Origin of the sequence: Actinoplanes sp. NPDC049681, from assembly GCF_044465265.1 — a bacterium.
Classification (GTDB): Bacteria; Actinomycetota; Actinomycetes; order Mycobacteriales; family Micromonosporaceae; genus Actinoplanes.
The window spans coordinates 1-57519 of the sequence record NZ_JBITLP010000012.1 but is presented as its reverse complement, the minus strand read 5'-3'; the positions used below and the strand labels follow the sequence as shown (position 1 = coordinate 57519).

Annotated in this window: 53 protein-coding genes and 1 pseudogene (1 of these 54 only partly in view); 29 read left to right on the top strand and 25 right to left on the bottom strand. The window is 68.0% G+C overall.

Annotated elements, in window-relative coordinates; all coding sequences use genetic code 11:
• From ACIBO8_RS35870 to ACIBO8_RS35855, 4 genes are all read right to left on the bottom strand, one after another.
• Positions 1-547 carry the start of an ATP-binding protein gene (locus ACIBO8_RS35870; protein ID WP_396119975.1) on the bottom strand. It extends 1460 nt beyond the left edge of the window, so 547 of the gene's 2007 nt are visible here — the first part of the coding sequence; the start codon lies at positions 545-547; its stop codon lies beyond the left edge, outside the window.
• The gene (locus tag ACIBO8_RS35865) at positions 544-969 is read right to left on the bottom strand and encodes a response regulator (protein WP_396119974.1); all 426 of its coding nucleotides are present in this window, start codon (positions 967-969) and stop codon (positions 544-546) included. The genes ACIBO8_RS35870 and ACIBO8_RS35865 overlap by 4 nt, the downstream gene beginning before the upstream one ends.
• Before the next feature lie 222 nt (positions 970-1191).
• Complete coding sequence (locus ACIBO8_RS35860) at positions 1192-1611, bottom strand: MerR family transcriptional regulator (RefSeq protein ID WP_396119973.1); 420 nt, start codon at positions 1609-1611, stop codon at positions 1192-1194.
• Positions 1608-1940, bottom strand: coding sequence for a hypothetical protein (locus ACIBO8_RS35855; protein WP_396119972.1), 333 nt, complete (start codon positions 1938-1940; stop codon positions 1608-1610). The genes ACIBO8_RS35860 and ACIBO8_RS35855 overlap by 4 nt, the downstream gene beginning before the upstream one ends.
• Positions 1941-2020: 80 nt before the next feature.
• On the opposite strand from ACIBO8_RS35855, the gene ACIBO8_RS35850 reads away from it, so the two are divergent.
• Positions 2021-2455 (top strand): hypothetical protein, encoded by a 435-nt coding sequence (locus ACIBO8_RS35850; RefSeq protein ID WP_396119971.1) that lies wholly within the window; start codon positions 2021-2023, stop codon positions 2453-2455.
• 18 nt (positions 2456-2473) lie between these two features.
• Here the strand turns inward: ACIBO8_RS35850 and ACIBO8_RS35845 are convergent, their stop codons facing one another.
• On the bottom strand, positions 2474-3127 hold the full coding sequence (locus tag ACIBO8_RS35845; RefSeq protein ID WP_396119970.1) for a hypothetical protein: 654 nt from the start codon (positions 3125-3127) through the stop codon (positions 2474-2476).
• A 149-nt stretch (positions 3128-3276) separates the two neighbouring features.
• Between ACIBO8_RS35845 and ACIBO8_RS35840 the strand changes: the two genes are divergently transcribed.
• Positions 3277-3606: a hypothetical protein gene (locus tag ACIBO8_RS35840; protein WP_396119969.1), complete on the top strand. Its 330-nt coding sequence runs from the start codon at positions 3277-3279 to the stop codon at positions 3604-3606.
• A 33-nt stretch (positions 3607-3639) separates the two neighbouring features.
• On the top strand, positions 3640-4188 hold the full coding sequence (locus tag ACIBO8_RS35835) for a VanZ family protein (protein WP_396119968.1): 549 nt from the start codon (positions 3640-3642) through the stop codon (positions 4186-4188).
• A gap of 18 nt (positions 4189-4206) precedes the next feature.
• On the opposite strand, the gene ACIBO8_RS35830 is transcribed toward ACIBO8_RS35835, so the two are convergent.
• The 3 genes from ACIBO8_RS35830 to ACIBO8_RS35820 form a co-directional block, all read right to left on the bottom strand.
• On the bottom strand, positions 4207-5496 hold the full coding sequence (locus ACIBO8_RS35830) for a nucleotide sugar dehydrogenase (protein ID WP_396119967.1): 1290 nt from the start codon (positions 5494-5496) through the stop codon (positions 4207-4209).
• An 87-nt stretch (positions 5497-5583) separates the two neighbouring features.
• Entirely contained in the window at positions 5584-7422 is a 1839-nt protein-coding gene (locus ACIBO8_RS35825) for a polysaccharide biosynthesis protein (protein WP_396119966.1), read from the bottom strand.
• Positions 7423-7806: 384 nt separating this feature from the next.
• Positions 7807-9717, bottom strand: a complete 1911-nt coding sequence (locus ACIBO8_RS35820) for a DUF4012 domain-containing protein (RefSeq protein ID WP_396119965.1) — start codon at positions 9715-9717, stop codon at positions 7807-7809.
• Between the two features lie 474 nt (positions 9718-10191).
• On the opposite strand from ACIBO8_RS35820, the gene ACIBO8_RS35815 reads away from it, so the two are divergent.
• The 7 genes and pseudogenes from ACIBO8_RS35815 to ACIBO8_RS35785 all read left to right on the top strand — a co-directional run.
• Entirely contained in the window at positions 10192-11172 is a 981-nt protein-coding gene (locus ACIBO8_RS35815) for an NAD-dependent epimerase/dehydratase family protein (RefSeq protein WP_396119964.1), read from the top strand.
• Entirely contained in the window at positions 11165-12460 is a 1296-nt protein-coding gene (locus ACIBO8_RS35810) for a glycosyltransferase (protein WP_396119963.1), read from the top strand. Before ACIBO8_RS35815 ends, ACIBO8_RS35810 begins: the two co-directional genes overlap by 8 nt.
• A 1-nt stretch (position 12461) precedes the next feature.
• Positions 12462-13793: a lipopolysaccharide biosynthesis protein gene (locus ACIBO8_RS35805; RefSeq protein WP_396119962.1), complete on the top strand. Its 1332-nt coding sequence runs from the start codon at positions 12462-12464 to the stop codon at positions 13791-13793.
• Positions 13794-14104: 311 nt separating this feature from the next.
• Positions 14105-15094, top strand: coding sequence for a glycosyltransferase family 4 protein (locus ACIBO8_RS35800; RefSeq protein WP_396119960.1), 990 nt, complete (start codon positions 14105-14107; stop codon positions 15092-15094).
• A gap of 170 nt (positions 15095-15264) precedes the next feature.
• Positions 15265-16533, top strand: coding sequence for an O-antigen polysaccharide polymerase Wzy (wzy, locus tag ACIBO8_RS35795; protein WP_396119959.1), 1269 nt, complete (start codon positions 15265-15267; stop codon positions 16531-16533).
• Between the two features lie 571 nt (positions 16534-17104).
• Complete coding sequence (locus tag ACIBO8_RS35790) at positions 17105-18262, top strand: acyltransferase family protein (RefSeq protein WP_396119958.1); 1158 nt, start codon at positions 17105-17107, stop codon at positions 18260-18262.
• Between the two features lie 175 nt (positions 18263-18437).
• Positions 18438-18641: pseudogene (locus ACIBO8_RS35785) on the top strand (Scr1 family TA system antitoxin-like transcriptional regulator); the annotation flags it as partial.
• A gap of 94 nt (positions 18642-18735) precedes the next feature.
• Here the strand turns inward: ACIBO8_RS35785 and ACIBO8_RS35780 are convergent.
• Together ACIBO8_RS35780 and ACIBO8_RS35775 are read right to left on the bottom strand one after the other, a co-directional pair.
• On the bottom strand, positions 18736-19035 hold the full coding sequence (locus ACIBO8_RS35780; RefSeq protein WP_396119957.1) for a hypothetical protein: 300 nt from the start codon (positions 19033-19035) through the stop codon (positions 18736-18738).
• 5 nt (positions 19036-19040) lie between these two features.
• Positions 19041-20087 (bottom strand): hypothetical protein, encoded by a 1047-nt coding sequence (locus ACIBO8_RS35775; RefSeq protein ID WP_396119956.1) that lies wholly within the window; start codon positions 20085-20087, stop codon positions 19041-19043.
• Between the two features lie 169 nt (positions 20088-20256).
• Here ACIBO8_RS35775 and ACIBO8_RS35770 point away from each other — a divergent pair, with 169 nt between their 5' ends.
• From ACIBO8_RS35770 to ACIBO8_RS35755, 4 genes are all read left to right on the top strand, one after another.
• The gene (locus ACIBO8_RS35770) at positions 20257-20760 is read left to right on the top strand and encodes a PH domain-containing protein (RefSeq protein ID WP_396119955.1); all 504 of its coding nucleotides are present in this window, start codon (positions 20257-20259) and stop codon (positions 20758-20760) included.
• A gap of 853 nt (positions 20761-21613) precedes the next feature.
• Positions 21614-22000 carry a multiprotein-bridging factor 1 family protein gene (locus tag ACIBO8_RS35765; protein ID WP_396119954.1) on the top strand — a complete coding sequence of 129 codons (387 nt, stop codon included), beginning with the start codon at positions 21614-21616 and terminating at the stop codon, positions 21998-22000.
• Positions 21982-22413 (top strand): DUF5753 domain-containing protein, encoded by a 432-nt coding sequence (locus ACIBO8_RS35760; protein ID WP_396120046.1) that lies wholly within the window; start codon positions 21982-21984, stop codon positions 22411-22413. Before ACIBO8_RS35765 ends, ACIBO8_RS35760 begins: the two co-directional genes overlap by 19 nt.
• Positions 22404-22604 carry a DUF397 domain-containing protein gene (locus ACIBO8_RS35755; RefSeq protein ID WP_396119953.1) on the top strand — a complete coding sequence of 67 codons (201 nt, stop codon included), beginning with the start codon at positions 22404-22406 and terminating at the stop codon, positions 22602-22604. Before ACIBO8_RS35760 ends, ACIBO8_RS35755 begins: the two co-directional genes overlap by 10 nt.
• A 292-nt stretch (positions 22605-22896) precedes the next feature.
• Here the strand turns inward: ACIBO8_RS35755 and ACIBO8_RS35750 are convergent, their stop codons facing one another.
• The 7 genes from ACIBO8_RS35750 to ACIBO8_RS35720 all read right to left on the bottom strand — a co-directional run bounded on the left by ACIBO8_RS35750 (position 22897) and on the right by ACIBO8_RS35720 (position 38389).
• Positions 22897-23331 (bottom strand): hypothetical protein, encoded by a 435-nt coding sequence (locus ACIBO8_RS35750; protein ID WP_396119952.1) that lies wholly within the window; start codon positions 23329-23331, stop codon positions 22897-22899.
• Positions 23328-28433 (bottom strand): RHS repeat-associated core domain-containing protein, encoded by a 5106-nt coding sequence (locus ACIBO8_RS35745; protein ID WP_396119951.1) that lies wholly within the window; start codon positions 28431-28433, stop codon positions 23328-23330. Before ACIBO8_RS35745 ends, ACIBO8_RS35750 begins: the two co-directional genes overlap by 4 nt.
• 47 nt (positions 28434-28480) lie before the next feature.
• Positions 28481-29707 carry an iron uptake transporter deferrochelatase/peroxidase subunit gene (gene efeB / locus ACIBO8_RS35740; RefSeq protein ID WP_396119949.1) on the bottom strand — a complete coding sequence of 409 codons (1227 nt, stop codon included), beginning with the start codon at positions 29705-29707 and terminating at the stop codon, positions 28481-28483.
• Positions 29704-35574: a LamG-like jellyroll fold domain-containing protein gene (locus tag ACIBO8_RS35735; protein ID WP_396119948.1), complete on the bottom strand. Its 5871-nt coding sequence runs from the start codon at positions 35572-35574 to the stop codon at positions 29704-29706. The genes efeB and ACIBO8_RS35735 overlap by 4 nt, the downstream gene beginning before the upstream one ends.
• Positions 35575-35989: 415 nt before the next feature.
• Entirely contained in the window at positions 35990-36631 is a 642-nt protein-coding gene (locus tag ACIBO8_RS35730) for a NeuD/PglB/VioB family sugar acetyltransferase (RefSeq protein WP_396119947.1), read from the bottom strand.
• Complete coding sequence (locus ACIBO8_RS35725; protein ID WP_396119946.1) at positions 36624-37262, bottom strand: sugar transferase; 639 nt, start codon at positions 37260-37262, stop codon at positions 36624-36626. The genes ACIBO8_RS35730 and ACIBO8_RS35725 overlap by 8 nt, the downstream gene beginning before the upstream one ends.
• Positions 37259-38389, bottom strand: a complete 1131-nt coding sequence (locus tag ACIBO8_RS35720) for an aminotransferase class I/II-fold pyridoxal phosphate-dependent enzyme (protein ID WP_396119945.1) — start codon at positions 38387-38389, stop codon at positions 37259-37261. The genes ACIBO8_RS35725 and ACIBO8_RS35720 overlap by 4 nt, the downstream gene beginning before the upstream one ends.
• A gap of 60 nt (positions 38390-38449) precedes the next feature.
• Between ACIBO8_RS35720 and ACIBO8_RS35715 the strand changes: the two genes are divergently transcribed.
• Positions 38450-39010, top strand: a complete 561-nt coding sequence (locus ACIBO8_RS35715) for a low molecular weight phosphatase family protein (RefSeq protein ID WP_396120045.1) — start codon at positions 38450-38452, stop codon at positions 39008-39010.
• Here the strand turns inward: ACIBO8_RS35715 and ACIBO8_RS35710 are convergent.
• The gene (locus tag ACIBO8_RS35710) at positions 38994-40601 is read right to left on the bottom strand and encodes a polysaccharide biosynthesis tyrosine autokinase (RefSeq protein ID WP_396119944.1); all 1608 of its coding nucleotides are present in this window, start codon (positions 40599-40601) and stop codon (positions 38994-38996) included. The two genes, ACIBO8_RS35715 and ACIBO8_RS35710, sit on opposite strands and share 17 nt — an antisense overlap.
• A gap of 733 nt (positions 40602-41334) precedes the next feature.
• On the opposite strand from ACIBO8_RS35710, the gene ACIBO8_RS35705 reads away from it, so the two are divergent.
• Positions 41335-41946, top strand: a complete 612-nt coding sequence (locus tag ACIBO8_RS35705; protein WP_396119943.1) for a hypothetical protein — start codon at positions 41335-41337, stop codon at positions 41944-41946.
• A 78-nt stretch (positions 41947-42024) separates the two neighbouring features.
• On the opposite strand, the gene ACIBO8_RS35700 is transcribed toward ACIBO8_RS35705, so the two are convergent.
• From ACIBO8_RS35700 to ACIBO8_RS35690, 3 genes are read right to left on the bottom strand one after another with little or no spacing between them, the layout of a single operon-like run.
• The gene (locus ACIBO8_RS35700; protein WP_396119942.1) at positions 42025-42477 is read right to left on the bottom strand and encodes a MaoC family dehydratase; all 453 of its coding nucleotides are present in this window, start codon (positions 42475-42477) and stop codon (positions 42025-42027) included.
• A 28-nt stretch (positions 42478-42505) separates the two neighbouring features.
• Positions 42506-43267, bottom strand: coding sequence for a 3-oxoacyl-ACP reductase FabG (gene fabG, locus ACIBO8_RS35695; protein ID WP_396119941.1), 762 nt, complete (start codon positions 43265-43267; stop codon positions 42506-42508).
• Between the two features lie 30 nt (positions 43268-43297).
• Entirely contained in the window at positions 43298-44281 is a 984-nt protein-coding gene (locus tag ACIBO8_RS35690; RefSeq protein ID WP_396119940.1) for an NADPH:quinone oxidoreductase family protein, read from the bottom strand.
• Between the two features lie 173 nt (positions 44282-44454).
• Here ACIBO8_RS35690 and ACIBO8_RS35685 point away from each other — a divergent pair, with 173 nt between their 5' ends.
• The 9 genes from ACIBO8_RS35685 (at position 44455) to ACIBO8_RS35645 (ending at position 51084) form a co-directional block, all read left to right on the top strand.
• On the top strand, positions 44455-45111 hold the full coding sequence (locus ACIBO8_RS35685; protein ID WP_396119939.1) for a TetR/AcrR family transcriptional regulator: 657 nt from the start codon (positions 44455-44457) through the stop codon (positions 45109-45111).
• A gap of 26 nt (positions 45112-45137) precedes the next feature.
• Positions 45138-46004, top strand: coding sequence for a hypothetical protein (locus tag ACIBO8_RS35680; RefSeq protein WP_396119938.1), 867 nt, complete (start codon positions 45138-45140; stop codon positions 46002-46004).
• Positions 46005-46845: 841 nt separating this feature from the next.
• Entirely contained in the window at positions 46846-47334 is a 489-nt protein-coding gene (locus tag ACIBO8_RS35675; protein WP_396119937.1) for a hypothetical protein, read from the top strand.
• A 92-nt stretch (positions 47335-47426) separates the two neighbouring features.
• Entirely contained in the window at positions 47427-47921 is a 495-nt protein-coding gene (locus ACIBO8_RS35670) for a hypothetical protein (protein WP_396119936.1), read from the top strand.
• 80 nt (positions 47922-48001) lie between these two features.
• On the top strand, positions 48002-48469 hold the full coding sequence (locus tag ACIBO8_RS35665; RefSeq protein ID WP_396119935.1) for a hypothetical protein: 468 nt from the start codon (positions 48002-48004) through the stop codon (positions 48467-48469).
• A gap of 35 nt (positions 48470-48504) precedes the next feature.
• Positions 48505-49311 carry a hypothetical protein gene (locus ACIBO8_RS35660; protein WP_396119934.1) on the top strand — a complete coding sequence of 269 codons (807 nt, stop codon included), beginning with the start codon at positions 48505-48507 and terminating at the stop codon, positions 49309-49311.
• A gap of 147 nt (positions 49312-49458) precedes the next feature.
• Positions 49459-49791 carry a hypothetical protein gene (locus ACIBO8_RS35655; RefSeq protein WP_396119933.1) on the top strand — a complete coding sequence of 111 codons (333 nt, stop codon included), beginning with the start codon at positions 49459-49461 and terminating at the stop codon, positions 49789-49791.
• A 29-nt stretch (positions 49792-49820) separates the two neighbouring features.
• Entirely contained in the window at positions 49821-50144 is a 324-nt protein-coding gene (locus ACIBO8_RS35650) for a hypothetical protein (protein WP_396119932.1), read from the top strand.
• Positions 50145-50391: 247 nt separating this feature from the next.
• Entirely contained in the window at positions 50392-51084 is a 693-nt protein-coding gene (locus tag ACIBO8_RS35645; RefSeq protein ID WP_396119931.1) for a hypothetical protein, read from the top strand.
• A 1-nt stretch (position 51085) separates the two neighbouring features.
• Here ACIBO8_RS35645 and ACIBO8_RS35640 read toward each other — a convergent pair whose 3' ends face one another.
• A complete protein-coding gene (locus ACIBO8_RS35640) occupies positions 51086-51445 on the bottom strand; it encodes a hypothetical protein (RefSeq protein ID WP_396119930.1) in 360 nt (119 codons plus the stop codon).
• An 89-nt stretch (positions 51446-51534) separates the two neighbouring features.
• Here ACIBO8_RS35640 and ACIBO8_RS35635 point away from each other — a divergent pair, with 89 nt between their 5' ends.
• Both ACIBO8_RS35635 and ACIBO8_RS35630 read left to right on the top strand, forming a co-directional pair.
• Positions 51535-52077 carry an RNA polymerase sigma factor gene (locus ACIBO8_RS35635; RefSeq protein ID WP_396119929.1) on the top strand — a complete coding sequence of 181 codons (543 nt, stop codon included), beginning with the start codon at positions 51535-51537 and terminating at the stop codon, positions 52075-52077.
• The gene (locus tag ACIBO8_RS35630) at positions 52071-53090 is read left to right on the top strand and encodes a hypothetical protein (protein WP_396119928.1); all 1020 of its coding nucleotides are present in this window, start codon (positions 52071-52073) and stop codon (positions 53088-53090) included. Before ACIBO8_RS35635 ends, ACIBO8_RS35630 begins: the two co-directional genes overlap by 7 nt.
• Here ACIBO8_RS35630 and ACIBO8_RS35625 read toward each other — a convergent pair whose 3' ends face one another.
• The gene (locus ACIBO8_RS35625; protein WP_396119927.1) at positions 53091-53945 is read right to left on the bottom strand and encodes an alpha/beta hydrolase; all 855 of its coding nucleotides are present in this window, start codon (positions 53943-53945) and stop codon (positions 53091-53093) included.
• Between the two features lie 37 nt (positions 53946-53982).
• Here ACIBO8_RS35625 and ACIBO8_RS35620 point away from each other — a divergent pair, with 37 nt between their 5' ends.
• Positions 53983-54723 (top strand): TetR/AcrR family transcriptional regulator, encoded by a 741-nt coding sequence (locus ACIBO8_RS35620; protein ID WP_396119926.1) that lies wholly within the window; start codon positions 53983-53985, stop codon positions 54721-54723.
• A 4-nt stretch (positions 54724-54727) separates the two neighbouring features.
• On the opposite strand, the gene ACIBO8_RS35615 is transcribed toward ACIBO8_RS35620, so the two are convergent.
• A complete protein-coding gene (locus ACIBO8_RS35615) occupies positions 54728-55393 on the bottom strand; it encodes a DUF4386 domain-containing protein (RefSeq protein WP_396119925.1) in 666 nt (221 codons plus the stop codon).
• Between the two features lie 81 nt (positions 55394-55474).
• Between ACIBO8_RS35615 and ACIBO8_RS35610 the strand changes: the two genes are divergently transcribed.
• A complete protein-coding gene (locus tag ACIBO8_RS35610) occupies positions 55475-56155 on the top strand; it encodes a TetR/AcrR family transcriptional regulator (protein ID WP_396119924.1) in 681 nt (226 codons plus the stop codon).
• A gap of 6 nt (positions 56156-56161) precedes the next feature.
• Here the strand turns inward: ACIBO8_RS35610 and ACIBO8_RS35605 are convergent.
• On the bottom strand, positions 56162-57519 hold a 1358-nt coding region (locus tag ACIBO8_RS35605), incomplete at its 5' end, for a hypothetical protein (RefSeq protein ID WP_396119923.1).

Genomic DNA, 57519 nt, shown 5'->3' with positions numbered 1-57519 from the left:
CGGTGCGGCTGAGCACGGCGGGGACCTCGCCGTCCTCCGGCAGCCCGTGGAATCCCCGCATGGCGCGGTTCATGACGACGAGCTCGCCGTCCGCATCGCAGGCGAGCACACCCACGGACAAGCTGTCCAGCAACGCGGCGAGGAAGCCGGCACTGTCGTCCGCGCGTTCCTCGGCAGCCTCGTGATGCGTCAGGTCGGTGATAAAGACGCAGGCCAGCGGTCCGGCCACCCCGGGTACGACGCTGAGCGCCAGCTCGGTGCTCAGCCGCCGGCCGTCCCGGTGCCGCAGGCTCATCTGCCGGCGCACCGGACGAACGGGGGCCGCGGCGAACAACCGGCCGAGCGCGTCACCGACCGGCCCGTTGTCGTAGTACGGCTCGAGGCAGTGGTCGAGCAGCCGGCCGCACACCTCGCCGCGGGTGAAGCCCAGCAGCTCCTCGGCGGCGCTGTTGAATCCGACGACAGTGCCCTGCGGGTCGACGACGACGACGGCTTGCGGAATGCTTTCGATCAGCGAAACGCTGTCCAGACCGGCAATCGCGGTCACGTTCTCACGGCTTGATGCGTCGCCACACACCCGGCTGCCGTAAACGTATGACCGTGCGGCCCGCCGTCCGCAAGCGCGCGCACCACGGAGATCAGCTCGTCGTTAGGACACGGCTTGAGCAGGAGCGCACACGCTCCCGACTCCCCCACTCGCCCGTCACCGGGCTGGAGCTGACCGGTCAGGATGGCGATCGGCGTGTCGACCAGGGCGGCATCGCCGCGAACCGCCCGGATCAACTCCCACCCGTCCATCCGGGGCATCCCCAGGTCGGTCAGGATCACGTCCGGACGATGCTCGACCGCCATCTCGAGCGCCACCGCCCCGTCCGGCGCCCGCATGACCTCCATCCCGGCACGGGTGAACACCCGCTGCAGGATCATGGCGATGTCATCGACGTCTTCGGCGATGAGCAAGGTTGTCATCAGGTGCTCCGGCAGGCTACGAGCGCTGGTCAGTTATGACCATCGTCGTCTTCACCACGGGTCGGCGGGCGGCATTCTTCGCGATTTCACACCCCGGGCATGTGAAGTCCGATGAATCGCCCGCGCTGTGCCCTGCTGCCCTTTTCCGAAACTCATCCTTTCGGGCAGTGCAAAGATCTCCCCGACCCCGTCGTTCCCCGACCTGCGATGCCGCCGGTCCGCTCAACGTCCGGCCGCGCCGATCGTCAGGAACGGCACGGGACAATCGGCACACGTGCAATTCGTCAGACTGTCGCACCGGGCATCGACGACCTCGACCAGCGCGGCCCGCATGGCGGCGAGATCCGCCATCCGCCGATCGATCTCGGCGATCTTGTCCACCGCCCGCTCCCGCAAGCCCGGAGCCGGATGCCGCCGCCGCCCGGCATCCAGCAACTCGGCCACCTCGTCCAACGTGAACCCGAGCCGCTGCGCCGCCTTGATCACCCGGAGCAGGGCCACGGTGTCGGGCGGATACATCCGATGCCCGCCGATCGAGCGCACCGGCTCGGCCAGCAGCCCGCGCCGCTCGTAATAGCGCAAGGTCTGCACATTGACCCCGGCCTGCTCGGCGACCTCACCGGTCCGCAGCCCGTCCGTCACGCCGCACCCCCGGCGGCGTCGCGAGCCATCTGTGTCAGGGCGGCGAGCACGTCACCGTGCTGCGGCGGCACCTCGATGTCCAGGGTGATCGCCTCACGGCCGTCCTCGGTCACCGTGAAGGTGAAGAAGCTGCAGCATTCGGTTTCGCGGGCGGTCAGGTCCCGCGCTGTCTCGGCCAGGTCGGGCTCACCGGTCAGCCGCAGTCGGGTGCGGGTCGGGCCGAGCTTCTCGATCTCCCGTACGGAGGTGAAGAGCGTTTCGAACTCACGCACCCTGAAGGGCTGCTCGGCGGTGGGCAAAGTACAGGCATCCGGAACCGCGTAGGACATGGTCGGCCTCCCTCGTCGTCCGTACGACCCTAAGCCTGTACCTGGGTACCGGATGCAAGTCACGCTAGGGTGTGGCGGCCATGATCTTTCGGACCCCGCCCAGAGCCGCGATCCTCGCCATCGCCTTCTTGCTCGGCGCCGGGTTCTTCGCCACCGGCGCCGCCCCTCCCTCGGCGTCCGCCGGCGCGCGGCTGGCTCTCGGGGGCGTGGCGCTCGCCTTCTCGGTCGTGGCCCTCCGCTGCGCGCGGATGCGCATCGTTGCGAGCGACGCCTGCCTCAAGCTCTACGGCCCCCTGTTCAACCAGGCGATCCGCTGGGCCGACATCCGGACCAACGTCGCCGCCGAGAGCGGGGTCGACGCCCGGACCTTCGGGGTCCGCACCCCGGTCATCGTGCTGACCTCGGACCGGAAGGTGAAAGCACAGCCGGTGTCGTCGTACAGCTTCTCCGGCGGTACCGACACGCCCGCGGACCGCATCGCCGGCCAGCTGGAGGCCCTCCGGCAATCGAGCTGATGACCAACCGGTTCGGGGTCAGTCGGCCCAGTACCAGCCGTCGCCCAACGCCGTCCGACCCGAGCACACCTCGTAGGTGGCTACGGAGGAGGGCATGCCCACTTCCGGGTTCAGAAAGCCGATGGCACAGCCGTGAACCTTCCCGGCGCCGTTTCGGTGAATGTCGCCCCTGGCCGCGTTAGCGGGGACGAAGAGCACGGACTTCTCCGGGGTGCCCGTCGCACCCACCAGCCCATTGCTCGACAGATGCGCCAGCTCGTCGGAGAGCTGTGACCCACCGGCCGCATCGGTGTTGTGCCGGCCCTGGCGTGCCTGCTCGACCAGCGTCGCGAAGTCCTGCCGGTTCTCGCGATAGAAGCTGCGCGCGTGCAGCGAGCTCCAGTCGACGACGGTGATCGCTCCCGCGCTCAGCAGGCCGAGCGCGGCGGCCGCCGCCGCCAGGGAACGCCTGGATCGTCGCCAGGAGGTCACCACGCAGAACACCGTGACGACGGTCGCCGTCACCCAGCCCAGCGCGTGCAGCACCAGCACCGCAGGGCCGAACCCGGCGACCCGGTAGGCGAGCAACCGCTCGGCGGCGAAGAGCAGCCACAACACGGCGACGCCCACGATCCATAAGACGGCGGATCGCCGTCTTATGGCCGGCGACGAGCCCCCGACATCAACGATCATGACCTGACCGTACGTGGGTAGCGGAAGGGATCGGGTCGCCGGTCGGTGGGAGCGGTCCGGCAGACGGGCGAGAAAATCAGCCGACGTGACTACCCCGTAGCGGTTAGATCGCCGGTGTCGCTCGCGTTTGGGTTTATTAGCGTCGAAGTGTGAACCTCTCCTTGACGACGATCATCATCGCTTCGTGGTCGGCCTTCGCAACGATGGGTGTCATCGCGGCGGCGGTCTACCTGCGCGGACGGGCCCGTGGCACCGCTTTCCGCAGGCCCGTACGCCTCTCCCCCCGCACGCCCCGGCCGGACGCGGCCGCGCTCGAGCAGGCTCATCGGCTGTGGCTCGACGGCCTCGCCGGCAAGACGGGCTGGAACGATCTCTCCGACACCGGCCGCCACCACCTGCCGCCGGAGCTGCTCAAGCTGGCGACGTACCGGCTGGGACCCGACCGGGTGGCACGGGCCAAGGTGCCCGGTCAGGACTGACCGCACACAGTACGTGACCTATCGTGCATAGCGATGACGGCTCACAGTCTCGCTACCTTCGTCGGTAATCCCGTTCCCCAGATCGTCTTCGCGGTGTTCCTCGTGCTGGCCTGGCCCCTCAGCCGCCTGGCCGGCCGGGACACCGGGCGCCGGGCGGTCGCCGCGCTGTTCCTCGTGTCGGCCGGGATGATCATCGCGCTGACGGCGACGCCGAGCTACACCGATCCGGCCTCGTACTCGGCCATCCCGCCGCACTTCCTCACCGAGCTGGACCAGCCGCGCGTGATCTGGGCGAAGCTGACCGCCGCACCCTCCGACGCCGAGCAGATCGCGAACATCGCCCTCTACGTGCCGCTCGGCATCTTCGGCCGGCTGCTCTGGCGCAGCACGGCCCGCGCCACCGTCTGCGGCTTCGTCATGGTGCTGGTCATCGAGACGGTGCAGTACGTCATTCCCGGCCGGGCGGGCTCGATCACCGACATCCGCAACAACACCCTCGGGGCGTTCCTGGGCGCGGCGGCCGTGTCGCTCGTGCTGCTCGCGCAGACGGAGCGGCGGCCATCGGTACGCCGTACCCGATGACCGCCGCTCGTCGAACGCTCAGAGCACCGTGCGATGCCCGAGGTCGGTGAGCCGGTAGGTCGCGTCCAGCAGTACGGGCGTGCCCGCGAGCCAGCTGTGGTCGACGCCCGGGTGCAGCGTGTGCACCAGCACGGCGTCCCACTCGGACGCGTCGGTCGCCCGTACCGAATGCATTCGACCACCCCGGACCAGGATGGATCCGACGAGGTCGTCGGTGAAGGAGACCGACGCGCCGGCCTCACGCATCCGGTCGATGATCTCCAGAGCGGGAGATTCCCGTACGTCGGCCACGCCCGGCTTGTAGGCCACGCCGACCACCAGGATCTTCGCGTTCCCGAGCGCCTTGCCCGTGCCGGCCAGCACCTCGACCAGGCGCTGCACGACCCGCCCCGGCCGGGCCGCCACCTGGGTCATGGCGGTCTCGATAAGCGGGGAGCTGATGCGGTCGCCGCGCAGCTGCCAGAGCAGGTAATGCGGGTCGCAGGGAATGCAGTGCCCGCCGACGCCGGGGCCCGGGTAGAACGGCATGAATCCGTACGGCTTGGTCGCCGCCGCGTCGATGACCTCGGTGATGTCGAGTCCCATGCCGCGGCTGATGTCGGCGAACTCGTTGGCCATCGAGATGTTGACGGCCCGGAAGGTGTTCTCGTACAGCTTGGTCATCTCGGCGGCCTCGACGCTGCTGACCGGGTGCACGTAGCTGGCGCAACCCTCGAGCAGCTCGGTCGTACGCCGCACGCACTCCGCCGTCACCCCGCCCACGACCCGCGGCACCTGCTTCTGCACGTGCCGCTCGTTGCCCGGGTCGATGCGCTCCGGCGCGAACGCCACGAAGACGTCCTTGCCCGCCTCGAGGCCCCGCTCGCGCAGCGGCTCCACAAGGAAGTCGCGGGTGCAGCCGACGTACGTGGTGGAGGTGAGCACCAGAGTCTGGCCGGGAACGGCCTGCTCGACGACGCTGCGGCAGGCGGCGCGCAGCGCGTCGAGGTCCGGCGCCAGGTGGTGGTCGATCGGCGTCGGCACGCAGATGAGCACCACCCGCGCCGTCGCGCTCTCCGCCGGGTCCGTCGTCAGGCGGAAGGCGTCCCCGGCCTCGAGGGCCTCGAAGAGCCGCGAACGGTCCGACGACAGCAGGTCGACCGACCCCTCGCGGATCGCGTCGACCCGCTCGGCGCTGATCTCCATACCGACCACCCGCTGCCCGGCAGCCTGCAAGGCCAGCGCCGTGGGAAGCCCGACGTATCCGAGGCCGACGACCGCGACGTCGTACCGGAACGGGCTGTCCCGGGCGGGCCGCTGGATCGGCATTCCCAGACGCGACAATCTCGCCGGCGCCACGTGGTCGACGGTCTGCGAGGAAAACAAGATGTCCTTCTCCGATGTCAGTAGGAGTGGTCAGATGCCGTGCGGGAGGCGCAGCACGGCCGTCTCGCGCAGATCAACAGGACCGCCCTGCCGCGCGATATGCGCGGCACCGACGGACACCTGTTCCCGCGCCTCGCACAGGACCGAAAGCTGCTTGGTGATCCGCTCCGGCTCGTCATAAGGGGCGAGCGCCTGCACCTCGTACGGATCGAGCGCCGGAACCTCGACGTGCGAGATCAGCGGGTGAAGCGGACGCACGTCCTGCTCCCCCGCACCGAACAGCTCCTCGTGCAGCTTCTCGCCGGGCCGAAGCCCGGTGAACACGATCTCGACCGGGGTGTCGGCCTGCTCGGCCATCTGCCGCGCCACCTGGGCGATCTGCACGGGCCGGCCCATCTCGAGCACCAGCGCCTCACCGTCCCGCCCGATCGCGGCGGCCTGGATGACCAGCTGCACAGCCTCCTGAACGGTCATGAAATACCGCGTCACCTCCGGATCGGTGACGGTGACCGGCCCCCCGGCGGCGATCTGCGCCGCGAACGCGGTCAGCACCGACCCGCGACTGCCCAGCACATTCCCGAACCGAACGCTGAGGTACGTCCCGTCCCCGGTGGTGGCGGCGTGAGCGGTGAGCCGTTCGGTGATCCGCTTCGAGAACCCGAGCACGCTGCTCGGATTCGCGGCCTTGTCGGTGGAGATGTTCACGAACCGCTCGACCCCGACCGCGGCGGCCGCGTCGAGAACGGTCTGCGTACCCCAGACGTTGCTCTTGACCGCCTCACCCGGGTGGTTCTCCAGCAGCGAAAGATGCTTCAGCGCGGCCGCATGGAAAACAACCTGCGGCCGCCGCTCGGCGAAAATCGCCGAGATCCCGTCGGCATCCCGAAGATCGGCCAGGATCAGCTCCGGGCTGTCGAGCAGCGCCCGGCCGTGAATAGACAGCTGTACGGCGTGCAGCGCGGACTCGTCCCGGTCGAGCATCATCAGCTCGGCGGGCTGGAACCGGTGCAGCTGCCGGCACAGCTCGGACCCGATCGAGCCCCCCGCACCGGTGACCAGCACCCGCTTGCCCTTGAGGTATCCGGCGATCGCGTCGAGGTCGGTGTCGACCTGGTGCCGCCCGAGCAGGTCGGCGATGTTGACATCCCGCACGTCAGCGGCGCTGACCTTGCCGTCGAGCAGCTCGGTGAAGGACGGCACGACCTTGAAGGTCGCCCCGGCATCGAGCGTGCGGCGGCGGATGTCACGGATGATCGCGGCGTCCACGTTGGCCACCGCGAAGATGACGGTCTTGGCGCCGGTGGCGGTCAGGGCGGCGGGGATGTCGTTGCGGTTGCCCTTGACGGCGATGCCGTTCACCCGCAGGTGGCGCTTGCCCGGGTCGTCGTCGATCAGGCCTACGGGTACGTACTGGCTGTGGGGGTCCTGCATGAGGGAGCGGAGCAGGCGCTGGCCCGCGGTGCCGGCGCCGAAGAGTAGGACCGGAGTGGCCTGCTGGGCGTCGGGGCGCAGGCGGCGCTCGTGCTGCAGGCGGCGTACGTACCGCACGGCCGACATGACGACCAGCGCCATCGGGCCGCCGACCAGGGAGGCGCTCAGGGGCAGCGGGCGCTGCGGCACGGCCAGGTCGATCGCGAACAGGATCAGGACGACCGCGAGGGCGGTCGTGAAGACGGCCCGGGCCTCCTCGAAGGTGCCGAAGCCGTAGCGGCCGCGGTAGAGGAACTGCTGGTGCCCGATCACCGTGTGCAGGACCACGGCGACGGCCACCGCGGCAGCGGTGGCGGTCAGCGGCGCCGCCGCGACGTCGCCGTCGTAACGAGCGGCAACCGCCCCCACAAGGCCGAGCGCCCAGGCACCAGCGTCCACCAGCCAGGGGCCGACGACGCGAGTACGAGGAGCTGGGGTTTCGGACTGTCGAATCCGCGCTGCGAATGACATACGGCCTCTTCAGAGAAGTTTTCGACTTTTCGACGGAGCTCCGCACCGCGGACGAACATGAATGCGGTATAGCGGCGTTTCGATGGACGGCGCAAGGCGACCAGTCTGATAGGGACAACGCGTTTCGGCGACTCACATACATGCGCAGATCGGCCGGGACACGCTAGCCGTACGGCGGATACCCCAGACGTTCCGGAGGAATCCGATGACGAGAGATCCTTCTGCGTGGACGTACGTATTAGTCCTTTGGCGTGAATGTGAAAATGCCCCGTCGCACAAACGCGGCGAGGCATTTCCTGGCGCTCTTTCATGCTAGGCGCAGGGTGCTCCCGGCTGGACGGACGACTGCCATGGCCGGACACCTGGCGTGGTCCAGAGCTGGGGATACACCGTGTCGCCGTCCTCCGGCGACGCCCCTGGCTGAATGGTGACGTCGTACGTCTTGCTCGCTCCCGGTGGAAGATCGACCGTCAGCACAGCAACCGCCCGGTCCCGCTCCAGGCCGGTGCCGAACTGTACTTCCTTGCCGTCCAATGTCGCATCCACGACACCACCGCCGGTGGGGCTGAAGATCATGACATTCGTCCGGGAGGTGTACTTGTCCCCCGTAAGAGCAAGCCCAGTTACGTAATCGGGAAGATTCGCCGTCGGCGCAGTCGACCCGAGCGTCAACTTGAGGTGGAACTCCCGGCCGCCCTCGTCGTCGCAGTCGCCTACCGTCAGCTCAGCCGCGTGTGAAAGGTAGTAGTCCAGCTTCGCGCCGGTGCCGTCGTTCAGGAACACTCCAACCGTCGGCCGGCTCGCCTCGTCGCTAGGCAGGCGACCCTCGAGCACGGTGCCAGCCAGAGCGGCCTCCTCGGCTTCGTCAGCCGTCCACATAAGCAGGCGGCGCTCGCCGGCAGCGCGGGCTAGCTGCGTCACCATGTTCTTGGCATCGCCTTGACCCTTGATCAGGGCCTCAAAGGTTGCCCGCGCAGCCTTGGCGAAGTACGCATCCTGATCTTCCGGATTGGGATACTTCGCGTACGCCTCGGAGAGCAGGACCCTCACGGCGTTGTCCGCAGTGAGCGGCTCGCCCTCGGGCATCTTCAGTGCACCAGTTGCCTTCAGCACGTACGACAGGGCTATCGGGTCAGTAGCCATGACGCCGTCGACCGTGACGCCAGACCGCTTGCGATACATCGCCCGCATGAGACCGGCTGCAGTCGGAAAGTCGGGCGTCAGATTCACGTCCGCTGGGAAGACCGCTGGCCGGTCGGTGTAGAGCGCCACCTGATCGGGCTCAAGTTCCTGCACCGGCGGGTCGAACGTGGCAATGTCGCTGGCAGCCGTTCCCTGGTCAGTGATCGTGACGGCACCGGCGTCAGCGTGGACCACGATGTAGGCGCCCGGCATACCCCCGGTAGCACGGATCTCGGCGTTGTTCTGGAACAGGACGAGATAGTTGCGCGGCCCCTGCGCACCCAGCATGCGCGGAAGCAGGCGAGCGGCACGATCCGCCGTGGAGACGAGCTGGTCCGCCTTGCCAAGGCCGTCAGCCAGCTGCGATACGGCCGCACTGACTTGATCCATCAGTCCGTCCGGGTCGATGGTTCCAACCTCGACGCGAGCTCGCCTGATGACCGCTAGCCCTGCCGCAATACGAGGAGCTGCGGCTGTCAGCGAAGACAGATCGACGCGTCCGTCGCGGGGCGCCAGCGACTTAGGGTCCAGGCCAGCCGCCACATCGAGCAGCGACGGCAGCCCATCGACGGCGAGGTCGTCCAAGACCTTCGCCACCGTACGGACAGCCGCGAGGTCGTCCCCGAACAGCGGGGTCTTGGAAGCGATCGACCAGCCGACACCGTCGGTTTCGCCGCGCGCGGCCCTCGTTTCCTGCTGCAGCGCGGACAGCGTGCCTTGAGCAGCGCCCACCTCCCCCGCCCGGATCTGCTGCTGCAGCTGGACGAACAGGCCGGCTGCGGTCTGCAGATGGCCCTTCGCACGCCATCCCTGCATACCGACCCAGCCGGTGCCAAGGACGAGTCCGGCGACGAGGCCGGCCGCAACCAGCATGATCGCCTTGCGGCGGCCCGCACGTCGCTTTTTGACGCTCGGCGCGGTTGCGCCCTCGGACGCACGACGCACCTTCTTGAACTCGATGTGCGGCTCCGCCTCAGTTGGCGGTGTGAAGGAGTACCGATCCGGTCCGCTCGGAGGCGATGGCTGATCTTCGTTCGGCACGCTGAAAGATCCCTAGAGACGAAGGTTAAGCGGCAGCAGGCGACCGCTGACTGGATAACGAGCCGATACAGCTACGCGCAAGTGATCATTGCCCGGTGTGTCCAAACTTCGGCCAACCCTGACTAACGGAACAGCGGACCGACGGGTGTTCGGCTTACCCCCTTGTAGTGAATTTCGGACCCTCACTGAAGACGCCCGAATCCTTCGTGCCGAGTCCGATACCCCCGCGGTGACCCGTCGTTGGTCCCGGGTGAATCGATCGTCTTTCAACGATGCTCGCAGGGGTCGGGCGATACGGGCGGCCAGCCCGATCCCGAGCGCGTGCCCCCAGACGATCGGGTCATGAAGTTGAGGACCCTACGCATTTGAGCCCCCGAAGGTCAGTCAGGGTTCGCGGGAAACCTGCGAGGACGACGTCGTGATCACCTGCGGCAGCCGAAGCCATAGGCGGGGCATCCACCAAGGAGCGGTGTAGTGAGAGTTGTTGTTACAGGCGGAGCCGGATTCATCGGAGCTAACCTTTGTCGAGAACTGATCATGCGGCCAGCAATCGACGAGGTCATCGTTCTCGACAACCTCAGCACCGGTTACGAGGAGAACCTGAGGGGAGTTGATGTCGAGTTCGTCAACGGCAGCATGCTGGACCGACCGTTACTGCAAGAAGTCATCGCCGGCGCCGACACAGTAATCCACCTGGCTGCTCGACCCTCTGTCCCAAGGTCGATCGCCGATCCGATCGCTAGTCACGAGGCCAACGCCACTGGCACGTTGTACGTGCTGGAAGAATGCCGCCGGGCCGGGGCCTCCATCGTCGTGGCTTCGTCGTCGTCGGTGTACGGCTCCGTTCCTGAACTTCCTCGGCGTGAAGATCTCCCAACTCGGCCCCAGAGCCCGTACGCCGCCAGCAAGCTGGCCGGGGAGTCCTACGCTCTGGCGTACGGGAACTCGTTCGGTCTGAGTGCGCTCGTGTTCCGCTTCTTCAACGTCTATGGTCCGCTGCAGTCCTCTGGCCACGCATATGCCGCCGTAATCCCGGCATTCATCCACGCCGCCCTCAGCGGATCGCCCCTGCGCATCCACGGCGACGGGACCCAGACACGTGACTTCACCTACGTCGGTTCCGTAGTGAAGGTACTGGCGGACGCGGCAACACGCAGAGTGAGCGCCGCCACTCCTGTCAACCTGGCCTTCGGCAGCCGGATCTCCCTCTTGGAGATCAAGGACCGCCTAGAGGTTTTGCTCGACCGTACTCTCGACGTGTCGTTCGAGCCCACACGGCAAGGCGACGTCAGGGACTCTCAAGCAGCGAGTCGTGTATTGCTCGACCTCTTCCCGGACTGTGATCCGGTCCCGTTCGAGGACGGTCTGGAGCTCACGCTCAAGTGGTACCAGGAGCACCTCAACGTCGAAGCCGCAGGACTTGCGGCGAGCGGCGGAAACGGTGGCCATGCCTGAGGCCTACAGGGTTGACATCCTGATCAAGACCAGCACGGGCGGCAAGTGGATCCTTGAACAGGCGGAAGAGCTTCTTCGGCGCGGCAACAAGGTGCGCGTCATCCTGCCCCTCGGGCGAAAGGGTGAGCTGGGAAAGACGCTAGAAAGACACCGCATCGAGACGGTCGAGTCGCCCACTGACTTCCGTTTTCGCCCGAACTTTGGGACCATCCGAGGGTTGTATCGCCTCCGCAGGGAAATCCGACGAAACGGAACCGACGTCGTCTTGTCGCACTTGTATGCGTCAACTCTCGCAGCTCGGATTTCTACCCTCGGGCTCGCGCTTCGCCGAGTACAAATGGTCGCTGGCCCACTTTTCCTGGAATCCGCCTTGGTTAGAGCCGTCGAACGGTCAGCCAGCCGCGTGGACCACGTGATCATCAACGGATGCGCTAATGCCCGCGACAGGTATGTCGCACTCGGCTACCCATCCGAGCGCTCACCTGTCATCAGCTACGGAGTCGACACCCGCCATTATTCACGGGACGAGGTCGCCAAGGCGGCCAATCCTTCGATGGGGCAAGTCGCGACCGCCGATCATGCATCTGCCCTGCGCGCCGAAGTCCGGGACCAATTAGGAATCTCACGGGATGCCTTTGTCGCGATCATGGTTGCATTCGTATACGGGCCGAAGGGCCTGGTCCATAAAGGTGTCGGCATCAAGGGGCATCACCTTATTCTTGAGGCGTGGAGAAGGTTCTCCGATTCCCACCCCAACACCCACTTGCTGCTGGTCGGCGGAGGGCACGGTGCCGGGGGCGAGCGTTACCGCGAAGAGTTGATTCGGAACTTCGAGCTGAACTCGTCGCCTAACGTACTTTGGCTGGAGTCGGTTGACGACGTGCGCAAGTACTACGTCGCCGCGGATGTCAGCGTCAGCCCGTCACTCTCGGAAGGGCACGGAGCTGCCCTCGAGGCGAGCTCCATGAGCCTTCCGAGCATTGTGTCCGATGCCGGCGGACTTCCAGAGACTGTTACATCGGACTCCGGGTGGGTGGTACCCCGCGGCAAATCTGAACCGTTGCTAAACGCACTTGACGTCGCATATCGCGAGTTCAAGCTAGACCGACTGGGCCGACGCGGCGAACACGCGAGGAGGCTTGCCGAGAAAAAATTTGATCGCATGCGGAACGCGGGCGCCGTAGCCGACGTAGTCGAGAAGCAAGCTTCCCAAGTTCAGTCCAAACGTTGCGAGGATCTGAATAGCAACGGCGACTCTACGGGGACGATCAGCGAAAAGATGAGGTGAAGTGGTTTCTGCGCCAGCCACGCGGTGGCAAAGAAATCCGCCACGCCGGGTCGCGAGGTCCAGCGGTTTGAGGAAGAACCTAGCCTGGAGCCTCGCAGGGAATGCAACGTATGCCGGGATGCAATGGGCGACTGTCGTTGTGATTGCGCGCACCGGTAACACTGAAATGGTCGGGCGATTCTCTCTGGCGCTCGCGGTTACCGCACCAATAACGTTACTCGCTGCAATGTCGCTGAGGACCGTGTTCGTGACGGATCCAAGTCGTCAGTGCTCCTTCGGCGACTACCTCCGCGTACGACTGACTTCCATGTTACTAGCGTTCATTGCCATCGCGGCAGTTAGCCTACATTTCGATCACCAAACACGCGATGTGATTCTAGTTGTAGGCATCGCGAAGACCATCGACGGCATCGGCGACATGCTGGTCGGCGTTTTCCAAAAGATGAATGACATGCGCCGAATTGCTATGTCTTCAATTTTGAACGGCACTCTGACGACGGGGCTTGTCGCGGTGAGCCTGTTGACCACCTCCAGCATCACGATCGCTTGCTGGGGTTCGGTACTGGCGTCGACCCTCAGCTCCATCGTCTATTGCTCGGTTGCTCTGCGCAGAACCGCCTCTCGCAGTGAGGCGGCAGACATCAGGGAATTTCCGATTCCAGTCGACCCACGATCTCGACTCGTCCGTTCACGGGCGCTTGTGCTGACAGCGCTTCCACTAGGGCTTGCGGCAAGTATAAGCTCGGCGACTTGGAACGTTCCGCGATACGTGCTGGGCGCCGAAACCAGCATCACAACATTGGGCATTTTCAGTGCAATCAGCTACATTCCTACCGTAATAAACATCGCCGCGGCGGCACTCGCCCAGAACCTGCTTCCCAAATTGACGAACATGCGGAATGCAGGAGAAGGCAAGCGAGCCCGGCAGCTCGTGACGAGAATACTGGTTCTCGCCGCCGCGATGTCACTGGTTCTATCGCTGCTATCCTATATCTTCGCTGCAACGCTGCTGAACGCGGTTTACGGCCATGAGTACGCACAGCATGCTGGACTTCTGACTTTACTCATGGCCACGACCACGGCAGGGGCAGCGGGTTTCGTTCTCGACGCGGCCCTGTCCGCCCAAAGACGCTTCCGTGGCCAGCTCGCGGCGAACGCCTTTGCATGCTTGGTGTGCTCGGCATTTTCATTCTCCTTGATACCGAGAGCCGGCATCGTAGGCGCCGGTATCGCGGTGGCAGGAATGACATTTGCACTCCTTACCATCAAACTTGCCTTGTTCATTATCAGCGCGCGGCAGCCATTAGAGTCCGAGTCGTCTAGGTCAGGTTGATAACGATGAAGCTTGTCATCGTGACAGAACAGAGGCTGCTGCGCGCAGCCGACGGCTCCTATTGGGTAGACGAGGGCATGGGGAATGAGTTCTGGACGAGATATCTAGTGGCATTTGACCATGTGCGTGTAGTAGCGCGGGTGCAGGAGTGTCCCACACCGCCGTCTCGCGCCCGCCGGGTCGACGGTCCAAACGTCAGCGTGTGGGCCCTTCCCTTCTACTCAGGCCCGCTAGGATATCTACAGAACTCATTGTCGGTGAGGCGTCGGGTCAGAGGCTCGGCCGGCTCCGAGGACGGCGTTCTACTGCGGGTGCCATCTCAACTGGGCACGATCCTGGCCTCTGCGCGCACCCGCCGCAGACTGCCGTTCGCTCTCGAGGTAGTTGGCGATCCGTACGACGTCTTCTCCAGCGACTCCACCAAGACACCGTTGCGACCCCTCCTCCGCACCTGGTTCACGTCCTCACTGCGCGACCAGGCACGCCGTGCGCTGGGCGTCGCGTACGTCACCGAGCGGACGCTTCAGGAGCGATACCCGCCTGGACCCCAGGCACTCTCGACGCATTACTCGAGCATCGAGCTCCCGGACAGCGCGTTCCTACCGAAGGCCCGGGCTATAGGTTCGTTTAGTGGTTTGGGACGGTTGATCTCGGTTGGCTCTCTTCAACAGCCATACAAGGGGATCGATGTTCTGATTCGCTCAATCGCTACGCTGAGTCGACGCGGAATCGAGACATCCCTCGTCCACATCGGCGATGGAGCCTACCGATCGCAGTTGCAGGCGTTGGCCAGAGATCTGGGCATCGCCGACAGAATCAACTTCGCGGGACGCCTAGCCCCTGGCAGGGAAATTCAGAACCGTCTGCGCAATGCCGACCTCTTCGTTTTGCCCTCACGAACGGAGGGTCTACCTCGCGCATTAATCGAGGCCATGGCCCTCGGCCTTCCGGCGGTCGCCTCCAACGTGGGCGGCGTTCCTGAACTGCTGGATGCCATGTACACGGTTCCGCCTGGCGACGAACTGGCACTGGCAAACTCGATCGAATGGCTAATCGGCGATGAAGACCGCCTGTGTACCGCCGGGCAAAAGAATTTGGCACGCGCGCAAGACTTCAGCGATTCCGTGCTAACACCCCGTCGCAATGCTTTCTATGAGGCCCTATGCGAAGCGTTCGGCCGGTCCTGTTCCGCGCCGGACAAACCGTATCCTCCAACGCCTTCACAATCACCCAGCGGACCGGATCAATGTCGTCCGGCGTTATCCCATGACGCGGCGAATGGAGAGGCTGACTCAAGTTGATTCGACTCGGCTCCTGCAACAGCCCTGCAAACAAGTCCACCCTGCCCCTCTCCGATCCGTCTTCGGATCCCGCCGACCGCCGGAAGTCAGCACATTCTGTTGCGCGACTGGACCCGCCATGCCAACGCCAATGATCATAATGCATGGTACGGCTGAAGGGAGGTGCCGCCATGACGGCGTCCAACGGCCTTAGCGCAGCCGGCATTCTTCTCGTCGTCCTGGTAAGCCTCGCGCTCGTCGCGTTGATGGCTCTACGCTCAGGCAGCAAGAGCATCACGACCTTCATCGCAGGATATTTTTTGCTATTCGCCTTCGGTCCCGTAGTCAACTATCTGCTAGGAAACGAGATCTACTTCGGGATTGAACCCTCGTGGATTCCTGCTGCTGCTACGGGGATGTGCGTGGCCATCATAGGAATGTGCGCTGGTATCTTCCTGTTCCCCCAACGCCAACAGTTCGATCGGCTAGGTCTCGCCGCCGACGACCGCACCTACCCAAGCGTAGCAGTTCTCCACATCGCCATGAGCGGGTACGCGATCTTCACGATCGTAAAGCTGGGCGGAAGCATTGCGGAGCTTGATAAGATCAAGAAGGTGCTTGCAGCGGGACCATACCATTATGACTATCTGCTGCTGGCGATGCTCGCCTCAGCCTTCTTCTTTACCTCCGAACGCGACAGGTTCGGACGCTGCTGCTTCTGGCTGCACGTAGCGACATACACGACCTACTGCCTAATCCTGGATGAACGAGATTTCATCTTCGTCTTCGTTAGCCTGTTCCTACACGCCCGGCTTTTCCGCAAGAAGGTCACCGTCTGGCCTCCCTTGCTCATCGGCTCGGCACTCTTCGCTCTAGCTACCTACCTGTTCGCCGCCCGCTCCGGAGAAGAGGCTGATACAGCTCAGGCCTTGAACCAAGGCTCCCTTCTCTTCGTTGACGGCTTTATTACTGAGCGTTATCCCACCTTCCTTCCTTATCGCTGGGGAGGGACATACGTAGACGCTCTTGCAAGCCTCGCACCTAGTTGGCTGGTGGCTCCGAGTCCCACCCTGGCAGATCAGCTAGTACAGAGCTATGCTCCCGGATCGCATAGTGGGTACGGCTTCTCGCTGACCGCAGAGGCATACATGAACTTCGGATTTATCGGTATCTTGGTGGTGTTTTTGCTACTAGCGACTTGCCAGCAGAAGCTGGTAAATCGATGTGACCGTTCCTTGTTCTCGATCTACTGCAGCGTCGTATTTACTGTAGTGTGGATGTACGCAATGCGGGGTGAGAGTTTTCAACTCCTGAAGGCTTTGCTGGACGGTGCGCTTCTATACGGCATTGTCAGCATCACCTCGTGGCGTCGGGCAAGGACAACCAGATCCAATCGTTTTAAGGCGACTCGCGGAGCGGTGCAGGACACAAAGGTCAGCCTTGCGGACAACACCGCTTGATGTACTTCGGTTAAGGATCCCGGCGTGCATACCTGCTACCCTTCGCCTTCCTTCGAGCTCAGCTGTCGCTCCCCGTGGCGCGCGTAGGATTGTTGAGCACGTGGCCTTTGGGTCGCTCGCCGTGGCGGCGCCTCCGGTTCCACCGCGCCCCATTCTCGACGATCCACGGCCCGTTCATGCGGTGAACTAAGCAATTTTAGCCATGCCCGCTGCTCATCGTATTTAGTAGACTACATCGGCTGCGCTCCGGCCTCGAGGGCTGGCGGGAGGGCCCGCATATTTGGCGCGATCTCGACGTTCGAACGCACCGCGGTGAGGGTGGCTGGCTAGCTGCTCCGTGATCTCGGTACGTCCGCTGGGTCCGCGTGTGCATTTCGCTCGGCGGCCCGTGAGGTCGAGAGCCATGGCACCGATCTGACCCACGTTGCGGCACTGGTTCCAGGTTCACCAGCATCGGCACGGTTCAACGAACCTTCGTCTTGGGGCGGTCGAGTTGCTTCGGTGTCTCGTTCCGGGTCGCCCGGACGGGCAGCCGCGTGACAACCGGAACCCACAGCCTGTTGTACACGTCATGACAACCTTCGCGCATAGACGCGAGCGCGCCGCGACGGCCAAAACGCATTCCGCCCCCAGGCTCGCAGCGCTTGACGGGTTACGACTCCTCGCAGCGCTAATGGTAGTGGCATATCACTACACTTATCGAGCTCCGGGACCGTGGGACCAGCGGACCGCAGATGTGTTCTCAGACACAACGTCGATCACTGCGTATGGCTGGCTCGGCGTACACCTCTTCTTCGTGATAAGTGGATTCGTTATTTGCATGAGCGCGTGGGGACGGGGCTTGCGGCCGTTTGTAGCCTCGCGAGCTGCACGACTGCTTCCTGCCTATTGGTTCGCGGTGCTAACGACCGCCACGGTCGTTGCCCTAGTTGATGTAGGCCACCCAGTCCCCCCGATCAGTCGCGTACTGGTTAACCTAACACTGCTACAGACTCCACTAGGGATCGCGAACATCGACGGTGTTTACTGGACACTGTGGGTCGAAGTCCAGTTCTACGCGCTATTCTCTCTGGTCGTCTGGCGAGGATTGAGCTACCGCCGGGTCGTGACCTTCTGCCTTGCATGGACGCTTGCCTCGGTCGCTGCCGCGCTAACGTCGAACTCAGCAGTTATCGCATTGGTCGGTGCGGATTCGTCGTGCTTTTTCGTGGCCGGCGTTTCACTATTTCTTATATATCAGTTCCGACCAACCATTTTGCTGGTTACTATGGTCGTCGCTTCTTGGGCCCTCGGACTGTGGCGAGTGGCTCCCACAGTAGAGTACGTGGGAACGTTGGGGTCCCACCCTTTGTCCTGGTCCTGGGTAGTCACGGTGGTGACGGCCATCTTCGCTGTCATGGCGATGGTCGCCATGCGACTGCTCTCATGGGTGCGAGGAGGTTGGCTCACCGTAGCGGGAGCTTTGACATATCCCCTGTATCTCCTCCACCAGGAGATTGGCTATGCGTTTATTGCGCGACTGCATGGGGTGATCCCGCGGTGGCCACTGACTGTGGGCCTCGTTCTGGCAATGCTTGGGGTCGCTTGGTTGGTGCATCGGTTCGTTGAGCGCCCGATGGCTCCGCTCATAAAGCGCTGGTCAACCAGATCGCTGGCGGAATTCGCCCGTGGCGGCTCGGCTGAGGGAAGGGCCACCGAAGAGGACCACCCACACAGTGCAGCCAAGTAGGCGTTGGACAGCGGGCGCGAATTGGTCGTGACCGTGGGCCCGCTTTACGGGCCCGTCCAGGGGTACACCTGCGCCATAAGAAGCGCGACGGGACCTACTTCCGTGAGCGTGCTAGAGGACCCGCCAGCGCGAAGCGGCCAGCCTCTGTAGCGACGGGTAGTCGCTACCGACCGACCAGGTTGAGCGGATCGTTGCAAGTAGATTCGGGCGTCAAGAGGACCTCGAGCGACCACCACCATTGCTCGCAGCGGTCATCGACTACACCGCTTCGAGCGCCGATCGGCGGACGGAAACCATGCAGACTCAGTTGCTGCGCTTAGTCGAGCAGGGCGAGCGGTCCGAACATGCAATCCACGCCGTACCGAAGAACGTCGGCGGCTGTACCGGCCAGATCGTGCCCTTTTGTACCGGTCCGACCACCGCTCGGCCGCACCGACGGTTGCCCCCGCCGGAAGGGAGGATGAAGGCTGTGTTCATGGCTTGCCCTGCTGGGGGCCGGGCTCGGATGAGTGTCGGGCCTGCTCGTCGAGATCTTCGCGAGCACGGCGGAGGCGTTCCGTCAGTTCCTCGGCGTGGGCAGCGAAGTGTTCGCGATAGGTGTCGATCCTCAACAGGTCGCGGCCGCGGACGCCGTTGGCGACGTTCTCCTGCAGTTCGCGGGTGAGTGGATCGGTAGCGGGTGGGGCGTCCCGCATCTGCTGGCGCAGACGCTCGCGCACCCGTGCGATGTATTCGCGATCGATGGGTGGCCGCGGGAAGCGGTCGTTGTTCATGTCGCTCACTTCGTAGCCGGGACGGAGATGCAGTTGCGGCCGGCCGGGTCAGGGTCAGGCAGGAGCAGGTCGGCGATCTCCAGAGGGGGCTCCTCGGGCATGCCGGCGATCGCGGCAATGCCCTTGCCCGCGTAGTAAAGCTGGCGGCAGAAGTCGACGATGAACATGATGGCGTCGCACAGCGCGATGACGGCTGCGGCGATGGTGCTCAAGCCGTCGGTCACGAAGCCCATCAGCGCGGTGGCCGCCTCGAGGACGAGGTCAAGCAATTCACCGACGAGGTAGTTGAGATTCTCGTAGGCGTAGTAGGCGACCTCGATATAGGCCTTACACACCCCGAAGAGGTAGGTGTCGTAGAAGCCGAACTCGGTGGTCATCGCCCCGTGCATCTTCTGCAGCCACGTCAACGCAGCGTCGGCCGCGTTGCCGTTCCAGTGCGCGCCAAGGGCGTCGCCGGTGTGCTCGACGTTGTCTGTCATCGCCCCGACGGAATAGCCCACATGCTTCCACGCCACGGCGTAGTGGGCGAAAACGGTCCAGTCGCCGGCGAGCAAATCGAGGGCTTCCTTGATCGGATCTCGGCCGAAGATCTCTTTGATCGCGAAGCGCGCCCAGGCGTTCATACTGACCAGGTCGTTGATCTGCCCCACCCACTGAGCGACCTCGGCAGCCTGCGGTTCCAGGCTGTCTATGGAGTCATTGGGCGGCGTCGAGATCGCGCGATGCGGATCGGCGATGTCGTTGAAGTCGGCGGCCGGTCTGCTGCTGTAGTCCCAGTGCGAGGGGTCGGAATCGGTGTGCGGCGCTGGGCCGAGGCGGTGCAGCTGCGCGTCCAGGTGTGCGGCGGTCGCGGCGTCGATGCTGCGGTACTGCGCCGCCGACACGCCGATATTCACAGCGCCGCTCTGCCAGACGCCGTTGACCCACTGCAGGCGGTGGTCGGCACGCTCTATCTGCTTGTCGTGGTCGTAGCTGAACCACAGCAGAAGGCCCTGGCCGCCGACCTGGTTCCAAGCGTCCTTGGTCAGATAGGTACTGATGTAGGACTGCATGTCCGGTACGACCCCGCGATTGCGCTCAAGGAGCGCGGCCGCTTGGTCCAGCGCCTGCGGGTCTACTCGAAACGTCACCTGGCCGTTGCCCCCGATGCCGTGCGTCCAGTCATGATCATCGAGGATGGCACGGTGGTGCCCCTAGCGGCTACCCCGCATAATGCAGCGCGTGAGTCGCTCCCGCGTACTGCGCTCGTCCCTGGGTCGAGTCTTCTACTCGATTGTCGGCGGCCTTCTGATCGGTCTGCCGCTAATAGTCGTATTGGCGGTCTATGCCGGCGGTAACCCGGGGCCGCCACCCGTGGGGCTTATTGTCGGTCTTGCCGCGTTGGTCCTGGCCGGAGCCTTCGCGCTGCGGCTCGCCCTGGTACGAGTCGTTCTTCACGACGACCATGTTGAGCTGGTCAACCCGTTGCGTACCTTCCGGTTCTACTGGAGCGACGTCGAAGACATCGACATCATCTCCAGCGCCGGCTGGGTAGTGCGGGTGTGGGCCGGAGGAGTACCGCGCTGGGCATGGGGAGCATCACAGATAGGCCAGTTCGGGGCGGTGCCGTTCTCCAGCGTCCACGACGATCCGGCCAAGTACGCACCCCGGCGGGTGTACGACGGCTACCGCCAGATGCGGACCGCTTGGAAGCGGGGACGCGACCGGATCACTCACGGCGAATAGCCGAAAGGCCCCGGGCCGCGGGTCTCCACGGTGGCCAGCAGACCCGCGTCGGTGTCGCCGAGTTACCACCATGCTTCCCGCTTCGGGTTCAAGGCGGCCCGAGTCAGGCCGCGGCGGATTGCTCGCTGCAAGCGGTGGCTGAGGTTGGACGGTTCCCGCACCGCCGGAGGGTCGGTGCCGGCCATCGATGGGGGCTGTATTCGGCCGCGTGGGCCATGCTGGACGTCGTAACCCGTTCCAGACTCGGCACCGACTTCCACGGCCACCGTCATGATCGGACGGTTGTGTACGTGCGAGGATAAAGAGTCGGCGAACTCGTTACCGAACGGGGCCAGAACATTCAAACAACGGTCCGGTCAACCGCTCCGAAATCGCTGGGCCGGCGTGAGGTTGCCTACGCGACCGACCTGCGTTTGGGGATAGACGGCGGTAGGCAGTCCTCTCCAGTCGGTGCTGTATGAGGAGGCCACCGCGTACCGCCGCTGCACGCTTTGAAGGCGTGCGACAACGCATGGCCACGGCAAGCCGCAAGTGCATCGTCTTCGCAACCAGATCCAGCGCCGTCCGCGTGGTCGGTGCATCGTGTGCCGGCCTTTCACAGCTATCCTCCGTGTCGCTCTGGAAATGGCGACGGCACTGTGCATACGGCTGTTCCTCATCGCGATCAGCGAGCCGCCCCGAGGTTCGTCGGGACGGCCCGCACGACGCGACCTGTCCTTGGCTTCGATCTGCCACCCGTTCCAGCCGGCCGTCTGGTGACAGTCTTGTGCGCGGCTCGATAGGTTCGTAAGGCTTAGGACCGACACGCAGAGCTTGTAAGACTTCCTGAGACGGTGAGTACAGGAGTGTGTAGGTGGCGCATCTCCAGGTCTTGGAACTGTTCGCAGGCGAGCTTCGTCGACTCCGCTCGGGAGCGGGTCTGTCCCAGGACGCCCTCGCCGAGAAGATCAGATACTCGGCGTCGCTGGTGGCGGCGATCGAGCAGTGCCGCCGAGCACCCCGGCAGGACTTCGCCGAGAAGTGTGACGAAGTCCTGAGCACCGGAGGGCTGCTGCTTCGCATCCGTGAAGCGACCGTGCGGGAGACTCTGGTTCCCTGGTTCCGCGAGTGGGCGGCGATTGAACGCGAGGCCCGCGCCCTGCGCTCCTTTCAGCCGCTGGTTCTACCAGGGCTTTTCCGACTCCGGCCTACGCCCACGCACTTTGCGCGACCGGTAGTCCGCTGCCGGCAGACCAGGTAGAAGAGATCGTCGCGAGCCGAATCGAACGCCAGGAGGTCCTGGAGCGGACCCCACCGCCGTTGCTCGTGGCGGTCATCGACTACACCGTCCTCGAGCGGCCGATCGGCGGCCCGAAGACGATGCAAGCACAGTTGCTGCGCTTGATCGAGCTGACCGAGCGACCGAACATCCATATCCACGTTGTGCCGAAGACGGTGGGGGGTTACACCGGCCTGAGCGGCCCGTTCGTCATCGCCTCGCCGTTCGAGGGTAAGGACGTCGCATACCTGGACAACCAGATCAAGGGCACGGTGGTCGATCAAGTTACGGAAGTAGGGTTGCTGAATGAGGCGTGGGAGGCTGTGCGTTCCGAGGCCCTGCCGCAGCAGCAGACTCTCGCGATGATCTCGGAGGCGGCAAAACAATGGACCTGACAAACGCCGAGTGGCACAAGAGCTCGCGCAGCAGCGGCAACGGTGGCGACTGTGTCGAGGTTGCCCACAACCTGCCGAACCTCGTGGCGGTGCGAGACTCCAAGGCGCCGGATGACCCGGCTCTGCTCTTCACGCCGAACGAGTGGCGGGCCTTTGTGGCCGGGGTGAAGGCCGGCGAGTTCGACATCTGATTCGGTTGGTCGGCTCGGCGGAGCGCGCGGATGCGAGTGCCATGAACGGAACTATCCGGAACTGACGCTCAGTCTCAGTTGACGGGTAAGCGGGGCTGGGGCCGCCTCCGTCGCGACCAGCGTCCGACGAGGCAGGGTGCCTGATCGCCGGCTCACGAAACAACAGGCCGCCGTCAGGGCTTAGCTTGATCGACGGCCCGGAGTCAGTGACACCAGCCGGTCCGACGTGCTGGTGGCCACGCTGGAGAGCATGGCCATCAGCACGTCGAGTCCTTGCCGGACAGGCCGAGAGTTAGGCCGCGACAGCGCGCAGGAAGTCATCCCGGCTATCGATCGCGTGGTATGCCTCGTACAGCGAATCGAACGATGCGGCCAACGAGCCGTCCAATGCGAATCCGATCGCCGCCGCCGCTCGCGCTTTCATGAACGCCCGACGATATTCATCGCCGACCGCATCGCCGGCTTCGACCCGGTCCTGAGTATCCCAGGCGATCTCATCCAATTGCTGTGTCAGTGCGTCTACCTGATTACGGAGATCCGGGTTGCCGAAGCTCCTTCGGCCGATCGCGTTGAGCGCCTCGGTGAGCTTCGGGTCGGCCACGTCCGCACGTTGGAGTGCCAGCAGGCAGGCCCGTTCGACGATCTGATGCCGCGTGTCGTCGTCGCTCTGCCTGAGCATGTCCACCAGCTCGGGCGAGATCTGGATCAATCCAGGTTGGGTCATCACTTGAGCGGACTCCCTGGTCGCGCACCCGCATTTTCGATGGCAGAAGCGCATGCGGGACAGATTGGCCTACCGGCGCCGACTTGGCCGGGAGTGATTCCGTTCGCCTTCATGTAGTCGAGGATATTGGCCTCCGCGTGACCGGTACCAGTTGCGACCTCTTCGCCGGGGCGAACCATGTCACGGACGCCGGGCCTCAGGTAACCGTTGGGCTCGCTCGTTCCGATGACCGTACGCGTAGTGCCACTCGCGTCCACGCCTTCGCCGACACCCATCGTCACCCTGCCCCGTGATGCGGCCGGAAGCGCCTCCTGCAGTTCAGCGGCACGAGCGCCGATGTTGCAGTTGTGGACGAGGACTGGCGCGCTGCCAGCGGCGACATAGTAGGTGTGCAGACCGTCGACGGTGAGGTCGTACATCGCCTTCGCGCCTGCGAACGAATACACCGCGACCACAGTCGCCTGGCTGGAGTCCGATGTCTGGAGCCGGTCTCCGGCGGCCAGGCTGCCGGCCGCAGTCCACTTCCGGTGGCCGGCGTTCCAGAACCGATGCGCGGTGGTCGTGTGGATCACGCTCTTGCGGCCGGCCGAGTCCCGGACGGTGACGTCCGTGAGTGCGGTATCAAGGTGACGGTGGACCTTGGAGACGTGCCCTGCGATGGTGCGGCCCGTCTTCGGGTCGGTGGCACGGACGCGCTGGCCGGCGCGGACGTCGGCGATGCGTCGACGACTACCGTCGCCCATCTCGACCTTGGTGTCGCCACGGAAGCTGTGGCACTTGCTGAAGAACTTGCCGACTCCCTTGAGCAGGCCGGGAAGCTTGCTGGCGCCCTTCATGAGGCCGAAGCCGGCCATACCGCCGAGACAGCCCAGACCGGCGTCGGCGAAGCCCTGCCCCCAGGAGTACTTGCGCCCGTTCAGAGCGCCTTCCGCCCAGCCGACGGCGACACCCGTCACTGCGCCGATGGCACATTCACCGGCCAGAGCGGCCAGCAGCGGGAGGATCATGCCGGACGGGTCGGTGAAGTTGGTGGGGCTGTTGGCGGTGTAGGCGTACAGGTTGGTGCCGGATGCGGCCTCGCCGGCCGGGTCGGCGGAGATGAACCGTTGCGCCTTCGGGCTGTAGTAGCGGGCACGGTAGTAGTAGAGACCCGTACCGTCGTTCTCCCGACCGGTGAACTGGCTGCTGTTACTGCTCGCCGCGCCGGTCGCCGTGGTCTGCCCGAACGGCCCGTACGTGTAGGAAGTTTGCACCGCGCCGCCGGTGCCGGTCTGGGCCAGCTGGGAGCCGAGCGCGTCGGCGATCGGGTAGTGCACGCCGGCCGCATCGGTGCGCTGGTACGTCTCATCGACGCCCACGCCGGTCACGATGTTCGCCGTCGGCGTGGTGCCGTTGAGCTCCTGCACAGCGTCGGCGCCGTCGTAGAGGAAGCCGGTGCTCGCCGCTCCGACCGTACGTTTGGTGCGGCGGCCGAACGCGTCGTAGGTGAACGAGGCGGTGGTACTGCCGGAGATCGCGGCGAGCTGGCCGCGGTCGTTCCAGGTGTATGTGCTGGCACCGTCGCCGGTGAGCTGTCCGTTGGCGTCGTAGGTGAAGGTCGTCGTGCCGAGCTTGGTGAGCTGGTTGGCCGCGTCGTACGTGGCCGTCGTCACGGCGTCCGGCAACGTGGTGCTCGCCAGGGTGCCGTCCATGCTGATACGGCGGCCATCAGCGTCGTACGCGTAGCTGAGATCGCCGATGGTGGTGGTGCCGTTGGTGTAACGCAACGAGGTGAGCTGCCCCGCGTCGTCGTAGCCGTAAGCGGTGGCGGTGGCGTTGGGCAGGGTCAGGGTGCTGCGCCGGCCGGCCGCGTCGTAGCCGAGGCGCGTGACGGCGGTGCCTTGGGTGACGCTGGTGAGCTGGTTGGCGTCGTCGTACGCGTAGCTGATCGCAGTCTGCCCGGCGACGGTCATCGAGGTGCGCCGGTCGGCCTTGTCCCAGGTGTAGTTGACGGTTCCCTGGGGACCCGTCTGCCGGGTGAGCCGGTCGGCGGTGTCGTAGGTGTGGGCGATGGTGCCGCTGGCGCTGTCGGCGATGGAGGCGGGCAGATTGGCGGCGTTGTAGGTCGTGGTGACGGTGCTGCGGTAGCTGGTGACTCCACTGCTGACGGTGGCGCCGTAGCCGACGGTGACGACCCGGTCCAGTGCGTCGTAGGTGACCTTGGTGACCGAGCCCTTCTGGTCCGTATTCGAGATCAACCGGCCGGCGAGGTCGTAGGTGGCATTGCTGGTGCGACCGAGCGCGTCGGTACGAGTGACGACCTGACCCATGCGGTCGTAGGTCCAGCGGGTGGTGTGCCCGTTGGCGTCGGTCACGCTCAGCCGGTTGCCGTTCGCGTCGTAGGTCGCGGACGTGGTGTTGCCGAGCGGGTCCGTCGCGCTGATGGCCTGGTTGAGCACGTCGTACGTGGTGGTGGAGACGTTGCGCAGCGCGTCGGTGTTGCGGATCGGCCGGCCGGCACCGTCGAAGTAGGTGTTGAAGACGCGGCCGAGCGGGTCCGCGACGGCCACGGGTGCGCCGTCGAGATAGCTCAGGTGGGTCGTCTTGCCGAGCGCATTGGTGATGATCACCGGCTGGCCGGCGAGCAGGACGGTGGTGGAACGTCGCCCTAGAGGGTCGGTCTCGGTGACGGTGCTGCTGGTGGCGTCGTCGGCGTACGTGAAGGTGCTCGTCTTGCCGAGCCCGTTGGTGGAGGCGGCGATCCGGCCGTAGACCGGCTCGTACCGGTTGGTGACCGTGACCGCGTCGGCGGTCCCGGCCAGCCGGGTGGAGGTCAGCACGTTGCCGTCGGCGTCGTACGTGTAGGTGCTGCGCCGCCCAGCCGGGTCAACCACCGCGGTGACCAGGTTGCTGGTGGCGTCACGGGTAAGCGTGGTGGTCTGCTGAAGCGATGTACCAACGGCCGCCGTGTCGGTGACTGCGTAGCCGGCAGCGTTGAAGGTGGTCCGGCGGACCACTCCGAGCGGGTCGGTGACGGTGGTCGTGGTGATCTGCCCAGTCGCGGACAGCGTGTAGGCGAAGCGGTAGATGCCGCCGTCAGCCTGGGTCTGGCTGGCGACACGTCCGTTCGCGTCGTAGGTGTTGCGCAGGTACTGGATGCCGGCCGGGTCGGTGACCGCGGTCATCTCGGTGCAGGTCGTGTCGTCGGAGCAGGGCGCCCAGGTGTACGTCGTGGCGCCGCCGGCCGGGTTGACGGCGGTGGTCAGCCGGCCCGAGGCGTCGTAGGTGTAGCGCACCGAGCGGCCGATGTTGTCGGACACCTGGGTGATGCAGGTAGCCGGACCACAGGCGCCGTAGGTGAAGGAGAGCCACCGCCCGTTGGGCGAAGTGACCTGCTGCAGCCGGCCGCTTCCCCAGTCGCGGTCCAGCGTGGTCGTGTTGCCGAAGCGGTCCGTGATGGCGATCAGCTTGGCGTTGTGCGATCCGAAGGTCAGCACAGTGCCGGAGCGCAGGGTGACCGCGAAGTCCGTGTGGTTGTCCCCGCTGAGGTAGGCGCCGGTGTAGCCGGTGGGCGTGGCGGCGGCCCGGTAGACCCCGTCGGTTCCGGGCACGAAGCGGATGCTGCTCCCGTCGGGCAGGCCGAGCAGGTAGTTGCCGGCGCTGTCCGGGGCCATGAACAGGTTGAACGCGTCGCTCTGCCCGACACCGAAGCTGCGAATGACCCGGTCGTTCTGACGGTACGAGCGGGTGAGCGCGATCGGCGCGACATCCGGCATGGCCAGGTCGGTGTGGTCCATGGTGAACAGGCCCGTGGACAGGTTCACCGGGTCGCCGTCGCCGGAGTCTTCGCCGGGCGCCGGGCAGTCGTCGGCGCTGGTGCACGGCGGGTCGTAGGTGACGCCGAGCAGGTACGTCTCGTGGAGCCGGGTCTTCTTGTCCGGGGTGATCGAGGCACCGTCGCGGGTGACCCGGCCGTGGCCGTAGACGGCCCATCCCTGGCCGGGACGGTCGGCGTCGTTGTCGACGTAGTCGATGCGGGTACCGGCCGGCTGGTTGGTGATGTTGGGGTAGACGACCTGCAGGCCGGCTCCCTTCACCACGGCGCCGCCGGGCTGCACGGTCCACGCCAGGGGCATGCCGGGCGCGCCCGGGAACGGCTGGCGGTCGAGCGGCATCCGGGTGATGGACAGCCGGCGCACGGGCTGGCCGTCCTCGTCGACGATGCGAGTGCCGGCCGGGATGATGACCTTCAGGCCGGGGATGGCCGGGGTGGTGACCTCGGTCTTCCGGGTCACCAGGGCCGGAATGGCGGTCGCGTGCGCGTTGTCGATCGCCGGCAGGTAGGTGGTCCAGGGCAGGGTCAGCCGACGTCCGGCCTTCAGGTCCACACCCTGTTCGAAGTTGCCGTGGTCGCCGGCCGCGATGCCGCGGGCGTCGATGACCATCTCGTGGTGGCCGCCGGGTAGCCCGGTGAGCAGGAAGGTTCCGTCAGCGGCGCTGGTGGTGGCAGTGTCGTCGATGCTGACCCGTACGCCGGCCAGAGGCTTGCCGGCGGTGTCCTGGATACGTCCCGCGAGGGCGGCACGTCCGTCCGCGGTGGGGACGCCGGCGGACAACGGGCGCGGACGGCGCGGGGCCGCAATCGGCTGGGTGCCCTTGCGAGCGACACCTGACGGGGTGGAGACGGTGATCGCGCCGTTGGTGTGGGTTCCCTTCGGCCGGACGACTACGAGCTTTCGGGTACCGGCTGTGGTGATCTTGGCGTAGCGGCCGTCCAGGCGCACGGTGTTGAGCCGCTTGTCGTTGCTGAAGTTCCGGCCGTCGATCCGTACGCTCTCGGCGCTCCACCGGACGGCGCTGATTTTGGGCGCGGGCGCTACCGCCGTGGCCGTCGCGGCGGGCGGGGCGCTCCGGGTGATGGCGGTGAGGTTGCCGACCGGGTCGTACTGGTAAGTCGCGGACGCACCCGTGGCGTCGGTGACCGAGGTCAGCCGCCCGGCCTTGTCGTAGGTGTAAGCCACCTTCGGGGCGGCGGCCGCGCCGGGGGGCGAATCGGCCACGGTCAGCAGGCCGGCAAGCAGCAAGGCGACGGTGGCGGCGGCGGTACGGGCGAGGCGCCTGGACATGGCGGCGTTCCTCCGGTCGATACGGGCGGGGGTCATCACGAGACGTCTCACTGGAAAAGCTCCGCAGCCCACGAGCCGCCCGCGGATGTGCCGGGCGGGAGTGCGAAGAGCGCGCCGGCCACCGGCCGGACGTACTCGTTCATCGCGTCGTGCCGGGACAGGCGGGTCTGCACCGGAATGAAGCCGGTGCGCGGGTCGCGTTGGTAGGCAAGGAAGAACAAGCCGGCGTCCATCCGCCCGGACCTGTCCGTGCCGTCGAGGTAGGTGTATCCGCGCCGCAGCATCCGAGCGCCGCGGTTCATGTCGGGGTGCGCCAGCCGGGCGTGCGCGTTACGCGGCATGCGGGGGTCGGCGACGTCGAAAGCGTCGAATTCGCCGGTACGCCCGATCGGGGCGCCGGTGCCCTTGGCACGGCCGACGACCGCTTCCTGCTCACCGAGCGACTCACGGTCCCACGCCTCGAGCACCATGCGGATCTTGCGGACGACGAGGTAGGTGCCGCCCTCCATCCAGCTCGGCCCGTCACCCGGCTGAACCCACAGGTGCTTCCGCAGCATGGCGGCGTCCGCCACGTCCAGGTTCCGGGTGCCGTCCTTGAAACCGAACAGATTCCGCGGCGTCGCCTGCGAGGGGCCGATGGCGGAGGTACGCCCGAAGCCGACCTGAGACCATCTCGCCCGCACGACGCCGCTGCCGATCCTGGCCAGATTCCGGACCGCGTGCCCTGCGACGAGCGGGTCGTTGGCACAGACCTGGAGGCACAGGTCCCCACCGGATCGAGCGGCGTCGAGCCTGTCCCCGGGAAATGCCGGCAGGTCGGTCAGCGCGGCCGGCCTACGCCCGGGAAACCGGAACCGGTCGAACAGCCCCGGCCCGATTCCGAACGTCACGGTCAGCCCGGCCGGCGGCAGGCCCAGAGCTTCTCCCGAGTCGTCCGCCACCGCACCGGGTGGCCCGCCGACCGCACCGACCGGCCCGGCGTCCTGCCCTCGGGTCATCCGATCCGCCGCGACGGTCCACGCCTCGAGCAGGGCGGCGAGACGCGCCCGGTCCTTCGTGACCACGTCGAAAGCCGCGAAGTGCAGCCGGTCCTGCGCCGGCGTCACGATCCCGGCCTGGTGCGGTCCGTGGAACTCGACGGCATCCCCGGCTGCCCCGGCGGCGGCCACCGGGTCGCGGGCATCGATCGTGAGCGCCGCCGCAGCCGACCCGGCCACCAGAACGGATCCGGCCATCATCCGGCGTCGGGAAAGGCTCGGGGAACGGGCGGTCACAGGATGCCCGCCTGGTAGTGCGCCGAGACCTGGGCAGCCGTGAGCGCCGTCGGGTAGACAGCGACCTCATCGAGCGCGCCGTAGTAGGCCCCGCCGCCATCGTGGGTGGATCCGAGCCGCAGGCCCGTGGTGGCGCTGCCCGTGTTCAGCGAGTGACTGAACGACTGCGTGCCGACCTTGACGCCGTCCAGGTACGCGGTCGCCGCACCGGCGCTGTAGGTGACCACCACGTGGTGCCACAGACCGTCGGCGATGCTGCTCGGCGCGGTGAACGACAGGTCGTCGCCGTACGCGCTGACCAGAATTCCGTCGCCCTGCACACCGACGTTGAACGACCGGTCGACGGCGCTGGTACCCCACCCGGCCAGCCACCGCTGCCAGGTGTCGGAGGGCTTGACCCACGCCTCCACGGACCGCGCCGCATTGTTGACCGGCAGCTTGGCACGCACGTTCCCCAGACAGCAGCTGCCGTTGACCGTCACGGCAAGGTCCGGGTCAGCGGGGACCGCACCGCTGCCACCGAGCGTCCCGGCAGAGCCGTAGGTCACCAGTGGCCCACCGGCGGAGTCGGCGCCGTACTTCAAGCCCGTCGCCTCGCCCAACCGGTAATACGCGGCCGGCGCATCGGCGAGCACCGTGCTGGCATACGTGGTGGCTGCTCCGGTCGGCGTGACCGTCGAGGACGTCACCGCCGGCCCGTCGCCGTAAGCGTTGACTCCCGTCACCCGGATCGTGTGGGCGACACCACCGGGCAGCCCGGTGACCAGCGCTGTCGTGACGTTCCCGGCCACCACGACCGAGTTCCGCGCAACTCCTGCCTTCAGCGCGGTCACCACGTAGTAGTCCGGCGCCGACGACGGAGCCGTCCACGACACCCGTGCCGCGTTCGGCTGAGCCGAGGCCGTCAACGCGGTGACCGCCTTGGGCCGCGCGTGCCCCGACGCCGCGAAGTGCGCCGCGACCTGGGTTGCACTGAGCGCCACCGGGAAGACCGCCACCTCGTCGAGATCGCCGTAGAACGGGCTGCTGCCGTCGTGCGCAGCTCCCACTCTCAGGCCCTCACCGACGGGCACGACGGTGTTCAGCTTCTGGGCGAAGGTACGCGTGCCGAGCAGCAGCCCGTCGACGTACACCGCTGCGGTGGCACCGTTGTAGGTGACCGCCAGGTGGTGCCATTCGCCATCGGTCAGGGGCCGGGTGAGCGGCACCGAGACGTCGTCGGCGTAGCCGCTGACCAGGACGCGGGTGCTGTCCAGGCCGATGTTGAAGGCCCGGTCGGTGCGGCTGGTCCCCCATCCGGCCATCCAGCGCAGGTAGCCGTCCGCCGGCTTGACCCAACCTTCGACGGTACGGGCGGAGTTGTATGACGGCAGGGAGCCGTTGCGAGCGGTTCCGGGGCAGCAGCCGGAGTTGTTGTTCACCGCACCGTCAGTGTCCCCGACGACTGCGCCGGGCAGGCCGAGGGTGGCGGATCCTCCGTAGGTGAGCGGCGCACCCGCGGGAGCCGAGTCGGCGCCCGTGGTCAGCCCGGCTGCCTCACCAAGGCGGTAATAGGCGCTAGGCGCATCCGCGAGAACAGTCGTTGCGTAGGTGCTCGCCGCGCCGGTCGGAGTGGCGGCGGCGGACGTCGCCGCTGTTCCCCTGCCGTAGGCGTTGACCGGCAGAACCTGCACGGTGTACGCGGTACCACCCGCAAGACCGGTCAGCGTGCCCGTCGTCGCGTCGCCTCGGACAGCGACAGAGTTCTTCGGCAGGCCGCCCGCATACGCGGTGAGCAGGTAGTAAGAGACGCCGTCTGGTCCGCTTGCCGCGTTCCAGGACACGCTGAGCGCGTTGGCCTGGCTCACCGCGGCGACCGCGGTGGGAGCGCCGGGACGGCTGTGCCCGCCTGCCGCGAAGTGCGCCGAGATCTGGGTCGCGCTGAGTCCCAGCGGGTAGACAGCTACCTCGTCGAGGCCTCCGTAGAAGGGAGTGCTGCCGTCGTGGGCGGCGCCGATGCGCAGGCCACCGCTGGTCACGGTCGCCAGCTCGCCGGCGAAGGTGCGGGTGCCCAGACTCACCCCATCGATGTAGACAGTGGCCACGGTGGCGCCCGCGACGACCGCCACGTGATGCCAGGCACCGTCGACCAGCGACCGCCCGATCGGGAACGTCAAGTCGTCCGCGTACGCGCTGACGACGATTCTTGAGTCGCCGAGCCCCACGTTGAAGGCCTCGTCAACGCCGCTACGTCCCCAGCCGGCGATCCACCGCAGGTAACCGTCGGTGGGCTTGACCCACGCCTCGACCGTCCGAGAGCTGTTGTTGCGCGGCGCGACCGTCTGAGAGAAGCCGATGCAGCAGCCGCCATCCCCCTGAGCGGCGGTGTCGGCATCCCCGGCGACCGCACCGGCAACACCACGGGTGCCGCTGCCGTAGGTCAGTGTGTTGCCCTTGGCGGAGTCGGCGCCGCTGCCCACCCCCGCTGCCTCGCCGAGGCGGTAGTAGGCGATCGGTGCGTCGGCCAGCACTGCGGTGGCGTAAGTCGTACCGCTGCCGGTCGGCGTGACCGGAGTGGTGCTGTCGGCCGCGGGGCCTTCGCCGTACGCATTGATACCGACGACCCGCACCGTGTAGGCCGTTCCACCCGCCAGGCCCGTCAGGGCGGCCGACGTCGCGGTCCCCGGCACCATGATGGCGTTGGCCGCGACCCCGCCCTTGAGTGCGGTCACCCGGTACGCCGTGACACCGTCCGGTGCAGCTGGCGCGCTCCACGAAACGCTCAGGGCGTTGGCGCGCGACGTGACGGCCACACCGGTCACCGCTGCGGGGCGGGAGTGACCGCTCGCCTGGAATTGGGCCGCGATCTGAGCCGCTGTCAGCACCGTCGGGTAGACGGCCACCTCGTCGAGGCCGCCGTAGAACGGGTTGTTCCCGCTGTGCCCGGCGCCGACGTACAGCGGACCTCCGGTCGTCTTGGTGTTGAGGATGTCGGGGAACTGCTTAGTTCCCACGCTCAGCCCGTCCAGGTAAACGGTGACGAGCTTCGCGGCGTACGTGACGGTGACCTGGTGCCACACCCCGTCGGTCAGCGGGCGCGGGGTGGGGATCGCCAATTCCGTGTTGCCGTTGTGCACAAGCACTGTGGAGTCGCGCAGACCCACCGAGAAGGCGGTCGCGTCACCCGAGACGCCGTAGCCGGCGAACCAGCGCGTGTATCCGTCGTTCGGCCGTACCCATGCCTGGATGGACCGGCTCGCGTCGAAGCGCGGCATGGCCGCCATGCTGGAACCGACGCAGCATCCGCCGTCGGTCGTCACCGCGGTGTCGGCGTCGCCGCGCAGCGCGCCGGCCACGCGCCACGTCTGACTGGTCGAACGGATGGTCAACAGCTTCCCGTCACCGGACGAGTTCGCCGCTGTGTTGAGGCCCGCCTGCTCACCCAGCCGGTAGTAGACCGACGGGGCGGCCGCAAGAACGGAAGACGCGTACGTCGTTGCGGCGCCGGTAGGCGTGACCGCAGGGGATGTGGCCGCTGGACCGTCGCCATAGCGGTTGGACGGAATGACACGCACGGAGTACGCCGTCCCGCCGGCCAAGCCGGTGAGTACGGCCGTGGACACAGTGCCCGGAACCATGACCGAGTTGCGGGCGACGCCGCCGCTCATCGCCGTCACGAGGAACGACGTGATCCCGTCGGCGGGCGCCACCGCGCTCCACGAGACGTTGACCTGGTTGACGTCGGGCGTGGCGGTGAGCGCGGTGACCGCAGCCGGCCGTGCATGCCCGCTCGCCGCGAAGTGCGCCGTGACGCGTGCGGGAACGAGCCAGGCCGGGTAGACGGCGACCTCGTCCAGGCCCCCGTAGTACGGCGAGTCGCCGTCGTGCGCGGAGCCCACGTAGAAGGTCGTGTCCTGGGCTGTGTTGGGTGCGCTCCGCAACGTCCTGGAGCCGAGGCTGAGGCCGTCGATGTAGAACGTCACCGTGGTGGCTGAGTGCGCGACCACGACGTGGTGCCAGGCGCCGTCGGTCAGCGACGTGGGCACCGGCATGGACACGTCGTCGTTGTAGGTGCGCACGTAGATCGTGTCGCTGTCGGCTCCGACGTCGAAGGCCGCACCGTCATCACTGGCCCCGTAGCCGGCGAAGAATCGCTTGTACGGGTCGGCCGGCTTGATCCAAGCCTCGATCGTGCGACTGGCGTTGTTGACCGGCAGCAGGGGCCTGGCGGTGCCGAAACAGCAGGACCCGTTGAGCTGTACGGCCTTGTCGGCGTCACCGAGCACCGCCCCGACCTTGGAGAAGCTCCCGGACGCGGCACGGTAGGTCAGCAGCTTTCCTCGCCCGGACGAGTCTCCGCCCACGACGTTGCCGGCCGGCTCACCGAGCCGGTAGTACGCCGACGGGTTGTCCGCGATGACGCTGGTCGCATACGTGGTGGCCGGGCCGGTGGGCGCCACCGCGGTCGTGCTGGTGGCCGCCGGGCCGTCCCCGTACTCGTTCCCGGGCACGACGCGGAACGTGTAGCCGGTGCCACCGCCGAGACCCGTCATGCGGGCTGCCGTCTTGGTTCCGGCGACCACCATGGAGTTGCGCGCTACACCGCCCACGAGAGCGGTGACGACATAGCGGTTGACCGGGCCGCCGGTCGCCGTCGCGGCGCCCCACGACACGATCAGCTCGTTGTCCTCGCCGGTCTGGGCGTTCACGACCTTTGCGGCGGTCGGCCGGCTGTGACCGCTGGCGGCGAAGTGGGCGCTGATCCGGGTGGAGGTCAACGCCGTGCCGTAGATCGACACCTCGTCCAGGCCGCCGTAGAACGGGGTGTAGCCGTCATGTCCGGCGCCGACGTACAGAACGGTGTCCGTGGCCGTGTCGAGGGGATCGTCCAGCGTCCTCGTGCCCAGCGCTACGCCGTCGAGGTAACCGATCAACGTGCCGCCCGAGTAGGTGGCGGCGATCTGGTGCCAGCCTCCGCCGACGATGGTCGCCGGCAGGGGGAAGCGATACTCGGCGCTGGTCGTGCCCACCACGACGTTGCCGTTCTCCAGGCCGAGCTGGAAACCGCCGTTGGTGTTGTAGTCACCCCACCCGGTGACCCACCGCAGGTAGCCGTCGTTCGGCTTCACCCACGCTTCCACCGTCCGGTCGCTGCCGTACTGCGGCACATCTGACCGGGCGGTTCCGGCGCAGCAGCCGCCGTTGAGGTTCACAGCCGTGTCGCTGTCCCCGACCAGCGCACCGGCAGCGCCGACCGTCGCGGCATAGCCGTAGCTCAGCGGGTTTCCGTTGCCGGACGAATCCGCTCCCAGAGTGGGCGCGGAACCGCTGTAGGACGCCTCGCCGAGCCGGTAGTAGGCGACCGGTGCATCCGTGAGGACGGTCGCGGCGTATGGGGTGCCCGAACCCGTCGGTGTGACGGGCGCTCCCGAAGCACCAGGGCCGGCGCCGCAATCCGCGACGGCCGTCACGGTGACGGTGTGGGCGGTGGCGGTGAGCCCGGTCAGCGTCGCGGTCAGCACGGAGGCAGGCACAGCCTTGGCCCCGGCTTGCCGGCTGCCGCTGACGGCGCTGACGATGTAGGAGGTCGGGGTGCCCAAGCTGGGTGCCTGCCAGGTCGCCGTCGCCGAGTTCGGCCCGGCGGTAACCGTGACATTGGTCGGAGCTCCGATGGTGTCGCACGCTGCGATCATCCGGGCAGTCGGCGCCTTGTGCTTCTTGGCGACATGCGCCTTCTTGGCGGACGCTGCCTTCTTGGCGGCGTGGGCCTTCTTGGACTTCGGTGCCTTCGCGGTCGGTTTGGGGGCCGGTGCCGATGTGGCAGCGGTCGGTGCAGGCTCGGGATCCGGCCTGCGCTCGGCGAACGCGGTCGCCGGCGAGGTCGCCACGACACATGCCACCGCCAGCAGAACGGCGCACGCGCGCCTACGGCTGTTCCACATCGATTACTGCCCTCCGCACATCAGTACGGCATCGGGCACCATCCGAAGGATTTCACCGAGGCCGCGAGCACCCGGCCTAACGCCCATGATCAGGTGAGGACACGAGGCTTCCCGTGCCTCACTCCACCTGACGACCAGATCGGTACTTTCGGTTGACATAACGGGGTGAAATGGACAATGCACTTCATCGGATGTTCGCCCGACCGCTTCGTGAAGCGATGCCGGCCGTCCATTCGGGAATGCATGTGGTGCGGCGAGAGCAAACAGCGATGGCCGGCCCCCAACGGAGCCGGCCATCGTCATGAGGCGGTATCGGATCTCGCCCCTCTCGCTTGCGCGGGGACGACGGTAGAAAGTGTGGCTACCGGGCTGGAACTCCCTTGACGATCGTGTCGCTCGGCACCGGCCGAACAACACAGGCGCCTGCGCCGACGGTTGCACCCGCGCCCACGCTCAAGCCCTGAAGGATCGCAGCCGTCGTCCCGACCAGGGCCCGCTCACCCAGCCGACAGTCTCCGGACACCGCAGCCAGCGGATTCACCTGGACGAAGTCGTCCAGCACGCTGTCATGCCCCACCGTGGCGTTCTGATTCACATGCACATGCCGGCCAAGCGTCACGTTGGTCGTCACGCGAGCGCCCGCCAGCAACACGACCCCATTGCCGAACTCGTTCCCGAGCCCGACACTCGCATCCGGGTGGATCAGCGGCGCAGCCGCGGTACGCGCACGCCCGATCTTCGCAGCGACCTTGGCCCGCACCCGCGGATCCCCGATCCCGATGACGTACCGAACCTCATCGCCCATTCCCGCGAGCTCCGCTAGGGCTCCCAGGAACGGAGCGCCCAAAAGCGAGAGCCGCCCGAGATTGACATCGCTGGGTGCGTCATCCACGAAACCGAGAACCTTCCACGGTTCCCCGTACGCCTCGTTGATGGCATGCACGACGCCGTACACCTCGCGTCCGTGGCCGCCGCATCCCACGATGACGAGCGGCTCAGACACGTGCGACACCGCGCGCCCGGCTTCCCTTGAACTCCGGCATGGTGACCTGACCCTCCGCCGCAATCCCCTCACGCCGCAGCACGGTCGTGAAGGTCTCCACCATGATCCGCAGGTTCAGCCGCAGCGTCCGGTGGTCGACGTACCAGACGTCCAGGTCGAACTTCTCCTCCCACGACAGGGAGTTCCGCCCGCGCACCTGCGCCAGTCCCGTCAGCCCCGGCCGCACCTCATGCCGCCGGGCCTGCGTCGGCGTGTACAGATCGAGATACCGCACCAGCAGCGGCCGCGGCCCGACCAGGCTCATGTCGCCCTTGAGAATGTTGATGAACGTCGGCAGCTCGTCCACGCTCGTGGCCCGCAGAATCCGCCCCAGCCGGGTCATCCGGTCCGCGTCGCTGATGAGCCCGCGGGACGGGTCGACATCTCGCATGGTGCGGAACTTGATCATCGTGAAGACCCGCCCGTGCAATCCCGGCCGCGCCTGCCGGAAGAAGACCGGCGTACCGAGCCGCCAGGCGACCAGAACGGCGACGCCCAGCATCAGCGGCGCGGTCAGCGTCAGCATGACGACCGAGACGAGGATGTCCACGGTCCGTTGGATGCAGGCGTGCAGGCGTACACGGTCGATCATCGGTTCCTCCCCAGGAACTCCACGGTCGCTTCGAGAATTCGCTGCCTGTCCGGCTCGGTCAGGACCGATCCGCTGGGCAGCGTCAGACCCTGCTCGAAGAGCCGCTCAGCGGCTCCGGACAGGAAGGACCGCGCACCGGCGAACACGGGCTGAAGGTGCATCGGCTTGAAGACCGGCCGGGTCTCGATGTTCTGCGCCGCCAGGTGGGCTGCAAGGTCCGAGGCCCGCCACCCGGCGCGGGCCGGGTCGACGATGATGCTGGTGAGCCAGCAGTTGGCGCCGTCGTCCGCGCCCAGCAGCTCGACACCGTCGGTGCTGGCGAAGACTTTGGCGTACGCGTCGCGCATCGCACGGCGCTTGCCGATCATCTCGTCCAGCCGGCTCAGCTGAGCGCGCCCGAGAGCAGCGAGCAGGTTGCTGAGCCGGTAGTTGTAGCCGATCTCCTCGTGCTGGTAGTACGGCACCGGCTGCCTGGCCTGGGTGGACAGGTGCCGGCAACGCTCGACCAGAGCGCGGCTGTCCGACAGCAGCATTCCGCCGCCGGACGTAGTCATTATCTTGTTGCCGTTGAACGAAATCACGCCTGCGACGCCGAATGAGCCGGCCGGTCGACCCCTGTAGGAGGAGCCGAGCGATTCGGCCGCGTCCTCGATCAGGGATGTGCCGTACTCGTCACACAAAGGGATTAGTTCGTCGTAGTCGGCGCACGTGCCGAACAGGTCGACCGGCATGACCGCACCGACGATGCGGCCCTCCGCTCGCAGCTCGTGCAGGGCCTCGGCGAGCAGCAGCGGATCGATGTTGCCGGTCCGCGGATCGCAGTCGACGAAGACCGGCTCCGCCCCCGTGTAGGCGACCGCGTTGGCGGTCGCAGCGAACGTCAGCGTAGGCACGATGACGTTCTGACCTGCACCGACGCCGGAGGCAAGGAGAGCGAGATGGAGGCCCGCCGTGCCCGAGCTGACCGCGACGGCGTGGGCCACGCCGGCCCGTTCGGCGACCTCCCGCTCGAAGGCGTCGACCGCCGGGCCGGCCGGCGCGACCCAGCCGGAGCGGAGCGCCTCGACGACGTAGGTCTCCTCGAGCTCGCCTACGTCGGGGGCGGACAGCAGAATTCGTCCGGTCATCGTGGTGCATCCTTTCGGGGGGCCGGAGGAAGGAAGTCAGTGACTGACCATCGATTCAGAATGCTTTTCGTGTGTCATGCGAATCTGTGCCGCTCACCTTTGGCGGAACGGCTCGCACGACGCGCTTTCGACGACGCGTTCGGGCCGGAGGCGGCGGGGATCGTCACGGCCAGCGCGGGAACCCGCGCATACGACGGCTCCCCCATGCACCGAGGCAGCGCCGAGGTCCTGGCCGAATGCGGCGTCGACCCCGACGGCTTCGTCAGCCGCACGGTCAACCCGGCGATCATGCGAGAGTCCGACCTGGTCCTGACCGCCACAGCCGACCAACGCTCGGCCTGCCTGATGCTCGAACCAGGAGCGGTTCGCCGGACCTTCACGCTCCGCCAGTTCGCCCGCTTCGCCGCCCTCGCCCCGCCGATCCGCCACGGCTCCGTGGCGGACCGGATGCGGCGCCTGGTCGACGAGGTCAACGCCGGCCGGCACCGGGTGCCCCCGGTGCCGGCGGCGGAGGACGACCTGCCGGACCCGGTCAACCAGCCGATCGAGGCCTTCCGGGTCTGCGCCGAGGACGTCTGGCGATCGCTGCGAGCGGTGGTGGGCGTCATCGCGGCCGCTTAGCGCCCTGCACGGACGCCGAACCCGAGTACCGCCCCTCGTCGTCCTTGCGGTAGATGCTCAGGTCCGTGGTCGGCGTATCGACCACGTCCGCGAGCCGCGACCGGCGCGACGGCCGCTGCTCCGTGCGGGCAACCGTCGGCGTGTACTCCGTCCGGAACGGCGAACTCGCCAGCGGTCCCGCACTCGGCATGTCCGACGAACGCGGCCGCAGCGGCGCGACCGGCTCCGACGGCGCCGACTCACCGTTCTCGGTCGTGTAGCTGTAGTACGCGTACGACCCCGCACTCTTCGCCGGCGTCATGTTCAGCACGCAGCCGTGCAGCTTCCCGCTCACCTTGGCGAGAGCGGCAGCGGCCGTCTGGGCCTGGGAAACCGTCGTCTTCGCGTGCCGGGAAACCAGCAGGCACCCGTCAGCGATCGTGGACATGACCGCCGCGTCCGTCACCGGCAGCAGCGGCGGGGTGTCGATGATGATGACGTCGAAGGCCGCCCCGAGGGCGGCCAGCAGGTCTGCCATGTTCCCGGATCCGAGCAGCTCGCTGGGATTCGGTGGGATGTAGCCGCTGGGCAGCACCCACAGCCCGCTCTTGCCCCATGACTGCACGACGTCGCGGACGTTCGCCTGCCCGGCCAGCACGTTGGTCAGCCCGACCGCTCCCTCGAGTCCGAGGTATTCGGCGATGCGCGGCCGCCGCAGGTCGGCGTCGATGATGATGACCCGCTTGCCGGCCTCGGCGAAGGCGATGCCGAGGTTGCAGACGGTCGTGGACTTGCCCTCGCCCGGCAGCGCGCTGCTCACCACCAGGCTTCGCAACGGCCGGTCCACGTTGACGAACTGCAGGTTCGTCCGCAGCTGGCGCATCGCCTCGGCCCGGGTCGACTGCGCGCTACCCTCGGTGATCAGCGGCGACTTCTCCGCCTTGCGGTCGAACGGGATGGCGCTGAGCACCGGTGCCGACGCCGCGTTGTGCAGCGCCTCCGGCGTACGGATGGTGCTGTCCAGGGATTCGCGCAGGGCCGCGGCCCCCACCCCGATGATCAGACCAAGGGCAACGGCCAGACCCACATTTCGTACGGGCTGCGGTGACACAGGCGCATCTGCCAGCTTCGGCTCCGCGATGATCTGTACGCCCACCGTCGGCGACTTGGACCCCGGGGGCGTCTCCAGCTTGCTGATCAGCTCGGGGAATTGCACGGCCAGGCGCTGTGCGAGGCGCAGGGCGCGGGCTCTATCGGTGTCCGTCACGGTGGCCTGGACCAGCACGGTGTCCGGCACCACCTGGGCGGTGATCTCTTCCTGGATCTCCTCGGCGGTCAGGCCGGCGGATTCCTCGACCGCGATCGACTGGGCCAGCCGGTTGCTGGTCATCACATCCACGTAGGACTTGACCCGCTGCTGGGCGAACTGACCGCCCTGGAATGCCTGCGTCACCTCGGTGCCGCGGGTGCTCACGAAGAACGTGACCGATGCGGCGTACTTCGGTGGGGTGAGGAGGGTGACGGCGACCGCCACGCCGACCGACACCGCGATTGCTCCTGCGACCAGCCACCATCGCTTCCGAACGGCGCGCAGGTAATCGCGCAGGTCCATGCAGTTGCCTCCTCTTTTCGTGTCCCGGTATCCGCCATTCGGGCACCGTCATCGGCCCGAACTGCGCATGTATTCGGTCATCGGTTGCGCGTTGTCCCGTACGAGCCCGCGTGAGCAACCAGGGCTCATCACGGATAACGGCGCATAGCGCTTCCGATGATGGTTCGCCGAGTAGAAACTCCGACGATTTCCGAGATTCACCCATAAGAGGGCGCATGAATTTCGCGGTGTCCGCACCGAGACCACGAAAGAGCAGGTCAGAGCCGTCGCGGCGCTGGCCGGCCGGCTCCTGCGCGGCCGCGGGAACATCGCTGGGCACCGATGGTGGAAGCCGCCGATGAGGCCCCTTCGGCCCCGGCTCGGCGAGGTGGGCCGCACGATATCCGATGATCGTCGGACGGCAATGCCTCACGCCCACTTTCGGGGACGCCCGAATGGTTCGGCGATCCGCGATTACGGCGGGAATCGCGCCCAGATCTTCAGCCCCACCCCCGGCGGGACGGTGGGGGCCGCGCCCGACGGCGAGGAGGTGGGGCCGGCACCGGACTCGGACGAGACCGGGTCGTCGGTGTGATCACCGTCAGCCCGCCGCCCGGATCGAGCAGGGAGCCGACACCGGACCGCTTCCGGTCCGCCGTCACCCCATGGGGTCCCGGTGCATCCGAAGTCGCAACGACTACGGGCACAGCCCGTTGAACGTCGAGGGCAAATCACACTTCTGGAAGAGGCAGCAATGAGCCGCAATCGGGCTATCGCGTTTCTCACCTCGATCATCGCTGCCCTGGCGATGACCATGGGGCTCACGGCCTTCACCGCCACCGCGGCGTCGGCCACGAACCACGGTCACTACCCTCCGCCGCCGCCGTCCCTGGTGGTCAACAAGGGTGTGGTCAAGTACGGCGTGACCGTGCGGGCCACCGGCCGTAAGTACGCCAAGAAGGAGAAGGTGATCATCACCGTCTCCTTCCGCAAGAAGGGCTCGCACCGCTGGAGGACCGTGAAGACGGCCTACATCCGTGCGAACGGCAACGGCGGCTTCACGTACACCGTGAAGGCGTTCGCGCCCGGCATCCTGATCATCACGGCCAAGGGGAAGACGTCTCGTAAGAGCGCCTCCGCCGCGGTCTACGTGATCGACAAGAGGAAGGGCGGCGGCTGGAACATCCGGCGCGCCTCCTACACGGTCGGCGGCACCCCCGGCCTGGCCGGAACCCCGGTCTCGGCGACCACCACCCCGGCGCCGTCCAACAACACCTGGCTGGCGATCGCGGGTCTGGGCGTCCTCGCCCTGGCCGGCAGCACGGTCGTCACCCGCCGTACCATCCGCCGGCGCAAGCAGAACTAAGCACCGACGGACCAACGGCAGCCGGCCCGCACCTCCCGCTCTCGGGGTGCGGGCCGGCGTCGTGCCGCGCTCCGGTCGTCAGGGCGCGAGCACGGCGACGGTCTCGGCGACGCAGACCGGCTTGTCGCCGCCCTCGCGCTCGATCGCCACCCGCGCGACCATCTGGTAGCCGGCGGCTCCGGTGGTGAACGACACCAGTTCCACGCCCGCCCGCAGCCGCGAGTCCACCGGGACGGGGGCGGGGAAACGCACCTTGTTGACGCCGTAGTTGACGCCCATGCGGATCCCCTCGACCGCGTAGATCTCCGACATGAGCATCGGGATCAGCGACAGGGTGAGATAGCCGTGGGCGACGGTGCTGCCGAACGGGCCCTGGGCCGCCTTCTCCGGGTCGACGTGGATCCACTGGTGATCCCCGGTGGCCTCGGCGAACAGGTCGATCTGCCGCTGCGTCACCGTGTGCCAGCCGGAGTGGCCGAGGTGCGTGCCCACGGCCTTCTCGAGCTCCTCCACGCCGTGAAAGACCTTCATCAGTCAAGCTCCCTTTCGGTACGGCGGATCAGCCGCGCGGGCCACCGGCGACGTACAGGACCTGGCCGGAGACGAAGCCGGCCTCCTCGCTGACCAGGAACGACACGGCGTGCGCGACGTCGTCCGGCGTGCCGGTGCGGCCGACCGGAATCTGCGTGACGGCGGCCTTCTTGAGGTCCTCGAAGTCCACGCCCATCCGCGCGGCGGTCGCCGCCGTCATGTCGGTCTCGATGAACCCCGGGGCGACGGCGTTCGCCGTGACGCCGAACTTGCCGAGCTCGATCGCGAGGGTCTTCGTGAAGCCCTGCAGGCCCGCCTTGGCCGCGGCGTAGTTCGCCTGGCCGCGGTTGCCCAGCGCCGACGTGCTGGACAGGCTGACGATCCGCCCCCACTTCGCCTCGGTCATGAACCGCTGGACCGCCCGGCTCATCAGGAACGAGCCGCGCAGGTGCACGTCCATCACCGAGTCCCACTCGTCCACGCTCATCTTGAACAGCAGGTTGTCGCGCAGGATCCCGGCGTTGTTGACGAGCGTGGTCGGCGGGCCCAGCTCCTCGGCCACCCGCGCGACGGCGTCCTTGACGGCCTTCTCGTCGGCCACGTCGACCCCGACCGCCAGCGCCCGGCCGCCGCCCTCGGTGATGTCGCGTACGACGGGTGCGCAGGCGTCCTCGTCGAGGTCCAGCACGGCGACCGCGAAGCCGTCCGTGCCGAGCCGCCGGGCCACGGCAGCGCCGATGCCCCGCGCCGCGCCGGTCACGACGGCGATGCGCCCGTTGGTACCGCTCATGTCAGTTCTCCTGTCGTTGGGGGTCGGGGGTCAGGCGGCGTACGCCACGCGGCCGACGGTCACACCGTCGGCGACCCGTTGCACCGCCGCCGCCATCTCCTCGAGGGGGAGCCGCTCGCTGACCAGCGGGCGCACCGCACCGCGCGCGGCGAGCTCACACAGCTCACGGTGGCAGGCGGCGACTGCCTCGGGGGCGTATGTGTTGTAGAGGCCCCAGTGCAGGCCCACGATCGAGTAGTTCTTCACCAGCGCGTGGTTCAGCGCCGCGGACTGGATCTGCCCGCCGGCGAAGCCGACGACGACGATCCGCCCCTCGAAGGCCACGCACTTGGTCGAGCGCTGGTAGACGTCCCCGCCGACCGGGTCGTAGATGACGTCGGCACCCCGGCCGCCGGTCTCCGCCTTGACGACGGCCACGAAGTCCTGCTCCCGGCGGTCCACCACCACGTCGGCACCGAGCTCGCGGGCGACCTCGGCCTTGGCGGCACTGCCCACCACGCCGATGACGCGAGCGCCGGCCGCCTTACCGAGCTGGATCGCGGCGCTGCCCACCCCGCCCGCCGCGGCGTTGACGAGCAGGGTCTCCCCGGCGCGCAGCCCCGCCCGCCGGTGCAGCCCGAACCAGCCGGTCTGGTACCCGATGTGCAGCGACGCCGCCTGGGCGTCATCGAGCTCCGGTGGCGCCGGGAACGTGGTGGCGGCATCCATGAGCGCCCGCTCCGCGAACCCCCCGTACGGAAGAACGGCACCGCCCAGAACCCGGTCCCCCACGGCGAACCCGGTGACCCCTTCGCCGAGCGCGACAACCTCTCCGCACACCTCCACGCCGGGGGTGAACGGCAGCTCGGGCCGCACCTGGTACTCGCCGCGGCACATCAGCACGTCGGGGAAGTTCACCGGAGAGGCAAGGACGCGGACGACCAGCTGCCCCGGGCCCGGCTCCGGATCGGGCACGTCGTGCAGGACCAGTGCGTCCCGGGGCTCACCGAGCTTCTCCACGCGCCATGCCTTCATCGGCCGCTCCTCCGCTCCTCCAGCCGCCGCTGGATCCCGCTCGCCCAGCACCGGGCCGCCAGGCCCGTTCCGGTGACATTCCTGCGCTGACTAAGCGCTTGCTTACTGGCGGGTCAGTATCCGCTGTAGGGTGATCGACGTCAACAGCAGGCGCACTGAGCAGGAGGAGAGCGATGACCCCGGCGTCGGACCTGTCCCGTGCCGACAACACCCGCGCCCGCCTCCTGACGGCAGCGGTGACGGCCTTCGCGGCCAAGGGCTACCACGCCACGACGACCCGCGACATCGCCGCCGCCGCGGGGATGAGCCCCGCCGCCCTGTACATCCACCACAAGTCCAAGGAAGAACTGCTCTACCTCATCGCGGTCACCGGCAACCGGGCCGTGCTGTCGGCGCTCCGGGCCTGCGCCGCCCGCTCCGACGACCCGGTGACGCAGCTGCACGAGATGGTGCACAGCCTCGCGGTGAACCACGCCCGCGACCACACCATGGCCGCCGTCATCAACAGCCAGCTCGAGGCGCTCACCCCCGAGCACTTCGCGGAGATCCGCGCGATCCGTCGCGAGACCACCGCCGAGGTCCTGAGCGTCATCGAGCGCGGCGTCGCCGTCGGCGTCTTCGACACCCCCGACCCGAAGATGGCCACGACCGCGCTGCTGTCGCTCAGCATGGACATCGCCCGCTGGTACCGCGACGAAGGACGCTGGACCCCGGAAGAGATCGGCGACCGCTACGCCGAGATGGCCCTGCGCATGCTCGGCGCCACCCGACCGGCCGCCGACCTCCTCCGTTCGGAGATGTGGTCGGCTGGCTCAGGGGACGCCGGGTGAATCGATCAGCGCCTACCGTCTGACCGGTGCGCGGACTCCTGAGCTGGCAGAAGACCTGGCAGTCGGCGGTCGGCGCGGCGGCGGCGGCCTCGATCCTCGCCGCAGGGGCGCTGGCGTTCACCACTCACCGGCCCGCACCCGAGCCGGCACCGATACCGGCGATCGTTCCCGCAGGGCCGGCCGGGCTGATCGTCCGCGACGGCGATCTGGTCGAGGCGAGCGGTCCCGTCGAGGCTGCGCGGCTGTGCTCACCGGCCCCGGTTCCGGCCGTCGATCGTCCGTGCCAGTTCGGCATCCGGGCGCCCGGGATCAAGCCCACCCACGGCGCGACGCTGCGCGGCCGGTGGCATCCGAACCGGTTGTCCGACATCGAGCGGCTGCCGTACGCACCCCCGTCAGCCGGCGTGATGGGGCCGGGCCCCTACCTGCCCGACGCTCCGCCGTGCCCGGCGCCGGCCGGCGGCTGGTCGGTGAGCGAGGCCTGGCTCACCTCGGGCCTCGACCAACCGGTCGACGACTACCTGCGCGCACACCCCGACCAGTTCGCGGAGCCGTTCGCGACGCACAGCGGAAACGCCCGCATCCTGGTGGCCGAAGTGGTGCGCGGCGACGTGGCCCAGGCCCGGAAAGCGCTGACCGCGATCTACAGCGAGAACCTCTGTGTGATCGCCGCGCCGGGCAAGCACAGCATCGCCGATGACGCGGAGCTGCAGGCCACCACCGGCGCGGCGCTCTCGGCGCTGACGGACGACAGCATCTACACGGCCACTCCGGAGGACGGCAAGATACGGGTCGCCATGGTCCAGCTGACGCAGCCGCTGTACGACAAGCTCGCCGCGATCGGCCTCGACCACCTGATCCTCGACCCGTGGATCCGCCCGGTCCGCCCGTAGCGGGTGGACGCATACTCACCCAAATGGGCTAATCCGGTCGGTCGCTGCGTAATGATCAAAACCGCGAAATCCCCGAACGGATGCCTGATCTCCGAGGACGCCGCCGTAGCGTTTTCCTCTACGAGACGCCGTCCTACCTGCGAAGTGACGGCGTCTCCCCAAACTGGATCGACCGGCACCGGGGATGCGAGGCAGATGCGCCATGCAACAGCGCTCCCCCGGAGGGCCGGCCAGGAATGCCTGCTGTCTTACGAACCCGGCAGGTGATGTAAGGGATCCGCGGACCGTGTCGTGGCGCGTACGCGGATCAGGCGGGTCCTCGGTGGCCAGAGAAGACGCCGGGGGCCCGCGCCACGGATGCCACGAGTGAGCTCATCGCCGGGCCGTCTTGGATTGCCCCCTGGGGACGGCCCGGCGATGTGGTTCCGCCGGTTCGCATGCCGGTGGTGCCTGGGATCCTTGCCGCCCCGCCCGGCGGCGGGGATCCCTCAGGAGTGTGACCGATGCCGATTTGGACCGTGGGCGGGGAGGTGGTAGTCGCATGTTGTTGCTGGTTAACAATTATTTCGGAGCGGAACGACAGCGTTGGCGCATCGATGATCGATGCATCGCGGGCGTCGCCGTCCCCCGGACGGGTTAAACCGGTAAGCGCGGAAGCGGGATTTCATCCGGTGGTAATGACGCACGGATATCCGATCACGTTTCTGCCCTTGGTCCGGGAATGTTGTGCCGCGCCCCTTTCCGCCTCCACCGGCGGGGCGTTCGCATTTCATTCCCTGTGGCTCCGGCCGTGTCCCGGCGGCCGGAGCCACCTTCGACGTTTCGCAGGAGGAACGCGCGTATGCGCAAGCTCAGCCGACGGTCCGCCACGGTGGCCGTCACCAGCATCGTCGCGGTCGGCGCGGCCGGCGCCGCATGGGCCGCCTGGAGTCTCACCGGCTCCGGCACCGCCGAGGCCAAGGCCGGTTCGGTGGTGGATCTCAAGGTGACCAGCGCCGGGCTGGCCGGGGGGCTCACCCCGGGCAACGCCACGACGGTGCTGCTCACGGTGGAGAACCGCAACGCGTTCCCCGTACGGATCACGAACATCGACCTCACGCGGCTGGACTCGCCGCAGGCCGGGTGCGACGCGCCCGCCAACGTGGAGATCGTCGACGACGCCGCCCTGCCGGCGAAGGCGACGGTGCCGGCGGGCAGCGAGGACAAGCCGGCCACCGCGCAGATCGCCTGGAGCGGTCCGCTGCGGATGGTCGCCGACCCGGCGGATGCCTGCCAGGGTGCGCCGTTCACGTTCAACGTCCACCTCGACGCCCAGAGCGCGGCGTCCTGATGACGACGGTGGGGGCGCAGCGGAAGGCGTCTCCGCCGTCCGCCGACGACCCGAGACGGAAGCCCGGCGACCCGAGACCGAAAAGGATGGGCATGCGTAAGCTCGACCGTCGCGGCAAGGCGATCCTCAGCGTCGCCGCCGCTGCCGCCGTGATCGTCAACGCTGGTGCTGCCTGGGCGTACTGGAAGCTCGGCGGTGCCGGCACCGGAGTCGCCGTCGCCGGGTCCGCGGTGGAGCTGAAGCTGCAGGGTCGCTCCGACGACGGCGAGCCGCTGTACCCCGGAGGTACGGCCGGGCTGACCGTGACGGTGACTAACCAGAACGCCTTCCCGGTGAAGATCACCTCGATCAGTCCCGGCACGGGCCGGGTGACGGCCGACTCGGAGCACCGCGATGCCGGTTGCCTGGAGACCGGCGTGGTCGTTAGCGGAGACGTGCTGGCCGTGTCGTGGGAGGTGCCGAAGAACACCATCGGTGTCTTCACCGTTCCCGGCGGCCTGCGGATGACCAACAGCTCGGACTCGGCCTGCCAGGGCGCGACCTTCACCATCCCGGTGACCGCCCGGGGCCTGAGCAGCGCGTCCTGATCCACCTCGCAGGCGTCCCCGACGTGCCGCCCGCGATCATCCCCTTGTCACGTCGGCGTGAGCATGTCAGGAGTCAGGCTGTGCACCGGTGGCACAAATCCGTGGCCGCTGCGGCGGCCGTCGTCGGCGCGGCCGGACTCGTCGTCGCCCTGAAGGATCCGGCGACGAGCGATCAGGAGATGACCCTCACCGCGGCGGGTGCGGACGATCAGAACCCCGCTTTCACGGTACGGGGCACCGCCGTCGAGAACCTCTACCCGGGCGCGCGCCGGCGGCTCGTGCTGACGCTGGCCAACCCGTCGCGCGTCGCCCTGCTGGTCACCGGGATGCACGCCCGCCTCACCGCCACCGACCGGCCCGGATGCGCGCCGGTCGCCTCCAACCTCGAGGTCGAGCCGTACACGGGTGCGCTGCCGGCGCGGATCGGCGCGCGGGAGAGCCGCCAGGCCGGGGCCGTACCGCTGCACATGCCGAATTCCGTCGTGGACGCGTGCCAGGAGGCCACCTTCACCGTCGCCGTGACCGCCGATGCCGTGGCTGCCCGATGAGGCATCGTCACCGCCGTACCGGAACGTCCTGGCGTTTGCCGATCATCGGTGTGGCCACCGCGGCGACGATCGGCACCGGCGTCGCCGCGTACGGCAATTGGGACGTCAAGGCCGAGGCCAAGACCTTCACCGTGCGCGCCGCGAGCATTCCCCGGATGGCGGCGCCGGATGCCGAGATGCCCCCGGGCGAGCCGCTGGTCAGCGGCGACGGGCTGGTGGTCCGCGGGCCGCGGATCAGCTGGCGCGGGGTCGCCATCGCCGCCGACGTGCCGGTGCAGCGCTACGTCGTGACCCGCCATCTCGGGCCGGTCGCCCAGGTGGCGTGCGACGTTCCGGCCGGCCGCACGCGGTGTGTCGACCGGCATCCGCCGGCCGGATACCTGGTGACGTACACGGTCGCGGCTGCCTACGGCTCGTATTGGACAGGCCTGGCCAGCGAGGAGAGCCGGCCCGTGCTGCTGCCCGGCGAGGCCGCGCCGATCATCGTCGACGGCGTGGTCGTGCTGCCCGGATCGGCCGGCGGTGCCCTCGTTCCGGGACCGGGTCCGAGCGGAATCGCGGCGCCCGGGACGGTAGTCAACGGGGACGGCGCGGCCGTCGAGCCCGGGGTTCCCGCCCCGGAGGTATCCACGTCCGCGCAGGCGCCGGTGATCGTGCCGCCGGCGCCGCCCGAGGTGGAGACTCCGAAGTCGGATACCACGTCCGAGCCGGCCACGCCGGCGCCGGTGGAGTCCGCGGGTGAACCGCCGAAGAACACGCCGCCGGGCAATGCGGAAAATGAGCAGGACACGCAAACGGGTATTCGGGTCGACGTGCCGATCGCCTCTATCGACATGCCCTGACTAGATACACGTCGAAGTTCATAAACGGCTGTTCTTGTCACGGCGAAACACCCTGAACAAACAGACAAATTCCAGACGACTGGCGTACCGCAGCACTGCCTTTACAGCTGGCTTACTTAGCGCGCAACAACTAATAACATTTTAGGTATGACGCCATCCGGTTCCATCGCTATCCAGCTCGCGCTCTCCGTCGCCATGGTCATCTTGACCGCGTACGTGGCGGGGCGTGTGCACCAGTGGTACCGGCACGGGTTCGATCGCGACGTGGCGTACCGGGAGGGATACAACCAGGCCTCGCACACGCTGTTCCAGCTCGCCGTACGCAACCACCCGGTCGGCATCAAGCCGGCCGCCGCGCCGAGCAGTGCACCCGGCCAGGTCCGCGCGGTCGTCCCCCTGCACCAGCTGCCCGAACGTACCGCGATCGACCTCGCCGCCGAGCGGCGCGAATCCCCCCGCCTGCTGCATCACCAAGCCTGAACCCCGAAAGGCAGAGACAGTCAATGACGGTGCCCGGCAACAGCATCATCCAAGCGCTGTTCGCGCTCGCCTTCGTCATCGCCAGCGGATACGCCGCCGGGCGCATCCACCAGTGGTACAAGCAGGGCCTGGATCGCGACGAGGCCTACCGCAACGGGTACGACCAGGCCTCGAACTCCATGTTCGACATGGCGATCCGCAAGCGGGAGCAGAATGCCGCGGGTGACTTCACCCCGCCGGCCGAGGAAAGCCCCGAACGCCGCCACCTCGTCGGCCAGTCCCGCCGGCGCATCCAGGCGCAGCAGCACCAGAAGGCGGGCGGCCGCCGGCGCCGCCGCTTCGGCACCCGCTGAGAGCCACCGTCCGGGGCCGTTCATGAATGCCGGTCAGGCTCATGTTTGCCCACGATGACGATCGGTGTTAGCCGCCCGTACCCGCAGGTCAGCGCCGCATTCACCGGGCCGCGCCGGACCGCCGGAGATCGGCGCGGCAGGAAGCCCTCCCTCGCGGGAATTAGGCCGTCACGGCCGTCATGGCTCGTTCATGCGCGCGTAACGCGAGACGGAACGCCGATCTCGCCGGCGCGGCGGATGGGGCACTGTGGGTGTGGACACAGCGGCACCCGCACCTCCCAGGGAGGAAGCCCCGGATGCGTACGACCAGCAGGCGGCTCACCTCGACCGCGAAGCCCTGCCCGGTGAGCACGGGATCGTGAGGCGCGCCGTGTTGAGCCGGGAATACCCGGCAGACCCCGGACCGGTGGCCGAGGCCGAGTTCTTCGAGGACCCACCGGAGTTCACCGAGCTGCCACGCCGGCGCCGGATGGACCACCGCACTCGCGGCATCCTGGTGGCGGCCGCCGCGGCTGCGTTCGTGGTCAACGCCGGCGCCATGTGGGCGTACTGGAAGGTCACGGTGCCCTCGGAGGGCGCCGCCGCCGTGGAGATGAACCTGCGGGGCCGTTCCAGCTTCGACGTTCCCCTGCAGCCGGGCACCACCGGCGACCTCACCGTCACGGTGACGAACACCAACGACTTCCCCGTCAGCGTGACGTCGCTCTCGGCGGGCACGGGCAAGGTCATCGCCGACGACGAGCACCGCGAGAACGGGTGTCAGAACCCGGGTGTCACCTTCACCCGGCCGATGTTCCAGGTCCGCTGGGACGTGACGCGCAACAACGTCGCCGCTTTCACCGTACGCAACGGGCTGTCGATGGCGACCGACGCCGACCCCGCCTGCCGTGGCGCGGTGTTCACCGTGCCGGTCCAGATCAGGGGCACCGCCGACCGCTGAGTCAGTGGGCCGCCGTCCATCCGGCCTCGCGGCAGGCCCGGGTGAACTCCGCGGCGTTCGCCTTCCACTCCGCCGTGGCGTCGTTCGCGCTGCGGCCCACCGCGGCTGCCCGGTCGGCGATCCGCTCGTTGTCGCTGCCGGCCGAGAACTTGTTGACCTCGTCGGCCAGCCGCAGCCGGGCCGTCTTGGTGTCGGCGTCCCCGTAACCGTCGGCGAACGCCGTGCAGGCCTTCGCCGCGCCGTCGTCGAGCCGGCCGGGCCCGGCGTCCTGCGCGGATCGGCCGATCGCCAGGCCGGCGAGCACGACGACCACGGCCACGCCGCCGATCACGAGCTGGCGCTTGTTCAGCTTGACCTTCACCGGCCACATTATCCGGCATGGACGTGTAACGATCCCGGCGTCAGCGACACAGACAGGGAAAGGTGTCGTACCAGGGACGGGGATTGACCATGACAGGGCGAGGTGACCGAGGCGAGGCCTGGTTCACCGACGTGTACGCGGCCCACCACGCCGCCGTGGTCCGGTATGGACTGCGGCGGCTGGGGGACGCGGACGCGGCCGGTGAACTGGCCCAGGAGGTGTTCGTCGTCGCGTGGCGCCGCCGCGCGGACGTACCCGACCGGGTGCTTCCGTGGCTGTACGGCGTGGCGCGGCGGCTGCTGGCCAACCATCGGCGCATCGCCCAGCCGGTGCCTGCCGAGCACGTCGAGGCGGCCGTCGGCTCCGATGCCGACCTGGTGGCCACGGTCACCGACCTGCGAGCGGCGCTGAGCACGCTGACCGAGGCGGACCAGGAGATTCTTCGTCTGGTCGGCTGGGAGCAGCTCGACCTCGCCGAGGCGGCTCAGGTCCTGGACTGCCGCCGGGCCACCGCGGCCGTACGGCTGCACCGGGCCCGCCGCCGGCTGCTCGCCGCGCTCGCGAGCCCTCGGCACTCCGCTACCCCTGCCAGCTCGGCGACCGTGTCGCCGGGAGGAGAATTCGCATGCTGACCGAGCGACGTATCCGCAGCCTGATGTCCCCCGCCGATCCCGCGAACGACGTGACGATTCCCGGCCCTGCGCTGGCCGCCCCCGAGTTGATCCGGCATGCCGAGCACGCCGCGCAGACCCCGCCGGCCGATCCGTGGCCCGCTCGCCCCGGGCCCGGTCGCCGGGCGGTGCTGGCGGTAGGGCTGGCCACCGCAGCCGCCGCGGTCGCCGCGGTCGCCGCCACGGTCGCCCTTCCCGACGACGATGCCGCACCGCGCCGCCCGGTCACCCGGGGAGCGGTGATCGTGCCCATCGCGTACACGGTTCCCGGTGCCGGCCAGGATGCCGGACCCCACCTGCGGGCGATGGCGAACCACCTGGCCGATTCGCCGTTCGATCTCAGCACCGGTCCCTACACGTTCATCAGGCAGAAGTCCGTGGGCGTCTTCGGCGCCGGCGTCGAGGACCAGGGACTGTTCAAGGCTGCCGCCGACGAGTGGAAGACCTGGGTACGGGCAGACCTGTCCGGCCGCGTCGTGACGACCCCCCTGCCGGCGGAGTATCCGAACGAGGCATCGCGCCGGTACTACGAGGCGGAGCCGGACATCTTCGACAACCCCCAGGTGAGCGAGCAGTTGGCGCAGGCCGGCGACGGTACGTTCGCTGCGCCCGTACCGTTGGACCGGCAATCGCTCGCCCGGGCCCTGCAGGCCGAGCGGCCGGACGCCGTGGCCGACGCGCTCACCAAGCTGTCCACCCGTCAGGGCCTGCCGCGTGCCGCCCGGGCCGAGGTGCTGCGCATCCTGGCCGACCATCACGTGTTCCGGTGGCGCGGCCCGGTCGCCGACCGCCTCGGGCGCCCCGGCGTCGCCCTCACCCACCGGCAGGGCGATTCGCCCTTCGAGGACGTCGTGGTTCTCGATCGGCGCACCGGCGAGCTGCTCAGCTACGACTCGGTACGCGTCGACGGGGCACCCGAGGTGACGCGTTACACGGTGATCTACGAGGTCCGCCACACGGCCGGGACCGACTGATCAGCGCCCGGGCCGGTGTGAGGTGAGCCAGGGCTCGAGGATCGGCAGGACGGTGCCCACCTGCATGGCGCTCATGTGGTCGGCGTCCGGGATCAGCTCCACCCTCCAGCCGCGGGCGACCAGCTCGGCTCGGTGCTCCTCGACCCGCTCGGCGATCGGGACGTAGGCGTCGTCCCACTTCGGGCCGTACGTGATGTTGTCCTTGGCTCCCGCGAAGACCAGACGGGGGACGGCCAGGCGGTCCAGCGCCGCCTGGTCGTCGAAGTCCTCGAGGGATTCATAGAGCGTCACGTACTGCTGGGTCTGGTCCGGCGTCCGGGTGAACTCGACGCTGTCCCAGTCACCGGGCGTCGGCTCGGCCGCAGGTCCGGGCTGTCGGTCCCGGGCGGCGAGGGCCATGCGGTGGGCGGTCCGGGTCACGGCGAGCATTTCGGCGTACGGGCCGCCCAGCGCGGGGTAGCCACCCATCGCCAGGGCCCACAGCCGGTCGGTACGCAGGGCGAGCTGGAGCCCGGCCAGCGCGAGCCACGAGTAGCCGTAGTAGGCGAACCGCTCGGCGCCTGCCGCGTCGGCGACGGCGAGCAGGTCGGCGGCGACGTTCGCGGCCGTGAGCGTGTGCGGCTTGGGGTGCAGGTCGAGGTGTCCCTCGTAGTCGGCGGCGATCACCCGCAGGCCCGCGTCGGCGAGGCGCGCCGCCAGCGTGTGGCCGAGTGCGGGGTCGGCGCCCCAGGCGCGCATCTGCTCGGCTGCCTCGCCCTCGACGACGGCGGTGTTCACCGGCAGGAGCACCGCCGGGCCGTCGCCTTGCACCGTCACGTCCAGCAGGGAATCGTCGTGGAGCCGGGCCTGGATCATGTGAACCCCTCCAGAAATTCTCTACACTGTAAGGACTATGGTGACACGAGCGTACCAGGACATCGATGCTCATGTGCGCCGGTTGTGGCGGCACCGCGGCACGACGCTGCCCTCGCCGCGTCGTGGGCCGCGCCAGCAGCTGGATCTGGACGACATCCTGGACGCGGGCATCGCCCTCGCCGACGCGGAGGGACTGGCGGCGGTCTCCACCCGGGCGGTCGCGGCGGCGTTCGGCAAGACGCCCATGGCGCTCTACCCGTACGTCGGCACCAAGGAGCACCTGCTGGCACTGATGCAGGACCACGCCGTCGCCATGCCGGAGTGGGAGGACCCGCCCACCGGCCTGGCCGACGCGCTGGAGGCGTGGGCGTCCGCGCTCTACGAGGTGTACCTGGCCCATCCTTGGCTGACCGAACGCCGCTGGGCCCAGGCCACCCAGGGACCGAACGAGCAGGACTGGATGGAACGGCTGCTGCGGATCCTGGACACCTGGCGCATCCCCGCGCCGGCCCGGCCACCGGCGGTCACGATGCTCTACGCGACCGTCGCGGCGACGGCTGAGACCGACGCCGCCTACCGGCGGATGAGCCAGGAGGGAAAGTCCGAGTGGCTCGCGCAGGCGCAGGCGACCGCCCGGCAGATCCCGGACCTGACGCGGCGCTATCCCCTGTCGACCTCGCTGGAACCGGTCACCACCGACTGGCAGGACAGCCCTCGTGCCGCGCTGGCCGCCGGCGTCGGCATCCTCGCCCGGGCACTGGCGGCGCCCACCGGGTGAGCCGTCAGGCCGGAAGCGGACGACCCGGACCGCGGAAGATCAGATAGCCGACCATCCAGAGCTCCCCCACGGTCGCCGGAACGACCAGGGCCTCGGCGACCGGACCGGCCTCCGGCGCGAGGACGGCGACGAAGGCGCTGATCAGGTATCCGATGCCGCCGCCGACGAGGGTCCAGCCCAGGGCGCGGGGCATCCGGCCGCAGCGCAGCACGCACCGGCCCATCGGGATGAGCCAGAGACCGAAGAACAGCGCTCCGACACCCCAGAGGTGGCCGCTGACCAGATACAACAGCTGGACGGCGGGCGCGGCGCCGGCCGCCGGACCGGCCGCGACTTCGACCGACGTGGCCAGCAGAGCCGCACTGACCAGGATCACGACGGCGTTGACGAGGCCGAAGGCCGCGATGCTCGAAGCGGCGAGCCGATCCGCGTCCCGGAAAAGGCGGTAGAACCACATCGCGGCCAGCGCCTGGGTGACGACGACGAGCAGCTCCAGGGCGACGCCGGCACGCGCCAGCGACTCGTGAGCGATCAGATTGGCCAGCGTCGCGGCGGCATCGCCGGACACGAACAGGCGCGGCCGGATGAGCAGGAAGCCCAGCGCACCGCTGACGGCGAGCCCGAGATAGAGCAGACCGGTCGTGCGGGCGGTACGGATCGAAGCATCCATCGCGGGTCCCCTCCGGAGCACGACCTTACGTCGTAAGGTAACCATACTGTGTAAGGTTCTCATCCGGCCGCAAGGAGATCGATGGTGGCGAAGGCGTCCCGTAAGCCGCTCAGCCGGGAGCGCGTGCTGGCCGCGGCGGTCTCGCTGGCCGACCGGGAGGGCATCCGGGCCGTCACCATGCGGCGCCTCGCGGCGGACCTGCACGTCGAGGCGATGTCGCTCTATTACCACCTGCCGGGCAAGGACGCCCTGCTCGACGGGCTCGCCGAGTCCGTCGTCGCCGAGCTGACCGGCGCCGCGGGCCACGTCCGCACCGACGAACAGGACTGGCGGGGGCGGCTGCGGCGGCAGTTCCTGGCGGCTCGCGCCGTCATGCTGCGGCATCCGTGGGCGCCGGCGTTGCTGGGCACCCGGCGCACCATTCCGGCCGGGCTCTTCGCGTACTACGACGGCATCGTCGGCACGCTGGCCGGGGCCGGGTTCTCGTACCACCTGGCGCACCGGGCGCTGCACGCCTTCGGCAGCCTGCCGCTCGGCTTCGCGCAGGAGACGTTCAGCCCGGCCTCGGCCGGCGGCAGCATGGAGGACGGCGCCGCGGAGGCCGACCTGGCCGCGATGGCGGAGGCGATGCCGCACTTGACGGCCATGGTCACGGCGGAGATGCACGACGCCGACGACATGCTCGGCTGGTGCGACAGCCAGGTCGAGTTCGAGTTCACCGTCGACCTGCTGCTCGACGGGCTGGCACGCCTCCGCGGCTGACGCCACTCACCCGCCGGTCAGCAGTCCGTCCTGCTTCTCACAGGCCACAGCGGCGCGGTGCACCGCGGCCACCCGGGCCAGCGCCTGACGCTCGGGCAGGCGCCGCAAGCCCTGCCACAGGGTGACCGCCTTGGCGTTGACCTCGGGCTCTTCCGTGATGCCGTGGTCCGGCCGGGGCTCACGACCCATCAGCCAGGCCGCCGCCGCGCGAGAAACGGTCTCACTGCCGTTGTCGCAGTCGTCCGGGCCGCGGAACGCCCTGCCCACCAGCTCCGGAACCACCCAGTCCCGGTCGGCGAGGTGCCCGCTCTTGTCGACCCGTACGGAGATGCGCACCGTGTCCGCCCGCCACACCGGGAACGTGTCGGGATGGAACGTGTAGGTGTCCTCCTCCACCGTGGTCGGCGCATCCGGCAGCTTGCCCAGCAGCGCCAGCGCCTGCCGGGCCGGGGGCACCATCTCGGGCAGCAGTCCGGCGTGGATCCGGCTGATGCACACGCGGGGACTGCCCTGGGCGCACACCTGTTCCTGAGCGACCCGGTCGATCGGGTGCGCCACGAACTCGCCGCGCGGAACGATCATCACGGCCACGGCGAACCCGAGCACCGCCGGCAGCAACGCCGCCACCCGGCTCCGCCAGCCCGCGGACGCCAGGAGCACGGCGGCGGCCACCGCGAGGGCGACCAGCCAGACGGCCTGCGCGACGCTGACCCGGCCGGAAACCGTCTGGTAGTCGGTGTACTGGCCCATGCCGTGCGACGGCGACACGATCAGGGCCAGCCATTCCCGGCGCACGAGCGCAACGGGTACGACCTGGATCAGCCCGATGCCCGCGATCGCCAGCGCCGGCGCGGTCAGCGGGGACGGCAGCAGGCGGCCCACCGCCAGGCCGAGCCAGGCCGCCGCGATCATCGCCAGCGCTCCGACCGCGAGTACGGCCAGGGACGCGGCGGGCAGGTAGTGAACGCTGTCGACCATCCACGGAACGGCCACCGCCGCCGCCAGCAGGTAGGCACCCCCGACGGCGATGCCCATCGCGCCGAGCGTCGGCAGCATCCGCTGGGCTCGCGGCCTGGCCGTGCTGGCGAACAGCTCGGCCACATGGGAACGGTGCTCGCGGCGGGCCTGCCAGGCGCCGGCGGCCAGCGCTGCCGGCCACAACAGCATCAGATACTCGCGGTGCATCATGGCCAGCGGCATCCAGCCGGCCGCCCAGCGGTCCGGCAGGCTGTAGAGCAGTCCGGCGCCGGCGAGCAGCACGATGATCGCGGTGCCGATCGCCGCGGAACGGCGTAACTCGATACCCAGCACCCGCGTCACCGGCCGGCCCCCGATCGGTACGCACGCAACAACGCCGAATAACC

Coding starts and splice junctions, on each gene's coding strand:
- ACIBO8_RS35865 (WP_396119974.1), bottom strand. CDS start 969: ATGACAACCTTGCTCATCGCCGAAGACGTCGATGACATCGCCATGATC.
- ACIBO8_RS35855 (WP_396119972.1), bottom strand. CDS start 1,940: ATGTCCTACGCGGTTCCGGATGCCTGTACTTTGCCCACCGCCGAGCAG.
- ACIBO8_RS35850 (WP_396119971.1), top strand. CDS start 2,021: ATGATCTTTCGGACCCCGCCCAGAGCCGCGATCCTCGCCATCGCCTTC.
- ACIBO8_RS35845 (WP_396119970.1), bottom strand. CDS start 3,127: ATGATCGTTGATGTCGGGGGCTCGTCGCCGGCCATAAGACGGCGATCC.
- ACIBO8_RS35835 (WP_396119968.1), top strand. CDS start 3,640: ATGACGGCTCACAGTCTCGCTACCTTCGTCGGTAATCCCGTTCCCCAG.
- ACIBO8_RS35830 (WP_396119967.1), bottom strand. CDS start 5,496: ATGCCGATCCAGCGGCCCGCCCGGGACAGCCCGTTCCGGTACGACGTC.
- ACIBO8_RS35810 (WP_396119963.1), top strand. CDS start 11,165: ATGCCTGAGGCCTACAGGGTTGACATCCTGATCAAGACCAGCACGGGC.
- wzy (WP_396119959.1), top strand. CDS start 15,265: ATGACGGCGTCCAACGGCCTTAGCGCAGCCGGCATTCTTCTCGTCGTC.
- ACIBO8_RS35790 (WP_396119958.1), top strand. CDS start 17,105: ATGACAACCTTCGCGCATAGACGCGAGCGCGCCGCGACGGCCAAAACG.
- ACIBO8_RS35780 (WP_396119957.1), bottom strand. CDS start 19,035: ATGAACAACGACCGCTTCCCGCGGCCACCCATCGATCGCGAATACATC.
- ACIBO8_RS35775 (WP_396119956.1), bottom strand. CDS start 20,087: ATGCAGTCCTACATCAGTACCTATCTGACCAAGGACGCTTGGAACCAG.
- ACIBO8_RS35755 (WP_396119953.1), top strand. CDS start 22,404: ATGGACCTGACAAACGCCGAGTGGCACAAGAGCTCGCGCAGCAGCGGC.
- ACIBO8_RS35745 (WP_396119951.1), bottom strand. CDS start 28,433: ATGTCCAGGCGCCTCGCCCGTACCGCCGCCGCCACCGTCGCCTTGCTG.
- ACIBO8_RS35725 (WP_396119946.1), bottom strand. CDS start 37,262: ATGATCGACCGTGTACGCCTGCACGCCTGCATCCAACGGACCGTGGAC.
- ACIBO8_RS35720 (WP_396119945.1), bottom strand. CDS start 38,389: ATGACCGGACGAATTCTGCTGTCCGCCCCCGACGTAGGCGAGCTCGAG.
- ACIBO8_RS35715 (WP_396120045.1), top strand. CDS start 38,450: ATGCTTTTCGTGTGTCATGCGAATCTGTGCCGCTCACCTTTGGCGGAA.
- ACIBO8_RS35710 (WP_396119944.1), bottom strand. CDS start 40,601: ATGGACCTGCGCGATTACCTGCGCGCCGTTCGGAAGCGATGGTGGCTG.
- ACIBO8_RS35705 (WP_396119943.1), top strand. CDS start 41,335: ATGAGCCGCAATCGGGCTATCGCGTTTCTCACCTCGATCATCGCTGCC.
- ACIBO8_RS35700 (WP_396119942.1), bottom strand. CDS start 42,477: ATGAAGGTCTTTCACGGCGTGGAGGAGCTCGAGAAGGCCGTGGGCACG.
- fabG (WP_396119941.1), bottom strand. CDS start 43,267: ATGAGCGGTACCAACGGGCGCATCGCCGTCGTGACCGGCGCGGCGCGG.
- ACIBO8_RS35690 (WP_396119940.1), bottom strand. CDS start 44,281: ATGAAGGCATGGCGCGTGGAGAAGCTCGGTGAGCCCCGGGACGCACTG.
- ACIBO8_RS35685 (WP_396119939.1), top strand. CDS start 44,455: ATGACCCCGGCGTCGGACCTGTCCCGTGCCGACAACACCCGCGCCCGC.
- ACIBO8_RS35675 (WP_396119937.1), top strand. CDS start 46,846: ATGCGCAAGCTCAGCCGACGGTCCGCCACGGTGGCCGTCACCAGCATC.
- ACIBO8_RS35670 (WP_396119936.1), top strand. CDS start 47,427: ATGCGTAAGCTCGACCGTCGCGGCAAGGCGATCCTCAGCGTCGCCGCC.
- ACIBO8_RS35655 (WP_396119933.1), top strand. CDS start 49,459: ATGACGCCATCCGGTTCCATCGCTATCCAGCTCGCGCTCTCCGTCGCC.
- ACIBO8_RS35635 (WP_396119929.1), top strand. CDS start 51,535: ATGACAGGGCGAGGTGACCGAGGCGAGGCCTGGTTCACCGACGTGTAC.
- ACIBO8_RS35630 (WP_396119928.1), top strand. CDS start 52,071: ATGCTGACCGAGCGACGTATCCGCAGCCTGATGTCCCCCGCCGATCCC.
- ACIBO8_RS35625 (WP_396119927.1), bottom strand. CDS start 53,945: ATGATCCAGGCCCGGCTCCACGACGATTCCCTGCTGGACGTGACGGTG.
- ACIBO8_RS35620 (WP_396119926.1), top strand. CDS start 53,983: ATGGTGACACGAGCGTACCAGGACATCGATGCTCATGTGCGCCGGTTG.
- ACIBO8_RS35615 (WP_396119925.1), bottom strand. CDS start 55,393: ATGGATGCTTCGATCCGTACCGCCCGCACGACCGGTCTGCTCTATCTC.
- ACIBO8_RS35610 (WP_396119924.1), top strand. CDS start 55,475: ATGGTGGCGAAGGCGTCCCGTAAGCCGCTCAGCCGGGAGCGCGTGCTG.